This is a genomic window from Mycobacterium sp. 663a-19 (assembly GCF_035616495.1).
Classification (GTDB): Bacteria; Actinomycetota; Actinomycetes; order Mycobacteriales; family Mycobacteriaceae; genus Mycobacterium.
The window spans coordinates 800,467-856,433 of record NZ_JAPJAV010000001.1 but is presented as its reverse complement, the minus strand read 5'-3'; the positions used below and the strand labels follow the sequence as shown (position 1 = coordinate 856,433).

Below are 55,967 nucleotides of genomic sequence, written 5' to 3'. Positions count from 1 at the left end.
TTCGACGAGTTGCGGGACCCGACGACGATCACCAGCTCACACTCGGGCGCCATCGCCTTGACCGCGACCTGCCGGTTCTGGGTGGCGTAGCAGATGTCGTCGCTGGGCGGATCCTGCAGCTTCGGGAAGCGCTGCCGCAGCCGCTCGACGATCTCCATGGTCTCGTCGACCGACAGCGTCGTCTGCGAGAGCCAGACCACCTTGTTCTCGTCGCGGACCGTCACGTTGTCCACGGCGGCGACCCCGTCGACCAGCTGCACGTGCTCGGGCGCCTCCCCCGCGGTGCCGATGACCTCCTCGTGGCCCTCGTGGCCGATCAGCAGGATGTCGTAGTCGTCGCGGGCGAACCGCCTGGCCTCGTTGTGCACCTTGGTCACCAGCGGGCAGGTGGCGTCGATGGTGTGCAGGTTGCGTTCGGCGGCCGCGGCGTACACCGTCGGCGCGACGCCGTGCGCGGAGAACACCACGATGGCGCCCTCGGGAACCTGGTCGGTCTCCTGGACGAAAACCGCACCGGCCTTGACCAGGGTGTCGACGACGTGGCGGTTGTGCACGATCTCGTGTCGCACGTAGACCGGGGCGCCGTGCTTCTTCAGGGCGCGCTCCACCGTCTCGACGGCTCGGTCCACGCCGGCGCAGTAGCCACGCGGCTCCGCGAGGAGCACCCTCTTGCGGGTCGGGTCGTTGGCTGGCGGGCTCCCCGACTTCACAGCACCGGGAATCCCCACATCGACAGTCGGCGGCATGACATTCAGGGTACTTTCCGCCGGCACATAGGGCACATTGCCTGCTGCGCGGGGGCGGGCTTGGAGTTATCCGCCGCTGCTGGCAGTCTTGGACCCATGGCCACTGCACCGTACGGAGTTCGGCTTTTGGTCGGCGCGGCGACAGTCGCCGTCGAGGAGACGATGAGGCTGCCGAAGACGATTCTGATGTACCCGATGACGTTAGCCAGCCAGGCCGCGCACCTGGTGATGCGCTTCCAGCAAAACCTGGCCGAGCTGGTGATCAAGGGCGACAGCACGTTGGAATCCATATTTCCGCCCAAGGACGAGAAGCCGGAATGGGCGACGTTCGACGAGGACTTGGGTGAGGACGCCGACGGCGGTCCCGCCGCGGTGCCGGAAGGCGCCGACGTCGATCGCCGCGCCGAGGGGCGGTTCGCCCTGTACTCGGTAAACGACGCACCCGGGGCCGATGCGTCGATGAAGCCCGCCCGGATATCGACGAAGTCACCGGCGGCCGACCCGACGATTCCGGCGCCGGCGGTGGCGGCCGAACTCGACTATCCGACGCTGACGCTGGCCCAACTGCGGGCCCGGCTGCCGTCGCTGGACGTCGACGAGCTCGAAGCGCTGCTGGCCTACGAGCAGGCCACCAAGGCCCGGGCCCCGTTCGAGACGCTGCTCGCCAACAGGATCACCCGCGCGAACGCGAAGTGACCCGAGCGGCGAATTCGGAGCCGAACTCCGCCGAGAACCCCTTCCCGGTGCGCGCCGTGGCGATCCGCGTCGCGGGCTGGATCGACCGGCTGGGCACCGTGTGGGTCGAGGGGCAGCTGGCCCAGATCAACATGAGGCCCGACTCCAAGACCGTGTTCATGGTGCTGCGCGACCCGGCGGCCGACATGTCGCTGACCGTGACGTGCCCGCGCGACCTGGTGCTGGGCGCGCCGGTCAAATTGGCCGAGGGAACGCAGGTGGTGGTGCGCGGCAAGCCTTCGTTCTACACCGGGCGCGGCACGTTCTCGTTGCGGCTCAGCGAGATTCGCGCGGTCGGCGTCGGCGAGCTGCTGGCCCGCATCGAGAGGCTACGCCGGCTGCTGGACGCCGAAGGACTCTTCGACCCGCGGCTGAAACGGCCAATTCCCTTCCTGCCCAACATGATCGGGTTGATCACCGGGCGCGCGAGCGCCGCCGAGCACGACGTGACGACGGTGGCGAGCGCGCGCTGGCCCGCCGCGCGTTTCGCGGTGCGCAACACCGCGGTGCAGGGGCCCAACGCGGTGGCGCAGATCGTCGAGGCGCTTCGCGACCTCGATCGCGACGGTGACGTCGACGTGATCGTGCTGGCCCGCGGCGGCGGCAGCGTCGAGGACCTGCTGCCGTTTTCCGACGAGACGCTGTGCCGCGCGATCGCCGCCTGCCGCACGCCGGTGATCAGCGCGGTCGGTCACGAACCCGACAATCCGCTGTGCGATCTGGTCGCCGACCTGCGGGCCGCCACCCCCACCGACGCGGCCAAGCGGGTGGTGCCGGACACCGCCGCCGAGCAACGGCTGATCGACGAATTGCGGCTGCGCAGCGCGCGGGCCCTGCGCAACTGGGTGTTCCGCGAGCAACGCGCGCTGGCCCAGTTGCGCAGCCGCCCGGTGCTGGCCGAGCCGCTGACGGCCCTGACCGCGCGCGCCGACGAGATCCACCGCGCGCGCTCGGCGGTTCGCCGCGACATCACGCGGCTGATCGGCGCCGAGACCGACCGCGTGGGCCACCTGGCCGCGCGCCTGGCGACGCTGGGCCCGGCGGCCACCCTGGCCCGCGGTTACGCCGTGGTGCAGCGGGTCCCGGCGGACGGGGCGCCCGCGGAACCGGCGCAGGTGCTGCGGTCGGTGCGCGACGCGCCCGCGGGCACCCGGCTGCGGGTGCGGGTTTCCGACGGCGCCGTAACGGCGGTGAGTGAGGGGCTGACCGATGGTCACTAAGCAAGGCGCCGACGAGGGCGGCGGGGTTACGCCTATTAGTCGGCTCGGCTATGAGGCTTGCCGCGACGAGCTGATCGAAGTCGTGCGTCAGCTGGAGCAGGGCGGGCTGGACCTCGATTCATCGCTGAAACTGTGGGAAAGGGGCGAACAGCTGGCAAAAAGGTGTGAGGAACACTTAGCCGGCGCCCGCAAGCGGGTCGAGGACGCGCTCGCCGCCGGCCAGGCCGAGGACGGTTGAGCGCGGCCCTCCGCGAAACCGGTCGCCGAAAATTTCTTCCCAAACTGGAACACGTTTCAGTTATGCTTCGCGCCATGGGTGATCCATCACTGACAACCGAACTCGGTCGCGTCCTGGTTACCGGCGGCTCGGGGTTTGTCGGCGCCAACCTGGTGACCAGCTTGCTCGATCGTGGCTACCAGGTGCGGTCCTTCGACCGCGCGCCCTCGCCGCTGCCGCCGCACCCGCAGCTGGAGGTGTTACCGGGCGACATCACCGACACGACGGTGTGCGCCCGTGCGGTGGACGGGATCGACACCATCTTCCACACCGCGGCGATCATCGAGCTGATGGGCGGCGCGTCGGTCAGCGACGAATACCGGCAGCGCAGCTTCGCGGTCAACGTTGGTGGCACCGAGAACCTGGTGCACGCCGGGCAGGAAGCCGGGGTGAAGCGGTTCGTCTACACGTCGTCCAACAGCGTGGTGATGGGCGGTCAGAACATCGCCGGCGGCGACGAGACGTTGCCCTACACCAGCAGGTTCAACGACCTGTACACCGAGACCAAGGTGGTCGCCGAGCGATTCGTGTTGTCGCAGAACGGCGTTGGCGGCCTGCTGACGTGCGCGATCAGGCCGAGCGGGATCTGGGGCCGCGGCGATCAGACGATGTTCCGCAGGCTGTTCGAGAGCGTGGTCGCCGGCCACGTCAAGGTGTTGATCGGGCGCAAATCGGCCCGGCTGGATAACTCCTACGTGCACAACCTGATTCACGGTTTCATCCTGGCCGCCCAGCATCTGGTGCCCGGCGGGACCGCACCGGGTCAGGCGTACTTCATCAACGACGCCGAGCCGATCAACATGTTCGAATTCGCCCGCCCGGTCATCGAGGCCTGCGGGGAGAACTGGCCCCGAATCCGGGTCAACGGCCCAATGGTGCGCGCGGCGATGACCGGTTGGCAGCGGATGCATTTCCGCTTCGGGATGCCCGCGCCGCTGCTGGAGCCGCTGGCCGTCGAACGGCTGTATCTGGACAACTACTTCTCCATCGACAAGGCACGGCGCGACCTGGGCTATGAGCCCCTGTTCACCACCGAAAAGGCGATGGCGGAATGCCTGCCCTACTACGTGGACATGTTCAAGGAGATGAAGAGCCAGGCACAGGCCGCCAAGGCCGCCGCGGGCTGAGCCGCCGGTGCGCGTGGCGCTAAGGTTCAGCCAACAGCGACGCGGAGGGCGGCCCGGTCCCGATGAACACCGAATTCACGCTCACCCAGAAACGAGCGCTCGCGATCTGCACCCTGGTCGCCGTGTTGTTCGGCGCGTACTTCCTGCGCAACTATTTCGTGCTTATCGTGGTGGCCGCGGTGGGGGCGTACCTGTTCACGCCAATGTTCAACTGGTTCAACAGACGTCTGGGCACCGGCTTGTCGGCCGCCTGCACGCTGTTGTCGGCGCTGGCCATCGTCGGCCTGCCGGTCGGGCTCCTGGTGGTCTTGGCGTTCGTCCAGATTTCCCGCATGATCGACAGCATCTCCGGATGGGTCAAGACGACCGACCTGAGCGGGCTGGGCGCCAAGATCCTGCAAGCGGTCAACGACCTACTGGCCCGGGTTCCGTTCGCGCACACCACGATAACCGCGGAGACGCTCCGGAAGGCGATGGTGACGGTGGGGCGCAACGTGGGCGAATGGGTGCTGCACTTCTTGCAGGGCGCCATCGGCGGCATCGCCGGCGCCGTCGCGTCGGCGATCATCTTCCTGTACGTGTTCGTCGCGCTCCTGGTGAACCGTGAGAAGGTGCGAACGCTGATCGGCCAGCTCAACCCGCTCGGCGACGAGGTCACGGACCTGTACTTGAAGAAGGCCGGAGCGATGGTGCGCGGCACCGTCAGCGGCCAGTTCGTCATAGCGCTGTGCCAGGGCGTCGCCGGCGCCGCGTCCATCTACGTCGCCGGATTCCACCACGGCTTCTTCATCTTCGCGATTCTGCTGACCGCGCTTTCGATCATTCCGCTGGGCGGCGGCATCGTGACCATTCCGTTCGGCATCGGAATGATCTTCTACGGCAACATCGCCGGTGGCGCGTTCGTCGTCCTATGGCATCTGCTGGTGGTCACCAACATCGACAACTTCCTGCGCCCGATCCTGGTTCCCCGCGACGCCCGCCTGAATCCGGCGCTGATGTTGCTCTCGGTGTTCTCCGGTATCGCCATGTTCGGTCCCTGGGGCATCGTCATCGGTCCGGTGCTGATGATCCTGATCGTCACCACCGTCGACGTCTACCTCGCGGTGTACAAAGGCGTCGAACTCGACACGTCCGACGAGCAACCCGCGCGCCGCAGTTGGCTGCCGCTGCGCAAAGCCAAAGCGGGCGCGACACATTCGGTCACCGAATAGTTAGCGGAAGCTCACCATCTCGCTGCCCCAGGCGGCACGGATGCGTCGGTCCACATCGTCTGCCAGGGTGTCGCGCATGTCGATGATCAGGCAGGCGCGATCGCCATCGCGGTAGGCCGTCCAGTCCGGCTCGCCGGCCAGGCCGACGGGCTTGCCGTGGCTGGCGAAGTTGATCCACCTGGTGCGCACCCGTTTCGAGACCGCCTTGGCGGTCTTGGCGCCGCCGAGCTTCAGCGTCGGGTCCTTCGGCGTCCCCAGATTGCCCCAGACGTAAGGTAATTCGGTGGCGTGGGCGGCGCTGGCCAGCAGCACTTTGAGCAGTGGGGTCGCGTAGTCGAACCGGTACAGATGCACCGGCGCCACCCTGCTGTGGCCCTCGGCCAGCCACACCGAGGGCATGCGGAAGCCGACGTCGGTCGCGATGCTCAAAGACCTTGCCTTGCGGCGCATCCGGGAATACGCCGCCACGATCTGCTCCTGGGTGGGCAATTGCAGGTCGGGCTGTTCGGCGGCAATCTGGGTGAACACCGACGTGATCGCGCGCGGGGTGATCGGCATCAGCGGCGAGCGCATCAGCCGGAAAAGCGCCGCCTCATGCTTGTTGGTGCCGATGATCAACGGGATCGGGTGCGAGCGGCCCTGCTGCGCGAGCCTGACCGGGTAATCGCTCAGCAGATCCCCGTCGACGATCGGCACGAACGCGAGCGTGCCCGGGTTGCGGACCGGCACCTCATCGAACACCTTTCGCGACGCGGCCACGATCGCCGCGATCGGCGCGTCGCGCAGCGCAGCCACGTCGGACGGGGCGATCGCGAGCTTGTCGAGGACGCTGACGGCGACGTGGCGGGCCCGTTCGCGGTCGTACACCGATGTGGCGGGCGAGCTCTGGGCGATCGCGCGGGCGAACAGGCCCTCGGCCGCCGGGGCGGCCAGCAGCGTGGTGACGATCCCCGCGCCGGCCGATTCACCGAACAGCGTGACCCGCTGCGGATCTCCCCCGAACGCCGCGATGTTGTCGCGCACCCAGCGCAGCGCAGCGAGCACGTCGTGCAGCCCGATGTTCGAATCGAAGCGGCACCGCGCGGTGCCGAAGGAAGACAAGTCGAGAAAGCCCAGCGCCCCGAGCCGGTAGTTGATCGTCACCACGACCACCTCGCCGCCGCTGACCAACCGCCGGCCGTCGTAGAGGGGCTGGCCGCCGGATCCCAGGACGTAGGCGCCGCCGTGTAGCCACACCATCACCGGCTTGGCGTCGCCGGGCTCGGTGTCCGCCGACGCCCAGACGTTGAGCCGCAGGCAGTCTTCGCCCTGCGGCGCACCGAGGTCGATGGGCATGTTGGGGAAGACCGGTTGGGGGCAGGCGGGCCCGTAGGCGGTGGTCTCGGCGACCTCCGCCCACGGTTCGGGTGGTTCCGGTAGCCGGAAGCGCAGGTCGCCGACGGGCGGCGCGGCGTACCGGATGCCCTTCCACGTCCTGACCTCACCGTCGTCGGCGCCGCGGACGGGACCGAAAACGGTTTCGACCACCCGCTCGTCGATCGTCATGCGCCTGGAAACTCCTCATTCCGTGCTTTGGCCCAGGTTAGCGACCTCTCGGCTACTTGAAAGGCGGGCGCTACGACTCCGATGGAGGATTGATGCTGGTCACGACCAGCTGCAGATACGGGTGGTAGAGGTCTTCCCCGTCGAGGTGACTGCCGAGGGTGATGCCGTCGTTGACCGCGAGAATCACCCGAGCGAGGGTCGCGGCCGGGATCGTCAGCGTGGCGCCGAGCCGAGCGACGTTCTTGCTGATGAAGTCGGCCAGCGATCGGATGATCTCGAGTCGCTGCTCGGCGAGCCGTTCGCGCGCTTCGGGATTTCTCAGCAGGAACAGGGTGAATTCGTATCCCAGCGCCGCGCGGTCGGTGCTACTGCTCATTTGGCGCCAGCGGTTGGCGAGCTCATCGAGGTTGATGTCGCTGAGGCGATGAAACGACTCGATGGTATCGGTGAAACCATCAAGGAATCGCTGCCTTTGGCGTTCGACGACCGCCAGGAAAAGCTCTTCCTTCGCGCCGAAGTGCGAGTAGATCGCTCCCCTTGTATATCCGGCGGCGTCCGCGATGTCTTCCAACGCCGCTGCGGGCAGTCCCCTCCGCGCGAAGACTTCCTCGGCGGCGTCCAACAACAGGTTTCGCGTGTGCTCGAGACGTCGCTCCCGGGTCCACCGTTGCGGCACGGCCTCAATCCTCGCACAGAACCCACGCGGCCCAGCCGCGCGGGACCCAACAAAAATACACTCTTGCATAAAATATACATCCATGTATTCTAGTGACTGCCATCACTCAACCCCCGCTAGGGAGCACACCAATTGACTCGAGCACTACGCCCAGGGGAGTGGGTCCAGCCGGAGTCGGGACTGGGCCTCGGCCTTGCGGATATCGGTCGTGAGACCTTCAACATGCGAATCCCGACGGATCGCTACACCTCCCGCGAGTACGCTCGGCTCGAACGAGACCGAATCTGGATGCGCGTCTGGCAAATTGCTGGCCGCGTCGACGAACTGCCCAATGCCGGCGACTGGAAGCAGTACCGGATCCTCGACCAGTCGTTCATCATTGTTCGCGGCAAAGACAAAGCACTACGTGGCTTCGTCAACGCCTGCCGGCACCGCGGAAACATCCTGTGCAGCACCCCGAACGGGAACGCGAAACGGGGGTTCCTGTGTCAGTACCACCTGTGGTCCTACGACCTGGAAGGCAGGCTGCGCGGGATGCTGCGGGAGAATCTCGCCGGTCCGATCGACAAGAGCGAAAACTCACTGCTGCAGGTTCCGGTAGACACCTTGGGCGGGTTCATCTTCCTCAACCCGGATCCGGACGCGCGGCCGCTTGCCGAGTTCCTGGGTCCGGAGGTCGTGGAACTCCTTGCTCCGTACCACCTCGACGAGATGGTCACCGTGATGGACGTTCGGGAGCCGTTGGAGTGCAACTGGAAAGTCGTCATGGACGCCTTCGAGGAGGGCTACCACATCAACGGCATCCACCCCCAGCTGCTGAGCGTGCTCGCGATCGATCCGACGACTTCGCGGTACCGATTCTTCGAGAACCACAGCGCGGCGGTTGCTCCGTTCGAGGTGAAGGGTGCCAGCGCCGATAAGCAGGTGGAGGGCATCTTGAACCTGCCGGACACCTTCCCGTCCACCGTCACAGTGATTCCGCGTTTTCTGGAATTGGTCGCGAAATACCGTGCGAACGACGGCTCGGTTGAGTTCCCCGAGGGCGTGACCGCTCGCAAGCTGCTTCAGCGGGCCACCCGCGACACGCTGACGGGTATGGGTTTGGACGTCGATGGGCTCACCGACGACCAAATGAGCGACAACCAAGGCTGGGTGCTGTTCCCGAACTACTTCATGACCATCCGGGCGGGCGAATGCCACGTCATCATGGCCGCGCCGCACCCCGACGGCGATGCGAACCGGTGCATATGGCATGTCAGCAGCTACATGTATCTGCCGCCGGAGCATCGTGACGCGTTCCGGGTGCCGCTGACGGAGGTCGACGAGCCCGGCAGCTACAAGTATTTCGAAGCCCTGCAACAGGATTACGAGCAGATGCCGCGCCAACAACTGGGGTTGCGCAACGGTCGGCTCGACCACATGTCTTTGGTGAAAGAGGAAGTGGTCATCGGCCATTACCACTCTGTCGTGGATCGCTACATGGCCAATGGTGCTTGAACCGGTAGGGAGCGCAGTGAACATCGACGAACGCATTGCCCACCACCGCCGGATGGCCGAGGCCTACCGCGACGCCTATCTGCGTCAGGGAATCCAGAATGGCGAGGCATTCGCCGACGCGTGGAGATTCGCCGACGACGGCGTGTACGTTTCGCCGTACTTCACCGGCGACGAAGTGTTCAAATTCAGTGAGTTCCCCGAAGACACCGCGCGAGCTTCGACGCTGGAGGCCAAGGCCTACTCACTGACCTTTCCAGACTGGAAGCCCGCCGGTTTCAAATACTGGCCGGCCGAGAACGGGGTCGTCATGAAGACACGGTGGCAAGGTCACACCAAGGACGGCGTCGAGATGGGTTTCTACTCCTACAGTTTCATCGAGACCAACGATGACGGCGAGTTGATCCGCTGGGAGACGCACGTCAACGACGAGTACAGCGCGTTCCTGGACGTGGCCATCGGTGTCCACGGTCCCTTCCACGGCACCCGCGAGTATGTCGAGATGCTCGAACGTCGCCTGGCGGAGGCCGGGGTTTCGGCGTGACGGCGTTGCCGAACGTCGAGCAGGTCATCGGCAACCACACGGGACGTGCACGAACGGTGCTGGAATACAGCCTTGTCGTCAAGCATCTTGTCGGCGAAGCGAAGAAGCCCGGCTTCTCGGTAGGCGGTTGGGGGCCGCTGGCGGAGCTGGTCGCCGTCGACAAGTTCGAGCGGGTGGGCGCCTTCAAGGAGGTGATGGATTGGCCGCAGTACGTCGAGTTCCTCACCAGCTGGGCGACATCGTCGGAATGGGGGTGCTCCTTCAAACGAGTCACCGAAGCCGCGGGCCTGGTATTTCTCGAACTCGAGGAGCGCAGCACCGTCGGTGATTTCACCAGTATCGTCAACTCCTTGTCGGTGTACGAGTTCACCGACGAAGGCAGGATCCGCCACATCGACCTCTATCTCCAGATGACACCGCCGCAACCGGAGTTGCTCAAAAGCTTTGCTGGAGTGGAACTCTCGCAGTGAAGCGAGCCAAAGGGTTGCCTGCTAGCTGAGCCGCTGGGTCAGGAATTCGACTACTCGCTTGCGGGCCTCGTAAGCGGGGTGACCGTCGACCTCGCGGACCTCGTCGGTCAGTACCGAATGCGCACCCTTGGCGAAACCGCCCTCGTTGCCTGGGCCCGAGTCGATCTCGATGACCTCGAACGCGTCGCCGAGCCGCTCCTTGAGCGCCGCGAACCGTTCGCGCGGCACGACCCTGTCCTCGCTGAACCGCAGGCCCATCGCGCACAGGCCGTCGTTGGCGCAGCGATCGGCGACGGTGGCCAGCTCGGCCTCGCTGAGCCCCGGGTCGGCGCGTCGCGCGCGGCCGAGCGGCAGCGGCACCGACGGCTGGGACAGCACCGGGGCGAGCACGCTGTCGTCGACCGCGGCGGCCAGCGCGAAGCCCCCGGTGAAGCACTGGCCGATCACGCCGACGCCGTTGCCCGGTGTCGACGCGTTGAGGTCGCGGGCCAGCGCGCGCAGGAACAACGACACCGGCCGCTGCTTGTTGGTGGCGAACGCCGCGAATTCCCTTGCGACGCAGGCCCGCGCGATCGTGGTGAAGATGTAGCCGCCCGTCGCCGGCTTGCCCGGCTCACCGAACAGCGACGGGATCGCGACGGTGAACCCGTTGTCCACCAGGTGATTACCCAGGGCCAGCACACCGGGATGGATGCCGGGTATCTCGGGAATCAGCAGCACCCCGGGCCCGGAGCCCTTGCGGTAGACGTCATGGGTGTAGCCACCACCGGTGAACGGTGACGCGGACCAGCCGGACAGGTCGGCTTCGGGTGCGGTCACGCGGGTCCTTTCTGTTCGGGCCTGCTATCGAGTCGGCAGCGGCGGCTGGGATTGGGTCGCCGCGGCCAGCGTACGAAACTGGTCGGCGCTTCCGGCGCCGGTGATCGCCAGCTGGGTGGCGCCGGCCGGGGCGGTGAGGCGGGTGGTCCACACCGGCTCGGCGTCCGCGCCGCTCTCGCCGGCGCCTTGATAGACGACCCAGCGCGTGCCGGAGACGTCGACGGCTCCGGTCGGATACGCGGCCCGGTGGATCGAGCCGACCAGCTTGTCCTCGTCGGCGTTGCTCTGGGTCAGGCTCAGATACATCCCGGTCGGGCTGAGGTATCCGACGGTCGACGTCGCCGCGTCCAGCCGTCGGCCGGTCGACGGGTCGATTCGCCCGTTCTGGATGCCGCCGCGGCCGCCGGAGTTGGGCTGCCAGCCCGCGGGCAACTGCGGCAGCCGGATCGGGAACCCGAGCGTCTGCGCATCCGCCCGCAATGCCGCCGCCGCGTCGTAGGACGGGACCGTCCCCCGGTTCGTCCCGCCCGGCTGGAACGAACACATCCCGACCAGGCCCGCCAGCAGGATGCAGCCCAGGACCAGCGGCGCCAGCGACCAGAACATGTCGCGGCCGTCCTGCAGCAACCGCGGTTTGGCCGGCCTGGGAACGGGGCCGGCAACAGGCCCTGCGGCGGGGCCGGCCACGTCGGCGCTGGGCTGCGGCTCCTCGGTCACCCTGTGAGTATCCCAGCCGGTCGTGGACAGCCGCAGCCCAGCTCCAGGGGGCCGATTCGTTTCTGGGACAATCAGCAACCATGACAGTTCAGGGCGAACGCTCGACGGGATCCGGGGCCTCGCAGTCGCGGCCACGCGGCGAAGCGCCGGACCGCAACCTGGCCATGGAACTGGTGCGGGTGACCGAGGCCGGCGCCATGGCCGCCGGCCGCTGGGTCGGCCGTGGCGACAAGGAGGGCGGCGACGGCGCCGCGGTCGACGCGATACGCGAACTGGTCAACACGGTGTCGATGCGCGGCGTGGTGGTCATCGGCGAGGGCGAGAAGGACCAGGCCCCGATGCTCTACAACGGCGAGGAGGTCGGTAACGGCGACGGCCCGGAGTGCGACTTCGCCGTCGACCCCGTCGACGGCACCACGTTGATGAGCAAGGGCATGCCCAACGCCATCTCGGTGCTGGCGGTCGCCGATCGCGGGGCGATGTTCGACCCGTCGGCGGTCTTCTACATGAACAAGATCGCCGTGGGGCCCGAGGCCGCGCACGTGCTGGACATCACCGCGCCGATCGCGGAGAACATCCGCGCCGTCGCCAAGGTCAAGGCGTTGTCGGTGCGCGACATGACCGTGTGCATCCTGGACCGGCCGCGGCACGCCCAGCTGATCAAGGACGTGCGGGACACCGGCGCCCGGATCCGGCTGATCACCGACGGCGACGTCGCGGGGGCGATCTCCGCGTGCCGGCCGGAGTCGGGCACCGACATGCTCGCCGGCATCGGCGGCACCCCGGAGGGCATCATCGCCGCCGCGGCGATCCGCTGCATGGGCGGCGCGATCCAGGCGCAGCTGGCGCCCAAGGACGAGGCCGAACGCCGCAAGGCGCTCGACGCCGGCTACGACCTGGATCAGATCTTGACCACCGAGGACCTGGTGTCCGGCGAGAACGTCTTCTTCTGCGCCACCGGGGTCACCGAGGGCGACCTGCTCAAGGCCGTCCGCTATTACCCCGGCGGCTGCACCACCCAGTCGATCGTGATGCGCTCGAAGTCGGGCACCGTCCGGCTGATCGAGGCCTACCACCGGCTCTCCAAGCTCAACGAATACTCCGCGATCGACTTCACCGGCGACAGCTCCGCCGCCTACCCCCTGCCCTGACGACCATCGAGGACTCCCATTCCATGACGGACACCGAATACCGCATCGAGCACGACACCATGGGGGAGGTCCGGGTACCCGCAAAGGCGTTGTGGCGGGCCCAAACTCAGCGCGCGGTGGAAAACTTCCCGATCTCGGGCCGCGGCCTGGAGCGCACCCAGATCCGCGCGCTGGGCCTGCTGAAGGGGGCCTGCGCGACGGTAAACCGGGACCTGGGCCTGCTGGCACCGGAGAAGGCGGACGCTATCATCGCCGCGGCGGCCGAGATCGCCGACGGCAAGCACGATGACCAGTTCCCCATCGACGTCTTCCAGACCGGCTCGGGCACAAGTTCCAACATGAACACCAACGAGGTGATCGCGTCCATCGCCGCGGCCAACGGCGTCACGGTGCACCCCAACGACGACGTGAACATGTCCCAGTCGTCCAACGACACCTTCCCGACCGCGACCCACATCGCGGCCACCGAGGCCGCGGTGCGTCACCTGATTCCGGCGCTCGAGGTGCTGCGCGACGCCCTGGCGGCAAAGGCCGGCGAGTGGCGCACGGTGGTCAAGTCCGGCCGCACCCACCTGATGGACGCGGTGCCGGTCACGCTCGGCCAGGAATTCAGCGGATACGCCCGCCAGATCGAGGCAGGCATCGAGCGGGTGCGCGCCACGCTGCCGCGCCTGGGTGAGCTGGCGATCGGCGGGACCGCGGTGGGCACCGGCCTCAACGCGCCCGACGGCTTCGGCGCTAAGGTCGTCGAGGCGCTGATCGACAAGACGGGCCTGAGCGAATTACGCACCGCGGCAAACTCTTTCGAGGCCCAGGCCGCCCGCGACGGGCTGGTGGAGGCCTCCGGGGCGCTGCGCACCATCGCGGTGTCGCTGACCAAGATCGCCAACGACATCCGCTGGATGGGTTCCGGCCCGCTGACCGGCCTGGCCGAGATCCAGCTGCCGGACCTGCAGCCGGGCAGCTCGATCATGCCGGGCAAGGTGAATCCCGTTCTGCCCGAAGCGGTTACACAGGTCGCCGCCCAGGTGATCGGCAACGACGCCGCGGTCGCCTGGGGCGGCGCGAACGGCGCCTTCGAGCTCAACGTCTACATCCCGATGATGGCCCGCAACATCCTGGAGTCCTTCAAGCTGCTGACCAACGTGTCGGAGCTGTTCGCCCAGCGCTGTATCACCGGGCTGTCCGCCAACGTCGAGCACCTGCGTGAGCTGGCCGAATCGTCGCCGTCGATCGTGACGCCGCTGAATTCGGCCATCGGCTACGAGGAGGCCGCAGCGGTGGCCAAGGAAGCGCTCAAGGAGCGCAAGACGATTCGTCAAACCGTCATCGACCGCGGCCTGATCGGCGACAAGTTGTCGCTCGAGGAGTTGGACCGCCGGCTCGACGTCTTGGCGATGGCCCGCGTACACGACGACGCCGAGCCGGAGCAGCGATGACGACACCCCCGGGTGGCCCCTACGGCCAGGACCCCTACGGAACCAATCCGTATGGGCAGGAACCGCATTGGGGCGGCCAGCCGCAGGGCACCCCGTACCCCTACCAGCAGGGCGGCCCCTACCCGTACCCGCCACCCGGCCAGTACCCCGGTCCGTACCCGCCCCAGCAGTACCACCCGCCCGGCCAGCAGATTCCCCCCGGCTGGCCGGGCGGGCCCTACCCGCCGGGACCACCGCCGAAGGGGCCGGGTTCGAAGGCGCCGTGGCTGATCGTCGGCGCCCTCGCGGTGCTGGGCGTGATCGCGCTGGTGGTGACGCTGATTGTCGTGTTCAGCGGCAACGGGAACAAGTCCACCAACGCGACCCCGCCGGGGCCGTCGGTGTCCACGAGCGCCCCGACCTCGCAGCCCAACGGCTCCGGGCAGACCGCGACCGACTGCACCCCCAACGTGTCCGGCGGTGACAAGCCCGCGGGCGGCGCCCCGGTCAGTGCGGGCAAGCTGTCGTTCCCGACGACCGCGGCACCCGGATGGATGCCGTTCTCCGACGACCAGACCCCGAACCTCATCGGCGCGGTCGGCCTCGCCCAGGAGGTGCCCGGCGCCAGCCAGTGGGTCATGCAGGCCGAGGTCGCCGTCACCAACTTCGTCAGCAGCATGGACGTCGGCGCGCAGGCATCGAAGCTGATGCAGTGCGTGGCCAACGGGCCCGGCTACTCGAACGCGTCACCCACCCTGGGCCCGACGAAGACGTCGTCGATCACGGTAGACGGGACCAAGGCCGCGCGGGTGGACGCCGACGTCACGATCGCCGACCCCTCCCGCAACGTGAAGGGCGACTCCGTCACCATCATCGCGGTCGACACCAAACCGGTCACCGTCTTCCTGGGCGCGACACCCATCGGCGATGCGGCGTCGGCGGCCACGCTCAGCCAGGTCATCTCGGCGCTCAAGGTGTCGAAGTGACACCCGCCGCGGGGGCCTAGCCGGGGCCCGCCGGCGCCGAGACGTGGGTGGCCTCGGAGCGTCCGCGCAGCACGGTGGAATAGCACTCGGCCCAGTGCGCCCGCTCGGCCTCGCCGGCGCGGTCGATGGCGCCCGCCGAGCACAGGATTCGCCGGTCGGTCGTCTTGGCCAGGTCGGCCAGCCGGGCGGCCTCGTTGACGGCGTCCCCGATAACCGTGTATTCATAACGGTTTTCGGCTCCGATGTTGCCGGCGAAGACCCGGCCCGCGGAGACGCCGATGCCGAAATCGACCACGGGCAGCCGGCGCAGCTGCATGCCCAGCGCGCGCGCCGTCGCCAGCGCCGCCGATGCCGGCTCGCTGGTCCGCAACGGCGCCCCGAAGACGGCCAGGGCCGCGTCGCCCGCGAATTTGTTGATCAGCCCGCTGTGTTCGTCGACGGCTTCGACGACGATCCGGAAGAAGTCGTTGAGCACCGCGGCAACCTCTTGCGGGGGGCGGCTTTCCGCGAGCTGCGTGGAACCGACCAGGTCGATGAAGAGCACCGCCGCCTCGACCACGTCCCCCGACAGCGAGGCGCCCTCCTCGATGGCGCGCTGGGCGACGTCGGTTCCGACGTGGCGCCCGAACAGGTCGCGCAGCCGGTCCCGCTCGGCGAGGCCGGCCACCATCCGGTTGAATCCCGTTTGCAGACGCCCGATTTGGGAGCGCTCATAGGCGCCCACATAGGTGTCGATGTGGCCGTGCTCGACCTCCGCCATCGCGTCGGCGACCTCGGACAGCGGATCGGCGATCGATCGCGACGTCAGGATCATCGTCGGCAGCCCGAGCAGCAGCGCCGCCAGCGACACCACCAGGACGGGCACGTCCAGCGACGCGGACTTCTGGATGAGCCAGCCGTATGAGCGCAGGACCACCAGGGTCGCGATCACCCCGATGGGCAGCGCGCTGCACAGGAACCACAGCAGAACCAGCCGCGCGAACACGCCGGGCACCGCCAGCCGCGGCTCGGCACGCAGCGTGGCCGCGGTCATGATGGGGCGCAAGGTGCGCTGGGCGAGCAGCATCCCCATGCCGGCGGCGGCCGGTCCGCCGAACAGCACGCCGAGCAGAATGGGCAGCAAAAACCTCGACCCGCCAGCAAGATTCAGCAGCGCGAAGATCGCCCCGGCCGCGGCCCAGGCCAGCAACAGGATTACCGACTGGCGGCCGGCCAGCTTCATCGCCGCTTCCCGCTGCTCCTGCGTCGGATCAGCCCCGGCGGCATACCAGCGCAGTGTGGGTGCCAGGCTCACCACGCCGGCCACCGCGACGCCGACGACCCCGAGCGCGACGAGCACGATGACCGTCGTGGTGTTCTTCTGCGCGAAGTCGGCGTCCACCGCGGCGGACGTGTGGCCCCGCAGCGGGATCAGGATGGCGGCCGCGTCGATGGCGGCGATGATGTAGGCCGCAGCGAGGTCGATCCCGTATTGAATCGATAACCTGCGGGCGCTTTTTCGTCGCCCGGTGCTCGCCGAGTCCGCGTTTCGGCTAGGCACCGTTGTTCGGCCCGCCGGAGTTCTGGTCGGGTATGTCGGTGATCGGGAAGTTGGGCATCGGCTTGGGCGAGGGGGTGTTGGGCAGCGCCGGGATCTCGCCGGCCGGGATGTCGTGGAGCTGGTTGGCGGCCGGACCGTTTTCCCGGCCGCCGTAGCTGCTGCCCGGGGCCCGCGGCCCGAGCAGGTCGCTGACCGTCACCAGCCGGTAGCCGTTGGCCTTGAGCACCGGGATGAACTGGTATACCAGGTCGACTGTGCTCGAGTAGGTGTCATGGAACAACACCACCGAGCCCGGCTTGATGTAGGTCATCAGCATGTACCGGGTCGCCGCCGTGTTCGAGTCGTTCGCCCAATCGAAAGGGATGACGTCCCAAAGGATTTCGGCGAGCCCGAACTTGGCCGCGGTCTGGCGGACCGCTTCGGTGGACAGCCCGCCGGCCGGGCGGTACAGGGTTGGGGCGCGCCCGGTCGCGGCGGCGATCGCTTCGTTGGCCCTGGAGAACTGCCCGGCGACGTCTTCGGCGGGGATCGTCGTCATGTTGGGGTGCTCCCAGGTGTGGTTGCCGATCTCCATGCCAGCGTCGGCGATGCGCTTGGCGCCGGCCGGGTTGGCCGCCACCTTGTTGCCGATCAGGAAGAAGGTGGCCTTCGCGTCGTTGTCCTTCAGGATTTGCAGCAGCCGGTCGTCGAACGGGCTCGGCCCGTCGTCGAACGTCAGCGCGACGCACTTGACCACCGAGCAGCTCAGGTTGTCGGCGCGCGTCACGTGGCCGGTGAGGCCGCCGATCACCAGGACCGCGCCGGCCGCCACCACACCCAAAACGGTCCGCCAGTAGCGCCAGGCCTGGCTGTCGGGTCGTTTCGCCACGGTAAAAGCGTACTCACCGCGAGACTGCAACTAGCGACGCATATCGCGAGTGGACCCGTCGTGGAATACAGTTTCGCGGCGAGAAAGCCCGTCAGTGCGGGCCGGCGATCTCCTCGAGCATCTCGGTGACCAGCGCGGCGATCGGCGACCGCTCGCTGCGGAGCAGGGTGATGTGGGCGAACAGCGGGTGGCCTTTGAGCTTCTCGATCACGGCCGCCACCCCGTCGTGCCGGCCGACCCGCAGGTTGTCGCGCTGGGCGATGTCATGAGTCAGCACCACCCGCGATCCGGCGCCCAGTCGGGACAGCACGGTGAGCAAGACGTTGCGCTCCAGCGACTGCGCCTCGTCGACGATGACGAACGAGTCGTGCAGCGAGCGGCCGCGGATGTGGGTCAGCGGCAGCACCTCGAGCATGCCCCGGGACAGCACCTCCTCCAGCACCGCCGGGCTGGCCAGGCCCTCGAGGGTGTCGAAGACCGCCTGCGCCCACGGGCCCATCTTTTCGCTCTCGCTGCCGGGCAAGTAGCCCAGCTCCTGCCCGCCGACGGCATACAGCGGGCGGAAAACCACCACCTTGCGGTGGGTGCGGCGTTCCAGCACCGCCTCGAGGCCCGCACACAGCGCCAGCGCCGACTTCCCGGTTCCGGCCTTGCCGCCCAGCGACACGATGCCCACCGACTCGTCGAGCAGCATGTCGAGCGCGACCCGCTGCTCGGCGGAGCGGCCGCGCAGCCCGAACACCTCGCGGTCGCCGCGGACCAGCTGGACACGCTTGGCCGGTGTGACCCTGCCCAGCGCATGGGAGCTGCCGCCGAGCAGCCGAATCCCGGTGTGGCAGGGCAGGTCCCGCGCTTCGGCCAGGTCGATCTCGCCCTCGGCGAACAACGCGTCGATGTCCTCGGCCGCGGTCTCGAGCTCGTGCATCCCCGACCATCCGGAGACGATGACGTCCTGCGCGTGGTATTCGTCGGCGGCCAGGCCCACCGCCGCGGCCTTGACCCGCAGCGGAATGTCCTTGCTGACCAACGTGACTCGCCTGCCCTCGGCGGCGAGGTTGGCCGCGCAGCTCAGGATGCGGGAGTCGTTGCTGTCGGTGCGGAATCCGGCGGGGAGCACCGCCGGGTCCGTGTGGTTGAGCTCGACGTGTAGCGTACCGCCTTGTGCCCCAACGGGAATGGGCTGATCCAACCGGCCGTGCTCCAGGCGAAGATCGTCGAACAGGCGCAACGCCTGACGGGCGAACCACCCCAGCTCGTGGTGGTGGCGTTTGGCCTCCAGCTCGCTGATCACCACCAGCGGGACCACCACCTCGTGCTCGGCGAACCGACTGCACGCCCACGGGTCGGACAGCAGCACGGACGTATCGATCACATAGGTCCGGGTATCGGTCACGAAGCGCTCCTCGAGCGGGGTGAGCCCGCGCGGGCCCGCGCGGGCATGTCGGCGGGAAACACGGCACCAGGACCGGGGCCGGTCCTGCCGTAGTCGTGACGGAAGGTGCCGCCCTGGCAGCAGATTTTGTCGCTGGCCATCGAGAAACGACGCTACTCTCGTGGCCGCTGGTGCGCCGCGCAGGCGCGCCGAAACGGGCGGCGCGGGCCGCGCGGTCGAGCCGCGAAATGTGCGCCGGTGGGCGAAGGTTGGGTCAGCCGATCACGAACTGTTTCAGCGCGGGCTCGTCGGCCACGCCCCACGCGGTGATGCGATCCGAAATCGCCTGCCGCAGCTCGGCCGGGCCGAAAATGCCCGCGTCGGCGACGTTGCGCACCTTGTCCTGGTACGCGTCGATGTCGGCGCCGACGACCTGGAGATCCGCCGCGCGGGCGGCGATGGCGGCGATCGTCTCGTCGCGGGTGTATTCGAGGCAGTGCGCGACGAGCTTGGCGAAGATCTCCTCGTGGCGCGTCTCGTCGCGGGCGATCCGGTCGATGAGCCCGGCCAGCACGGGCTCCTCGATCTGCGCGGCGAGGTTGCGGCAGAAGACGGCCTGGTTGCGCTCGGTGAACGCCATGTACACCAGGGTTTCGACCTGCGTGTACATGTCGCCGCGGTAGCCTTTCATCACGTGCTGGACGCGGGCCTCCTCGTTGGCGGTGGGGTCGACCTCGCGGGTCACCACCAGGTATTCACGCAGCGCGATGGCGTGCAGGTGCTCCTCGGCGGTCCACCGGCCCAGCCAGCGGCCCCACCACTCCTCGAGGATGAAGTGCTCGACGAGCTCGCGGTGGCGGGCGGCGAGGTTGTCCTTCAGCAGCAGCAGGATCTCGCAGGCGTCCGTGACGGTCCGGGGCAGCGTCGTCTCGGACGGGTCCCAGTCGTGCCCGCCCAGGAAGGCGAAGTTTTCGCCCTGGTCGAACGGCACGTAGTCGTGAGCGAACCAGAGTTCCTCGGTGTTGAGGTGGTGGTCCATGAGCTGTTCGACCACCGGCTCCAGCTCCAGGGTCAGCGCGTTGGGAACAGGTTTCTGTGCCATGCGGTTACTGTAACCCGCGTACACAGGTTCCGTAAAATCCTTGCCGCGTGTCGTCGCCGAATGGTGACCTTGGTCCTCTTGGCGGTCCTTTGACGGTCCTTCGGCCGTGGCTAACGGTCGACCAGGGTCCAGTCCTCGAGTCCCTCATACAGCGGAAACTCGCTGGTCAGCTGCGTCACCCGGTGTCGCAGCGAGGGCAGATCGGCCGCGCTTCCCGCCGCCAGCGCGGTGGCGATGATGTCGGCGACCTCGGTGAACTCGGCGTCGCCGAAACCGCGGGTGGCCAGGGCCGGGGTGCCGACGCGCAGGCCGGAGGTCACCATCGGCGGCCGCGGGTCGTTGGGGACGGCGTTGCGGTTCACGGTGATGCCGATTTCGTCGAGCAGGTCCTCGGCGGCCTTGCCGTCCAGCGCGGAGTCGCGCAGGTCCACCAGCACCAGGTGGACGTCGGTGCCGCCGCTGACCACCGAGACACCGGACTTGGCGACGTCGGCGGCCAGCAGGCGCTCGGCGATGATCCGGGCGCCGGAGAGCGTGCGCCGCTGCCGGTCGGCGAACTCGGGCGTGCCGGCGATCTTGAGCGCGACCGCCTTGCCCGCGATGACGTGCATGAGCGGGCCGCCCTGCTGGCCGGGAAACACCGCCGAGTTGACGATCTTGGCGTACTCCTGCTTGCCCAGGATCATCCCGGACCGGGCGCCGCCGAGCGTCTTGTGCACGGTCGTGGACACCACATCCGCGTGCGGCACCGGGTTCGGGTGCAGGCCCGCGGCCACCAGACCGGCGAAGTGCGCCATGTCCACCCACAGCTTGGCGTCGACCTCGTCGGCGATCGACCGGAACGCCGCGAAGTCGAGGATGCGCGGGTAGGCCGACCAGCCGGCGATGATCACCTTGGGCCGGAATTCGAGCGCCTTGGACCGGACCGCGTCCATGTCGATCAGATGCGTCGTCGGGTCCACGCCGTAAAAACCGACGTCATAGAGCTTGCCGGAGAAGTTGAGCTTCATGCCGTGCGTCAGGTGGCCGCCGTTGGCCAGGTCCAGGCCCAGCAGCCGCTCCCCCGGCGTCATGAGCGCGTGCAGTATGGCCTCGTTCGCCTGGGCGCCCGAATGCGGCTGGACGTTGGCGAACTCGGCGCCGAACAGCGCCTTGGCCCGGTCGCGGGCGATGTTCTCCACGACGTCGACGTGCTCGCAACCGCCGTAGTAGCGCCGCCCCGGGAGACCCTCGGCGTATTTGTTGGTCAGCACGCTGCCCTGGGCCTGCAGCACCGAGCGCGGCGCGAAGTTCTCCGAGGCGATCATCTCCAGCGTGTCGCGTTGCCGGTGGAGTTCCTTGTCCAGCAACTCGGCGATGTCGGGGTCGACTTCGGCGAGGGGTGCCGACATCAGGGAGGCGGTACGGGCGTCGGGTGCGGCGGTCACGGGCGCCAGTCTATCGACCGGCCGCATTCGCCAGCCCACCCGATCGACGCGCGTCGGTCCCTGCAACACTGGCACCATGCCGCGGCTGAGCGAGCCGAGCCCCTATGTGGAGTTCGACCGGAAGCAATGGCGCGCGCTCCGCATGTCGACGCCGCTGGCGCTGACCGAAGAGGAACTGATCGGCCTGCGCGGTCTGGGCGAGCAGCTCGACATGCTCGAGGTCGAAGAGGTTTACCTGCCGCTGTCCCGGCTGATCCACCTTCAGGTCGCCGCGCGCCAGCGGTTGTTCGCCGCGACCGCGGAATTCCTCGGTGAGCCGCAGCAAAACCCGGACCGGCCGGTGCCGTTCGTCATCGGGGTGGCCGGCAGCGTGGCCGTCGGGAAGTCGACGACGGCCCGCGTGCTGCAGGCCCTGTTGGCTCGCTGGGAAAACCACCCCCGGGTGGACCTGGTCACCACCGACGGCTTTCTGTACCCGAATGCGGAACTGGATCGACGAAACCTCATGCACCGCAAGGGTTTTCCGGAGAGCTACAACCGCCGGGCGCTGCTGCGGTTCGTGACTTCGGTGAAGTCCGGTTCCGACTACGCGTGCGCCCCGGTGTACTCGCACCTGAAGTACGACATCATTCCGGGCGCCAAGCACGTGGTCCGGCATCCCGACATCCTGATCCTGGAGGGCCTCAACGTCTTGCAGACCGGTCCGACCCTGATGGTGTCGGACTTGTTCGACTTCTCGCTGTATGTGGACGCCCGGATCGAGGACATCGAGCAGTGGTACGTGTCGCGGTTCTTGTCGCTGCGCGGCACCGCGTTCGCCGACCCGGAATCACACTTCCACCACTACTCGGCCCTGAACGACACCAAGGCCATCGCCGCGGCGCGTGAGATCTGGCGATCGATCAACCGGCCGAACCTGGTCGAGAACATCCTGCCCACCCGTCCCCGCGCCACCCTGGTGCTGCGCAAGGACGCCGATCACTCGATCAACCGGCTGCGCCTGCGCAAGCTGTAGCAGGCCGGCGCGGGGCGGGAGCCCAGAGGTCAGGCCGCGAGGCGGCGCACCCCCAGGTATTGCAGTGCGGCGAAGCCCGCGGTGTAGACACCACTGGCCAGCGTCGCGGCGACCCCGATCGCGGTCATGGGCACGACTTCGGCGGCCACGATCGCGGCCAGGGTGTACACGATGTTGGCCACGACGACGCCGATCCCGGCGCGGCGCAAGTCCGGCGCGGCCGCCAGGCCGAACACCAGCAGGCCGTAGAGCACGAAGAAGGCGCCCATCGAGTATTCCTGAAGGGACGTCAGCCCGGTCAGCGACGAGAGCGGGTCGGCGACGAAGGCGACCGCAAGGCCGAGCAATCCCGTCAACGTGGCATCGGCACGCATCGCGAAACGCAACAGCGAGTCGGTCGAGTCGTAGAGGGGGCGGGTTGGTAGACCAGATACAGCGGTCATGTGATTACTCCTAGCGATGGCGGTAGTCGAACAGGTTTGAGCGTGCCGCCCACGCACTGCCATATCGACTCGTGGCGCTGCCAATTGCTGCCACGGATAGTAGAAAGACCAGCTAGTTCCCGCGGGTATTCCCCGGCGCAGCGACAAAGCCGAAGGCGTCCCGAAACGTGGGGCCGGTGGCCGAAACGGCGGGCACCCGGGTTAGACCGCCTGCCCCTCGAGCACGCTGAACGGCGAGGCGGTGTCCACCACCCGCGTCATCCGGAACCCGGCACGTTGGAACAGTCGCTCGAACTCGGCGGCGGGGCGCTCCCGCGCATCCAGCGCGACCAGCATTTCCAAATCCAGCCAGTTGCCGATGTATTCGCGATGGTGGTCGGGGACCACGAACTCGACGAGCAGAACGTGACCGCCGACCGCGACCGCATCACGCACGTTGCGCAGGATCCGCACGGCGTCGTCGTCGGGCCAATCGTGAATCACGCTCTTGAGAACGTAGGCGTCGCCGCCGGCGGGCACCGACTCGAAGAACGACCCCTCGACGATGCGGATCCGGTCCTGCACCCCGAGTTCGGCGAGCACGGCCGGAGCCCCCGCGACGACTTGAGGTTGATCGAACAGCACGCCGCGCGCCCCGGGCGTGGCCGCAAGGATCTCGGCCAACAGGCGGCCGTGACCGCCCCCGACGTCGACGATGGTGGCGAAGGGGCTGAAGTCGTAGGCGGCGATCACCGGTCCGATCGAGAGTGCGGACCCGCCCGTCATCGCCTCGTTGAAGATCTCGCCGAGCTCGGGCTCGCACGCCAGGTATTCGAACGCCGTTTTGCCGCGCAGCGTGGGGATGACGGCCCGGCCGGTACGAATGGCGTCGGCGAGGTGGCTCCAGTGTTCGCGGTGTTGGGGCGAGCCCAGCCATCGAGCCCAGCCGGCCATCGGTACCTCCGCGTCCCGGCGGAGAGTGTCCGCGAGCGGGGTGAGGTCGTAGCGCCCGTCACGGCGTTGCCGGAAGATGCCCCGGCCGATCAGTGCCCGAAGCAGTCGACCGACCGCGTCGGCGTCGGCGTCGACCGCGGTCGCCAACTCCTCGGCCGATAGCGGCCCCTTGGCGAGCGCGTCGGCGATGCCCAGCTCGGCCGCCGCGGTGATCGCTTGCGCCGCCCATGTGTCGGCGATCATTTCCATGATCGCCACGGGCGGCGGGACCATGCGGCGGTGCAGCCGGGCCAGGTGGTGACGAACCGCTTCGATCGCCCGCACCACCTTGGCCGGCGGGACCTTTGACGAGCCCACGGACCGTCAGCCTAATCGCTGGCAACCGCGACGCGCCCGCGCAGATCGGCCGCGATGAGCCGGGCCGCCGCGTTTTGCCAGTTGTGCAGCGAGCGCTGCGGGACCTCGGTCACCAGCCACTGCCAGGCCCGCCGGGCGGTCGGGTCCAGACCGGCGGCGGTGGCGTTCTGCGCGTACGCGCGCACCCCGACGACGTAGGGGAAATACAGCGAGTTGTAGTAGCGCCACTGCTCGGTGGTCCCGAAATCGCCGCCGTCGCGGGGCTTGAGCCGCCCGATGCCGTCGGCGAGGACGGCCTTGAGCTCGTTGGCCCGCTCCAGCGGGTGGTCGGGCGCTCCCCGGGCGGCCAGCCGCTCGTCGATCACCGGCAGCGCGGTCAGCGGGCTGGCGACCAGCTTGGTCAGGTCACCGTAATGGCTCAGGGCCCGGCGGGTGAGCCGGGCGAACGTGTCGTCGTCGACGTCGCTCAGGGGATTGCCGGATCGCAACGGCAGCGCCGCCCCGGTGTGCCGCAGCGCGGCCCGGTCGGCCCGCAGGGTGGGCGACTTCGAGAACGCCAGCCGGTCGAGCACCCCGGCCAGCGGGTCGGCCAGCACCTGCACCACGATCGCGATCGCCAGCGTGGTGAACAGCAGCATCGTCAGCGTGATCTGCGCGGTCGGGTCGTGGCGGGTGACCGCCAGGCCGATCAGCGCCTGGCCCCCGAACAGCACGGCCACCGCCGCCGACCCGGCGAACGAGCGCAGCATGTCGGCGCGCAGCGCCTGGCCCTCGTCGAAGGCGTCCCACAGCGCCACCGCCACGCCCAGCGCCAGCACGTCGAAGCCCGTCGACGCCAGCGCCAGCCAGCTGGGCACCAGGCCCAGCGGGATGATCACGATGGCGTTGGCCAGCGCGAAGAACAGGGTCGCGACGACCACCACGCCCGCGACGGGCGTCGGCTGGGCGGGGCGCCGCACCGCGACGACCATCGCCCCCAGCGTGGACACCGAGATCACCGCCATCATCAGCACGTGACCCGGCCGCAGCGGTCCGTCGACGCTGCCGGCCATCGTCGCGCCGAACACGATGAGCGCGGCGACACCCCCGACGAGCAGCAACTCGCCGGTGCGCGCGCGCCAGCGGTCGCCCGGGCGGGACAGCTCGACGAGCACCGCGAACCACGCGATGCTGGGGACGGCGACGAGGTAGATCTCGAGCCGACCGAGCAGCGCGAGGTGGGCGGCCCCGGCGGTGCGCACCGCGTCCAGCGCCACGACCAGCGCGAAGCCGGACAACCCGACCGCCGCCAGCGCCAGCACCGGCTTACGCGGATCCCGGGCCAGCAGGTACAACCCCAGCCACCCGCTCAGCGTGAACACCACAGCCGACAGCGCAGCCATGCGTCTAGTTTGTCACGGGCTCCGGACTCCTCACTTGCCGTAGCGGCGGTGGCGCTGGCTGTAATCGCGCAGCGCGCGCAGGAAGTCGACGCGGCGGAACGCGGGCCAGTGCGCCTCGCAGAACCACATCTCCGAGTACGCGCTCTGCCACAACAGGAACCCGGACAGGCGCTGCTCGCCCGACGTGCGGATCACCAGGTCGGGGTCGGGTTGCCCAGAGGTGTAAAGGTTTTCGGAGATCGCCTCGACGGTCACCGCGTCGACGAGTTCCTCGGCGGTCGCGCCGTTGGCGAGCTCCTTGCTCAACAGCGCGCGCACCGCGTCGACGATCTCGCGGCGCCCGCCGTAGCCGACGGCGACGTTGACGTGGAACGGCGCCACCGCCGGCGTGGACTCCACCGCCCCCCGCAGCCGCCGGGCGGGTTCGTCGCCGAGCAGCTCCAGGTCCCCGACGGTGCGCACGCTCCAGCGGTTGGCCGGCGCGCAGATCTCCTCGACGACATCGGTGATGATCTCGATGAGCGCGGCCAGCTCGTCGGGATTGCGCTGCAGGTTTTCGGTGGACAACAGGTAGACGGTGGTCATCTCGATGCCCGCCTCCTGGCACCAGCGCAGCATCTCGGCGATCTTGGCCGCGCCCATCCGGTAGCCGTAGCTGACGTCGTCGTAGCCCGCGTCGCGCGCCCATCGCCGGTTGCCGTCGCACAGCACCGCGATGTGCCGGGGCAAATCGGACTTCGAAGCGGCCAGACCCTGCCGCAGCCGCAGCTCGTAGATGCGATACAACGGCTCCTTGAGCCGCGGCGGGATTATCTCCACGAAGAGTCACCCTACTGTGAGCTGCACCAGTTTCCGGGTTGCATTTCCGGCAATCTCACCGCACGGCTGACGCGGCCCGGGCCCGTCGACGGCTATCTTTGGCAATATGAGCGGCCACACCACCACGGTCACCCATCCCGATCCCGAAGCGCAGGGCCCCGCGGCCCACGCCGCCCAGCACCTGGTCGACGGCGTCGCGCGGGTGCTGGCCAAGCCGCGCTTCCGCGGCTGGATCCACGTCTACTCCGCCGGGGCGGCCGTCGCTGCGGGGGCGTCGCTGATCGCGGTGTCGTGGGCGCTCGGGTCGACCAAGGCCGGGCTCGCGACGTTCGTCTACACCGCGGCCACCATCGTCATGTTCACCGTCAGCGCCACCTACCACCGCGTCAACTGGCAATCCGAGGCGGCGCGTACGTGGATGAAGCGGGCCGATCACTCGATGATCTTCGTGTTCATCGCCGGCAGCTACACGCCGTTCGCGCTGCTGGCCATGCCGCCCGACGCCGGGCGTGCGGTGCTGTCCATCGTGTGGGGCGGCGCGGCGGCCGGGATCCTGCTGAAGATGTGCTGGCCGACGGCGCCGCGCTGGGTGGGCGTGCCGCTGTATCTGCTGCTGGGCTGGGTCGCCGTGTGGTATACCGGCACGATCCTGCACAACGCCGGGGTGGCCGCGATGGTGCTGCTGTTCGTCGGTGGCGCGCTGTACAGCATCGGCGGCATCCTGTACGCGCTGCGCTGGCCCGACCCGTGGCCGAACACGTTCGGCTACCACGAGTTCTTCCACGCCTGCACCGCGGTCGCGGCGATCTGCCACTACATCGCGATGTGGTTCGTCGTCTTCTAACGCTGGGTCTTCTAAAGCTGGGTGACGTCGGCCGCCGACCAGTAGGCCTTCATCGCGGCGACCTTGCCTTGATCGTCGAACACCATCACGTCGATCGGCTCGATCACCATCCGGTGCCCGCCCGCGGTGACGGTGAGCCGGAAGTGGAAAGCCGCCTCGTTGCCGGCCACCCGCAGCGTGACCAGTTCGCACTCCCGCTGCGCATCGTCGAGCGCCGAGTAGAAGCCGTGGATCGCGTGGCGACCGATGTGCACCTCGCCCCCGACGGGGTCCTCGACTGTCGCGTCGTCGGCGTACAACTCGACCAGGTCGTCGGCGCTGCCCTTGGCGACCAGCTCGATGTAGCGGTTGACGGTGTCGGTGATCGCTTGGGTTTTGTCCGTGGCATTCGGCATGGCACGCAGGGTAGCCCGCGGGCTACCGCCCGGGAACACCCAGGGCGGCCGCCAGTTCGGCGGCCCGCGTGACCGGCAGGTCGCACACCCGCCCGCGGCACACGTAGGCGGCGTCGGCGCCGGCCATCCGGCCCCGCCCGGTGAGCAGGACCGACGAGTCCCGCTCGCCGCCGACCACGATCGCCCCGCCGGGGGCGAGCCGGCGCGCATCTGCCAGCAGCGCCGAGCGGGACGGGTCGCAGGCGACCGCGATCTGTAGCGGTCCGCGAACCGCGGATTCGGCTGTGGCGAGCCAATTTCCGGCCGACCGCGGTGCGCGCGCCAGCAGCACCGAGTGCGCGCTCAGCGCGTCGGACGCGGCCTTCAGGTACCGCCCCGCCCGCCCCCCGTCGACCAGGTGCGCCGCGGTCAGCAACGCCTCGGTGATGCTCGATGCGCCCGACGGCGTCGCGCCGTCCAGCGGGTCGGCGGGCCGCAGCATCAGCCGTTCGGCGTCGTCGGCGGTGTCGAACCAGCGGCCGGGCCGCTGCGGGTCGGCGAAGTGCGCCAGCGCGATGTCGAGCAGCTCGGTCGCCGCGGCCAGCCAGGCGTCGTCGGCGGTCAGCTGGTACAGCGCGAGCAGCCCGGTGGCCAGCATCGCGTGGTCCTCCAGGATGGCGGCGCTGTCGCCGACCACCCCGCCGAGGCTGGCGCGCCGCAACCGGCCGCCGACGACGTGCAAGTCCAGCAGGGCCGCGGCGCAATCCCGTGCGGCGCCGGCGAACTCGGGCTCGTCCAGCGCGACGCTGGCCTCGGCCAGCCCGGTGATCGCCAACCCGTTCCAGGACGTGACGACCTTGTCGTCGCGTCCCGGCTGGGGCCGGGCGAGCCGGGCGGCCAGCAGCGCGGTCCGCACGCGTTCCAGCCGTTGTGCGTCGGGATCGGCGGGCAGCTGCAGCACCGACGCCCCGTGTTCGAACGTTCCGGATCGGGTGACCGCGAAAACCTCTGCGGCCCAACGCCCGTCGTCGGCGCCGAGCACCTCGGTCAGCTGCTCCGGCGTCCACACATAGGTCGAGCCCTCGCGCCCGGCGGCGTCGGCGTCCAGCGACGAGGTGAACATGGCGCCGTCGGCGAGCTCGTCGAGCAGGAACCGCGCCGTCTGCGCGGCGACCCGGCGGGCCAACGGATCCCCGGTGCGCCGCGCCCAGTGCGCGTATGCCCGCAGCAGCAGCGCGTTGTCGTACAGCATCTTCTCGAAATGCGGTACCACCCAGGCGTTGTCGACGCTGTACCGGGCGAAGCCGCCGGCCAGCTGGTCGTAGATGCCGCCGCGGGCCATCGCGTTGCCGGTGCGCGACACCGCCTGGAGCGCCGCCGCTGAGCCGGTGCGCTCGTAATGGCGCAGCAGCGCCTCGAGGATCGCCGACGGCGGGAACTTGGGCGCGCCGCCGAAGCCCCCGTGCACCGTGTCCTGGTCGGCCAGCACCGCCGCGACGGCATCGTCGCACAGCGAGGGCGCGACGTTCGGGCCCCCGCCGGGCACCCCTGGGAGCCCCTCGGCCATCTTGCGCAGCTCGCCGGCGATGTGTTCCGACGCCTCGTCGACCTCGCCGCGGCGGCTGCGCCACGTCTCGGACACGGCCGAAAGGAGTTGCAGGAAGCTGACTTTCGGGTAGTACGTGCCGCAGAAGAAGGGGCGGCCGTCCGGTGTCAGGAAGCACGTCATCGGCCAGCCACCCTGACCGGTGAGCGCGACGGTGGCGTTCATGTAGACCGCGTCGATATCCGGCCGTTCCTCGCGGTCCACCTTGACGCACACGAATCCCGCGTTCATCACCGCGGCCACCTCGTCGTCCTCGAACGACTCGTGGGCCATGACATGGCACCAATGGCACGCGGCGTAGCCGACGGACAGCAGGATCGGCACGTCGCGCGCCGCCGCCTCCGCCAGCGCTTGCGGCCCCCACTGCTGCCAATGCACCGGGTTGTCGGCGTGCTGGCGCAGATACGGGCTGGTGGCCAACCCGAGGGTGTTCGTCCCGGAGTTGTCAGCCGGGCTCATCGCCGGGCCCTGGCGGTGCCGATCCGCCACCCTGCCCGGGCGGTTGCTCCGGTGCTTGATCCGGCGCCTCGCCGACGGTGTCGGTGCCCTCGTCGGCGGCCTGATCGGGCTCGGGGTGTTCGGGGTCGAACGTTTTGGGGACCTTCTTCAGTTGCCGGTTCATCGATCGCAGCAGCAACAGCGTGGCGATCAGCAGCAGCACCACAACCAGCAGCCCCAGCGGGCTGGCCTTGCCGAAGTCCGGGCCGTGGTTGTGTGGCGTGCCGTCGGCGATCACCGCGAGCAAGGCGCTGCTCATCCGTCGTTCTCGATTCCGGCGAACAGGTCGTCCTCGGGCAGCCGGACGGGCACCCGCGAGCGTGCCAACTCGAATTCCTCGGTCGGCCAAAGCCGCTGCTGCCATTCGATCGGGGCGGCGAAGAACTCGGCGTTCGGGTCGATCTGGGTGGCGTGAGCGCGCAGCGCGTCGTCGCGCTGGCTGAAGTACTTCGAACACTCCACGCGCGTCGTCACCCGAGACTCGAACGGATCGTGCTCGGGTTTCCAGTGCTCGAGCCACTTGCCGAACGGGCCCTCCTCGCCACGCTTGGCGAACTCGTCCTGCAGCAGCTGCATTCGCTGGCGCAGGAAGCCGTGGATGTAGTACAGCTTGGACACGTTCCACGGCTCGCCGGCGTCCGGGAAACGCGCGTGGTCGCCGGCCGCCTCGTAGGCGGCGATCGAAACATTGTGGCAGGCAATGTGATCCGGGTGCGGGTAGCCGCCGTTCTCGTCGTAGGTGGTCATCACGTGCGGCCGGAACTCGCGGACCACCCGCACCAGCGCCTCGGTGGACACCTCCAGCGGGACCAGCGCGAAGCAGTCCTGGGGCAGCGGTGGCGGCGGATCGCCCTTGGGCAACCCCGAGTCGACAAAACCCAGCCAGGTGTGCTCCACGCCGAGAATCTCGGCGGCCTTGGCCATCTCGTCGCGCCGGATCTCGGCCATGTGCCCGTGCACGTCGGGCAGGTCCATCGCGGGGTTGAGGATGTCGCCGCGTTCGCCCCCGGTCAGCGTCACCACGAGCACCCGATGGCCTTCGTCGGCGTACCGGGCAAGGGTGGCCGCACCCTTGCTGGACTCGTCGTCGGGGTGGGCGTGCACCGCCATCAACCGCAGTTCGCTCACATGCCCCCTTGTCGGTCTGCTGGACGCCCGGTTTCGACCCTATAATTCCAGCTGCCGATCGTGTCGGCCGAGGTCCGGCAGTCGCTCAGCCCAGGCATACCCACCCATGACCGAAACCCCCATCGCTCGTCCCGAGTCCCGCTACGGGCGGTCGCGGCTGCCCCGCGTGCCGCGGCGCTGGCTCGTCGTCGCCGTGGCCGTGCTGGCCGTCGCGGCCGGCCTGGTGATCGCCGTCATCGGCTACCGGCGGCTCGGCACCAGCGACGTGTCCGGCTCGCTGGCCGGCTACGCGGTGATCGACGACGAGACGGCGTCGGTGACGATCAGCGTGACGCGATCCGACCCGTCGCGGCCGGTGGACTGCATCGTGCGGGTGCGCGCCAAGGACGGCAGCGAGACGGGCAGGCGGGAGGTGCTGGTCCCGCCGTCGGGCCAGGCCACCGTGCAGGTGACGACGACGGTGAAGTCCTCCCAGCCGCCGGCGATGGCCGACATCTACGGCTGCGGCACCGACGTGCCCGGCTATTTGCGGCCGCCCGACCGACGATAGAGAACTGCGAATATGTGGCCATCGGCCGTTTCCGCAGTGGTAACATGGATGAATGCACGGTTCCTGCTGGGACCGTGTATTGCTGCTTAGAGGCCGTGAGCAGAACGGCGCCGAGCACCCGGGGTCGGACCCGGACACCCCGACAGCGGGGCTGTCGAAGCTTACGCGGATACGCGGAACCGATAAGACGAGGAGCACCAGGAGATGACGGACACCCAGGTGACCTGGCTGACCCAGGAATCGCATGACCGGCTCAAGGCGGAGCTCGATCAGCTGATCGCCAATCGCCCCGTCATCGCCGCGGAAATCAACGACCGGCGCGAGGAGGGCGACCTCCGCGAGAACGGCGGCTACCACGCCGCCCGCGAGGAGCAGGGGCAGCAGGAGGCGCGCATCCGTCAGCTGCAGGACCTGCTCAACAACGCCAAGGTCGGCGAGGCGCCCAAGCAGTCCGGCGTCGCGCTGCCCGGATCGGTGGTCAAGGTCTACTACAACGGCGACAAGTCCGACACCGAGACCTTCCTGATCGCCACCCGCCAGGAGGGTGTCAACGAGGGCAAGCTCGAGGTGTACTCGCCCAACTCACCGCTGGGTGGCGCACTGATCGACGCCAAGGTGGGCGAGACCCGCCGCTACACGGTGCCCAACGGCAACACCGTCGAGGTCACGCTGGTCAGCGCGGAGCCCTACCACTCCTAGGGGCGGGCTCCCCACCGCGAGCAGACGCAAAAGCACCCAAACGCCCGGCGTGTCGGGTGCTTTTGCGTCTGCTCGCGGTAGCTAGGCGAGGGCCTGCTCGAGATCGGCCAACAGGTCGGCGACGTCCTCGATGCCCACCGAAAGCCGCACCAGGTCGTCGGGCACCTCCAGCTGTGAGCCGACCGTCGACGCGTGCGTCATGGCGCTGGGGTACTCGATCAGCGACTCCACCCCGCCCAGCGATTCGGCCAGGATGAACACCTTGGTGCCGGCGCACAGACTTTCGGCGGCCGCTCGGCCGCCCCGCATGCGCACCGAGACCATGCCGCCGAAGCCACGCATCTGGCGCGCCGCGATCTCATGGCCGGGGTGGGTGGGCAGACCCGGATACAGCACCACGCTCACCGCGGGATGCCCGGCGAGGAATTCCGCTACGGCAGAGGCGTTTTCGCCGTGCCGCTGCATCCGCAGCACCAGGGTCTTCAGGCCGCGCATCGTCAGGTAGGCGTCGAACGGGCCGGGCACCGCGCCGGCCCCGTTCTGCAGGAAACCGAACGCGTCGTCCAGCTCGTCGTCGCCGGTGATCAGCGCCCCGCCCACCACGTCGGAGTGGCCGCCGATGTATTTGGTGGTCGAGTGCAGCACCACGTCGGCGCCCAGCGTCAACGGCTGCTGCAGCGCGGGCGACGCAAACGTGTTGTCCACCAACACCTTTGCCGAATGCTGTCGGCCGATTTCGGCGATGGCGGCGATATCGGCGATGGACAGCAGCGGGTTGGTCGGCGTCTCGACCCAGACCAGCCGGGTCCGCGGTGTGATCGCGTCGCGCACGGCGTCCAGGTCGGAAAGCGCCACCGGCGTGTACCCGACGTTCCACTGCGTGAAGACCTTGTCGATCAGCCGGAATGTGCCGCCGTAGGCGTCGTTCGGGATGACGACGTGATCGCCGGGCCGCAGCATCGCCCGCAGGGCGCAGTCGGTGGCGGCCATCCCGGAGCTGAACGCCCGCGCGAAGGCGCCGTCCTCGACGGCGGCCAGCGAGGTTTCCAGCGCCGACCTGGTCGGGTTGCCGGTGCGCGCGTATTCGAATCCGCCGCGCAGTCCCCCGACGCCGTCCTGGGCGAACGTGCTGCTGGCATAGATCGGGGCGTTCACCGCCCCGGTCGCGGGGTCCGGGCGGTAGCCGGCGTGGATGGCCTTGGTGGCCAGGCCGCTGATTCCGCGGTCTGCCTTATCGTCGTCGCTCATCGACGATCAGCCTAACGACGTCCGCGGCGGCCAGTTCGCCGCCGCACGGCGCCGTCACTGTTCAATCGGCAGCACCACCGTCGTCATGATCTTGTCGGCCAGCGTCTGCCGCTTGGCGTCCCACAGCGGAAACAGGAAACCGATGTAGCAGATGACCGCGTCGACGAAATGGGCGAGTTGGCGCACGAGCGACATCCCGAAACCGAGGGGCTGCCCGGTGACCTCGCTGACCACCTTGACCTTCATCACGGACTTGCCGAGGCTCGACCCGGTGGTGCCCTGGCGGTAGCCGTAGTTCCAGACGCCGTAGGCGAGTATCGCCAGCCACGCCAGCCCCTGCACGAGTAGGCCGAACATCGATTGCTGCGTGTAGCAGTACTGGCTGACGTCGTACTGGCTGATGTTCGACACGCAGGACGACTGCCGGGTGAGCACCGCGATCACCCACGCGATGCCGTAGACGACCGCGATCGGGACGTTGTCGATGAGGAAGGCCAGCACCCTGGTGGGCCACGGCGTGTAGGCCTCGGTCGGCAGCGCACGGATCGCCGGTCCGGGCGGCGGCGGCGCGTAGCCACCCGAAGGCGGCGGGGGCGGGGGATAGGAACCACCGCCGGGTGGCGGTGGCGGCGGAGGTGGCTGGAACCCGCCTGGCGGTGGAGGCGGCGGCTGGAATCCGCCGGGCGGTTGATCGGTCATGGGCTACCTCCACTCCGGTTTGCGCTGAACCAGGCGGGATTACAGTACCCGAGCGCGGGCCGCCCGGGCGAGACTTGCGCAACGCGCCGATCGGCGTCGCGACGAGGCGGCGCGCGCTAGTGTCGCGGTGGCTCCGACAGGAATCCCAGCAAGTCGTACCGGGTGATCACGCCCACCGGTTTGCCCTGCTCCACCACCATCAACGCGTCCCACTCGCGCAGCGCCTTGCCGGCCGCAGTCACCGACTCGCCGGCGCCGATCATCCGCAGCGGCGGGCTCATGTGCTCGGAGACGGCGTCGGCCAATTTGGCGCGCCCCTCGAAGACGGCCGAGAGCAGTTCGCGTTCGGAGACACTGCCGGCGACCTCGCCGGCCATCACCGGCGGCTCGGCGCCGACGACCGGCATCTGGGAGACCCCGTACTCGCGCAGGATGCCGATGGCGTCGCGGATCGTCTCGGACGGGTGGGTGTGCACCAAATCCGGTAGCGCGCCGGACTTTCCGCGCAACACGTCGCCGACGGTCGGCTGCTCGGTCGAGCCGTCGAGGCGGCTGCGCAGGAATCCGTACGACGACATCCACGCGTCGTTGAAGATCTTCGACATGTAGCCGCGACCGCCGTCGGGCAGCAGGACGACGACCAACGCGTCGGGCCCGGCCTCCTCGGCCACCTTCACCGCGGCCACCACCGCCATCCCGCACGAGCCGCCCACCAGCATCGCCTCCTCCCGGGCCAGCCGCCGGGTCATGTTGAACGAGTCGGAGTCGGAGACCGCGATGATCTGGTCGGGCACCGTCGGGTCGTAGGCCGCCGGCCAGAAGTCCTCGCCGACCCCCTCGACCAGGTAGGGCCGGCCGCTGCCGCCGGAATACACCGAGCCCTCGGGGTCGGCGCCGACGATGCGCACCCGTCCACCGGACACCTCCTTGAGGTAGCGGCCCGCGCCGGTGATGGTCCCGCCGGTGCCGATGCCGGCGACGAAGTGGGTGACCTTGCCGTCGGTGTCGGCCCAGACCTCCGGGCCGGTGGTCTCGTAGTGGCTGGCCGGGCCCTCCGGGTTGGCGTACTGGTCGGGCTTCCAGGCGCCGTCGATCTCTTTCACCAGCCGGTCGGAGACGCTGTAGTAGCTGTCCGGGTGATCGGGCGGCACGGCCGTCGGGCACACGACCACGTCGGCGCCGTAGGCGAGCAGCACGTTGCGCTTGTCCTCGCTGACCTTGTCCGGGCAGACGAATACGCACTTGTAGCCGCGGTGTTGGGCGACCAGGGCGAGGCCGACGCCGGTGTTGCCCGAGGTGGGTTCGACGATCGTGCCGCCCGGCCTGAGCAGCCCGGCGGCCTCCGCGGCGTCGATCATCTTCACCGCGATCCGGTCCTTGGAGCTGCCGCCGGGGTTGAGGTATTCGACCTTTGCGACGACGGTGCCGGCGCCGGGGGGGACGACGGAGTTCAGCCGGACCAGCGGCGTGCCGCCGATGAGGTCGCTGATGTGCTGCGCGATTCGCATGCGTTCATCGTCTCAGGCGGTTTCCGGCGACGCACACCCGCGCCGACCGGCGCCGGGCGCGGCGTCAGCCGGTGGCTTCGCGGATGTAGTCGCCGATCTGGCGCAGCGAGCGGATCGCCTCCGGCACCAGCGGCGCGGCCAGCTGGAAGTCGTGAATCTGTCCGGGCCACACCCGCACCTCCGCCGGCACGCCGACGGCCGCCAGCCTGGTCGCCGCCAACTGCGCGTCGTGCAGGAGCACCTCGGAGCCGGACACGTGAATCAGCGTCCGCGGCAGGCCCGGTTTGATGTGCTCCAACGGCTCGTAAATCTCTTCCGGCTTGCCGTCGACTTTGTTCTTTTCGGCCGCCCCAGCAACCAATGCGACGAGCGCGTCGAACACCTGCGGCGGGAACATCGCGTCGGTCTTGATGTTGGGGTGCGCCTGCTTGTATTCCTTTGCTAGCTGCAGCAGTGGCGAGATCGCCACCAGCGCCGCCGGTTCCTCGCCCTCCTCCTGGAGCAGCTGCGCGAGCGCGAGCGCCAGATACCCGCCCGCGGAGTCGCCGGCGAGCACGATCTGGTCGGGCTCGTACCCGCGGTGGCGCACCCATTGGTAGGCGTCATGGCAGTCGCCGAGCGCCATCCCGACCGAATGCTTGGGCAGCAGCCGATAGTTGACGATCATGACGGGCGAATCAGCAAAGTTCGAAATCGATTCGACGAGCCGTCCGTGCGAGTTTGCTCCACAGGTCAAAAACGCGCCGCCGTGGAAGTAGAGGACCATCCGTCGGGTGCCGTCCGCGGGCAGCACGCCGGGGGCACGCACCAACTGGGCCGAGGCATTTGGCAAGTTCACGGTCTGTCGGACCGTGGCTGTGACGGGAAGCACGACCCGGGAGGCGAAGTCGATGAGGCCCCATGGCCAGGGCAGGTTCGGGGCGTGGCTCCCTGCGGCCAGGATCGGCCGGATCGTCAACCTCGACGCCAGGTTGGTAAGCCGCGCAGCAACGCTCGGCCCCGACTCGAGGACCTCGACCGGCGCCCCGTCGCTGATCGCGAACTTGCGTGCTTCAACTCTACGTGCCCGGAGGACGTCGTGTGTGCAAATCGCTCTCGGGGCGGAACCGGATACCTTGCTCGGTGCGGTCATGCTCAACACTTCCTACGCCGTTGTAGTCCGATACAGCATGTGACGAGGCGGCCAAGCGTCCGGTTCATCTCTGTTCGCCGAGTCGTTCAGCCAACTCGCTAAATTTAGCTTGACAGGCTTTTTCCGGTGCAACATTTGACGAGTCTGATTTGATACCACATGTGATTCACAACGTGATCACATTGTTTGTCAGCCGCCCGCGCAAACACGGAAGCCGACCTAAACTGATTGTGTGACCATCCGGGTGCCGCGTCGCTCGACGATCGCCCTGGCCACAGCGGGTGCACTCGCCTCGACAGGTACGGCGTACCTGGGCGCTCGCAACCTGCTCGTCGGCCAGGCGACGCACGCGCGCACCGTCATCCCGAAGGCGTGGGACACCCCGCCCCGCGCCGACGGCGTCTACGGCCCGGGCGGCGGGCCGGTGGAACGCTGGCACCGCGGCGTGCACGCGGATCTGCACCTGATGATCTTCGGGGACTCGACGGCCACCGGGTACGGCTGCACGAGCGCCGAAGAAGTGCCCGGCGTGCTGATCGCGCGGGGGCTGGCCGAGCAGACCGGCAAGCGGATCAGGTTGAGCACCAAGGCGATCGTCGGGGCGACCTCGAAAGGTGTTCTGGGCCAAGTCGATGCGATGTTCGTGGCTGGGCCGCCGCCGGACGCGGCGGTGTTGATGCTGGGCGCCAACGACGTCACCGCGCTCAACGGGATCAGCCAATCCGCGCAGCGCTTGGGCACGACGGTGCGTAGGTTGCGCAGCCGCGGCGCGGTGGTGGTCGTCGGCACCTGCCCGGACCTCGGCGTCATCACCGCGATCCCGCAACCGCTTCGCTCACTGGCACACGCGCGGACCTCGCAGCTCGCCCGGGCCCAGGCCGCTGCCGTGCGGGCCGCCGGCGGCGTGCCGGTCCCGATGGCGCGACTGCTGGCACCGGAATTCCGCACCCGGCGCGAGCTGATGTTCTCCGCCGACGGCTACCATCCCTCGCCGGCCGCGTACGCGCTGGCGGCCCGGGCGCTGCTGGTCGCGCTCTGCGACGAGCTGGGTGAGGAGGTCGGCGCGCCGGCAGCCCCCGCCCCGTCCCCGACCCCGGTGCTCGGCACCGCGCACACCCGGCGCAGCGTCATGCCGCGGCTGTGGCAGCGCCCGGTGCGCGGTTCGCACGCCCCGTCGTCGTAGCCGGCGGTCGGCACCGACTAGATTTGTCCTAGCCCGTCGGGGCACCCGTGCGTACCTAGCCCGCGTCCCATTGGAGAGAATCGTCATGCCCGAAGCCGTCATAGTCTCCGCTGCCCGTTCGCCGATCGGCCGCGCCATGAAGGGGTCGCTGGTCTCCATGCGGCCCGACGACCTGGCCGCCCAGATGGTGCGGGCCGCGCTCGACAAGGTGCCCGCGCTCAACCCGCACCACATCGACGACCTCATCCTGGGTTGCGGCCTGCCCGGCGGCGAGTCCGGCTTCAACATGGCGCGCGTCGTCGCCGTCGAGCTGGGCTACGACTTCCTGCCGGGCACCACGGTGAACCGGTACTGCTCGTCGTCGCTGCAGACGACGCGGATGGCGTTCCACGCGATCAAGGCCGGCGAGGGCGACGCGTTCATCTCCGCGGGAGTGGAGACGGTGTCGCGGTTCGGCAAGGGCAACTCCGACTCCTGGCCGGACACCAAGAATCCGCTTTTCGACGAGGCCCAGGAGCGATCGGCGGCCGCGGCCGCGGGCGCCGACGAATGGCACGACCCCCGCGCCGATGGGAAGCTGCCCGACGTCTACATCGCGATGGGCCAGACGGCCGAAAACGTCGCGATACTCACCGGCATCAGCCGCGAAGACCAGGACCACTGGGGCGTGCGCAGCCAGAACCGGGCCGAGGAGGCCATCAAGAACGGGTTCTTCGAGCGCGAGATCACCCCGGTGACCCTGCCCGACGGCAGCACGGTCTCCACCGACGACGGCCCGCGCCCGGGCACCACCTACGAGAAGGTCAGCGAGCTCAAACCGGTGTTTCGCCCCAACGGCACGGTCACCGCGGGCAACGCCTGCCCGCTCAACGACGGCGCGGCCGCGTTGGTGATCACCAGCGACAAAAAGGCCAAGGAGCTGGGCCTCACGCCGCTGGCGCGGATCGTGTCCACCGGCGTCAGCGGCCTGTCGCCGGAGATCATGGGCCTGGGCCCGATCGAGGCGTGCAAGAGGGCGCTGGAGCGCGCCGGCATGTCGATCGGCGACATCGACCTGGTCGAGATCAACGAGGCTTTCGCGGTGCAGGTGCTCGGCTCGGCCCGCGAGCTGGGCATCGACGAGGACAAGTTGAACGTGTCGGGCGGGGCGATCGCGCTGGGCCACCCGTTCGGCATGACCGGCGCTCGCATCGCCACCACGCTGCTGAACAACCTGCAGACGCACGACAAGACGTTCGGCCTGGAGACCATGTGCGTCGGCGGCGGCCAGGGCATGGCGATGGTGATCGAGCGGCTGAGCTGACCGATCGCTGCGTTGACTCTGCGTTCACGGCGCAAGAGTGCGAGTAGGGTGCGCCACCAGCGCAGAGTCAACGCGTGATCCGGGCACCCCAGGCCTGCCGAACTCGGCGAATCACGTCGTGGGGTCGGTGCCGCGAGACCACCCTGATGACGGTCCAGCCGACCTTGGCCAGGTATTCCTGCCGCTCGACGTCCTGGGCGAACTGCGCCGGATCGGTCCAATGTTGCTCGCCGTCGTATTCGGCCGCCAGCATGATGTCCTCCCAGCCCATGTCGAGGAAGTATCGGGGGAAGCCGTCGGGGCCCGGTACCGGGATCTGGGTCCGCGGCCTCGGGAAGCCCGCGTTGATCAACAACAGTCGTAGCCATGTCTCTTTCGGAGACTGCGCTCCCGCATCGACTAGAGCCAGCGCTGCCTCCAACTGACGCAGGCCACGCGCATGACGATGGTTGCCGGCCAGCTCCTCGACGTCTCTCACCTTGAAGTCGGTGACGGCGGCGAGCGCATCGAGGTCGGCAACGGCGCGACCTATGCTTCCGCGCCGGCCGATGTCGAACGCGGTGCGCTCGGGTGTCGTCACGCGAACACCGTCGAGCGTCTGGAATTCGTCACTCAACAGCAGCGCGTGGCGCGTCACGACGCATTGCGGCGCTCTCGCATTGCGCCAGATCAACTCGACCGGCGCCGCGTCGTCGACCCACCTGGCGCCGTGCATCGCCGACGCCGCGGCACCGGCTATCACTGCCTCCCGGCGCGACCAGAGCCACGCCGCCACGGCGCGCTGTTGCAGCGACGGCACCAGCCGATTTTCGAGGTAGACGTTCGGCATGATCGCGCGGTAGTACTTGCGCAGCTCGTGCCGGCTGACGTCCCCGGCGGCAAGCGCCTCGGTGCCGATGAACGGTTGACGACCAAGTTCCATCCCGGCATGGTGGCAGTCCGCACCGACACGCGGTTGACTCTGCGCCTATGGCGCAAAAGTGCGAGTAGGGCGCGCCACTAGCGCAGAGTCAACACAGAAAAACTAGTCGTTCTGTAGATAACTGAGCAGGCGCAGGATCTCGATGTACAGCCAGACCAGCGTCACGGTCAGGCCCAGCGCGATGCCCCACGCCGCCTTCTCCGGCGCGCCGGCGCGGATCATCTGGTCGGCCGCGTCGAAGTCGATCAGGAAGCTGAATGCCGCGATGCCGATGCACACCAGCGAGAAGATGATCGCGATCGTTCCGCCGCTGCGCAGACCCAGGCCGGTGCCGCCGCCGACATGGAACATGGCCAGCACGAAGTTGCCGAGCATCAGGGCCAGCACGCCGAACAGTGCGGCCACCACCATCCGGGTGAACTTGGGGGTGACCCGGATGGCACCGGTCTTGTAGACGACCAGCATGCCGAAGAACACCCCGAAGGTACCCATGACGGCCTCGCCGATCAGGGCGCCGGCGTTGGCCGACGACACCGAGAAGTTGGCGAAGACGAAGGAGACGGCGCCGAGGAACAGGCCCTCGAGGACGGCGTAGCTGAGCACGATCGCCGGGCTGTCCTGCTTGCGCCCGAAGGTCGCCACCAGCACCAGCCCCAGGCCGCCGAGCGCACCGACCAGGGTGAGCGGCATCGCCAGCGCGACGTTGGACGCCACCAGGAAATAGGAGACGATCGCGGAGACGGTCAGCACGCCCAGCGTGATGCCGGTCTTGGTGACGACGTCGTCGATGGTCACCGGGCGCGATACCTTGGCCTCCTGGTACGGAGCCGCATAGGGGTCGGCTTGGTAATACCCCTGCTGCACCTGGGCCGCGCCAGTGCCGAATTGCGCGTACCCGCCCCTCTGCTTAGGCAGCGAACGAAATACCGGGTTACTTGTCTCCCGCACCGTCGGATCCTCTCTCAGTGGCTGGAGCTGTGCGAACACATGCTCAACGATCGGTGACCCGCCCGGGTTCCCCAGCGGAGCTGGGGTTTTGTCTTCAGGTCCGGGCCCGGACGATGTCGTCCGGTTAAACATAAACCCTACCCGCGGGTATTGCGCCCGGCAGTGACGATCTAGATTGCTGGTCGAGACCGGGCGGCAATGGAAGGCGGGGCGTTGACCGAGGAATCCGACCACCAATCCGACGAAGTCCTCACCCGGATCGACGGCGGCGTCGGGTTGATCACGCTCAACCGCCCCAAGGCGATCAACTCGCTCAACCACGCGATGGTCAAGGCGCTCAGCGACATCCTCACCGCCTGGGCGGCCGACGACGCGGTGCGCACCGTGGTGCTGTCCGGCGCCGGGGACCGCGGACTGTGCGCCGGCGGCGACGTGGTGGCGGTCTACCACAGCGCCCGCAAGGACGGCGTCGAGGTGCGGCGGTTCTGGCGCGACGAGTATCTGCTCAACGGCCAGATCGGGCGGTTCGCCAAACCGTATGTGGCGCTGATGGACGGCATCGTGATGGGCGGCGGCGTCGGCGTCAGCGCGCACGCCAACGTCCGGGTGGTGACCGACACGTCCAGGATCGCGATGCCCGAGGTCGGCATCGGGTTCATCCCCGACGTCGGCGGGGCGTTTCTGCTGTCCCGGGCGCCGGGCGCGCTGGGCCTGCACGCGGCGCTGACCGGCGCGCCGTTTTCCGGGGCCGACGCCATCGCGATGGGGTTCGCCGACCACTACGTGCCGCACGCCGAGCTCGACGCGTTCACCGCGGCCATCGTTTCCGACGGCGTCGAGGCGGCGCTGGCCGCGCACGCCGTCGAGCCACCGCCCAGTTCCCTTGCCGCGCAACGCGACTGGATCGACGAGTGCTTCTCCGGCGAAACCGTCGAGGACATCGTCGCGGCGCTGCGCGCCCGTGGCGCCGGACCGGACACCGGACCACGAGAGGCCGCCGACCTGATCGCCACCCGCTCCCCCATCGCGGTGTCGGTGGCGCTGGAGGCGGTGCGCCGGGCCGCCAAGATGGACACGCTGGAAGACGTTCTGGTGCAGGACTATCGGGTGTCGAGCGCGTCGGCGCGCTCGCACGACCTGGTGGAGGGGATCCGCGCGCAGATCATCGACAAGGATCGCAATCCGAAGTGGTCGCCGGCGACCCTGGCCGCGGTGACCGCGGCCGATGTCGACGCGTATTTCGCGCCGGTCGACGACGACCTGAGTTTCTAGAAAGGCAAGGCATGGCGTACGAAACAATCCTGGTCGAGCGCGACCGGCGAGTCGGGATCATCACGCTGAACCGGCCCAAGGCCCTCAACGCGCTCAACAGCCAGGTGATGCGCGAAGTCACCGATGCCGCAACGGAATTGGACAACGATCCCGGCATCGGCGCGATCGTCATCACCGGTTCGGCCAAGGCGTTCGCCGCCGGCGCCGACATCAAGGAAATGGCCGGCCTGACGTTCGCCGACGCCTTCGACGCCGACTTCTTCGCCGCCTGGGGCAAGTTGGCGGCCGTGCGCACCCCGACCATCGCCGCGGTGGCCGGCCACGCGCTGGGCGGAGGATGCGAGCTGGCCATGATGTGCGACCTGCTGATCGCGGCCGACACGGCGAAGTTCGGTCAGCCGGAGATCAAGCTCGGCGTGCTGCCGGGCATGGGCGGCTCGCAACGCCTGACCCGGGCCATCGGCAAGGCCAAGGCGATGGACCTGATCCTGACCGGGCGCACCATCGACGCCGCCGAAGCCGAACGCAGCGGCCTGGTTTCGCGCGTAGTGCCCGCCGACGACCTGCTGACCGAGGCGAAGGCCGTCGCCACCACCATCTCGCAGATGTCGCGCTCGGCCGCCCGGATGGCCAAGGAAGCCGTCAACCGCGCCTTCGAATCCACACTGGCCGAAGGGCTTCTCTACGAACGCCGGCTCTTCCATTCGACCTTCGCGACGCACGACCAGTCCGAGGGAATGGCGGCATTCATCGAGAAGCGCGACCCCGACTTCACCCATCGGTAGGGTGCTGAGATGAGCGAACCGGAGGTCGACGTCGAGGAGTCCACGGACTCCGATACCGAAACCGAAACCCAAACCGAAACCGCCAAGCCCCGGCTGCGCGAAAGGGATTGGTGGGTAAGGCATTACACCTTCACCGGCACCACGGTGGGGCTCATCTTCGTGCTGTTTTCGTTGACGCCGTCGCTGCTGCCGCGCGCCGCGTTGTTCCAGGGGCTGGTCAGCGGGATCTCCGGCGCCATCGGCTACGGGCTGGGGGTGTTCTCCGTCTGGCTGATCCGCTACATGCGCACCAAGAACTACAGCCCGCCGGCGCCGCGCTGGGCATGGCTGGTGATGGTCCCGTGCGGCGCCATCGGCATGGTGCTCATGGCGATCCGGTTCCACGTCTGGCAGGACCAGGTGCGCGACCTGATGGGCGTCGAGCACCTGAAGTGGTACGACTACCCGATCGCCGCCGGCCTGTCGCTGGTGGTGCTGTTCACGCTCGTGGAGATCGGTCAGTTCATCCGCTGGCTGATCGCCTTCCTCGTCGGGATGCTCGACCGGATCGCGCCGTTCCGCCTCTCGGTCACCATCGTGGTGGTGTTCCTGCTGGTGCTGACCATCACCCTGCTCAACGGCGTGGTGCTCAAGTTCGCGATGCGCACGATGAACAACACCTTCGCCTCGGTCAACAACGAGATGAGCCCCGACACCGCGCCCCCGAAAACCCCGCTGCGATCCGGCGGTCCGGAGTCGCTGGTGTCCTGGGAGTCGCTGGGCCACCAGGGCCGCATCTTCGTCAACGGCGGCCCCAGGCTCGACGAGCTGACCACCTTCAACGGGGCCCCCGCCACCGCGCCGATCCGCGCCTACGCGGGACTGAACTCGGCGGACGGCATCACGGCGGCCGCCGAGCTGGCGGCGCGGGAGCTGCAGCGGGCCGGCGGGTTGCAGCGCGCCGTCGTCGCCGTCGCGACGACCACCGGGACCGGCTGGATCAACGAGGCCGAAGCCTCGGCGCTGGAATACATGTACAACGGCAACACCGCGATCGTGAGCATGCAGTATTCGTTCTTGCCGAGCTGGCTGTCGTTCCTGGTGGACAAGGAGAACGCGCGGCACGCCGGGCAGGCGCTGTTCGAGGCCGTCGACCGGCTCATCCGCCAGATGCCCGAGGCGCAGCGCCCCAAGCTGGTGGTGTTCGGCGAGAGCCTGGGATCGTTCGGCGGCGAGGCGCCGTTCATGAGCCTCAACAACGTCCTGGCCCGCACCGACGGCGCGCTGTTCAGCGGCCCGACCTTCAACAACACGATCTGGACGGACCTGACGTCCACCCGCGACGCCGGTTCTCCGGAGTGGTTGCCCATCTACAACGACGGCAAGAACGTCCGGTTCGTCGCTCGCCCAAGCAATCTCGCGCGCCCGGACTCTGCCTGGGGCCACCCGCGGGTGGTGTACTTGCAGCACGCCTCCGACCCGATCGCCTGGTGGACGCCCGACCTGCTGTTCAGCAAACCGGATTGGCTGCGCGAAAGGCGGGGCTACGACGTGCTGCCGCAGACCCGCTGGATCCCGGTGGTCACCTTCCTGCAGGTCTCGGCGGACATGGCGGTCGCCCAGAACGTGCCCGACGGGCACGGGCACCACTACGTCGCCGACGTCGCCGACGGCTGGGCGGCCGTGCTGTCGCCGCCGGGGTGGACGCCGCAGAAGACGGACAGGCTGCGGCCGCTACTGCACGCCAACGGTTAGCTACATCCAGCGGCGACCGGTCGTCCCGGCCTCCGCCAGCCCCGACGGGCGTGGGTCGATCGCCGCACCAGCGAGCCGTTCCAGCACACCGGCACCCGCCAGCGCGTGGTAGCCGCCGACGACGTCGGTGGCGCGGTGCAGGCCGATGTCGAGTAGCGCCGCCGCGGCCAGGCTGGACGTGTAGCCCTCCGAGCACACGATCACCCACTCGACGTCGTCGCCGACGGCCTCCGGCAGCCGGGCGTCGCTGGTCGGGTCGCAGCGCCATTCCAGCACGTTGCGCTCGACCACCAGGGCGCCCGGGATCTCGCCCTCGCGGAATCGCTGGGCCTGCGGCCGGATGTCGACCAGCACCGCGCCCCGTCGCACCGCGTCGGGCACCTCGGCGGCGGGCAGGCGGCGATAGCGGCGGCGGGCGGATCTCAACACGACGTCGATGCGGCTCATAGCGTCCCTTCCGGCTGGTCGGTCAGTTCGGTGCGCCGGCGACGCAACCGGTTGCGGTCGGTGACCTCGTAGTACGACATCGCGGTCAACGGCGGCGAGTAGGCATGCACGCTCAGCGTCGGCTCGACCGGGCCGCTGCTGGCCGGCGCCGCCGCGGCGACGGCCCGGGGCGCCCACACCACGTCGTGCACCCAGCCCAGCGGGAACCCGGCCTGGTCACCCGCCTCCAGCCGGCGGCGCCGCAATCCTCTTCCGTCCCAACGGAATTCGTTGAGCGAACCCGACAGCACGGTCAGCGCGCCGAGGGAGCCGCCGTGGTCGTGCAATTCGGTGGCGCGGCCGGGAACCCAACTGATCAGCCAGATGTCGAGCTCGTCGTCGCCGTGGATGCGGGCGAACCAGCGCCGGGCCCCGGGCACGCCGCCCTCGGGCAGCAGGTGGTCGCAGCGCCCGCTGAGCACGTCGTCGGCGGCCTGGTCGGTGGCGTGCAGCAGGTCGGGCACCCGCAGCCGGGTGGGACCCGGGGCTGGGACATGGGGGCGCAGCTCAATCGAAGAGGCGACAGGCAAAGACATCGGGGAGTGCTCCAGGGAGAACGGATCGGGACAAGCGGCGGCGGGCTAGGGCCGACAACACTCGCAAAATCCGAAGCGCTCCATCACGGCAGCCAGTGTTGCATAGATTGACATCGTGCGCCGGTGCAGTCGTTGGCTCCTGCCGTGTACCGCGGTCGTGGTGGCGACCGGCTTGTCGGCGGTCGCCGGGTGTTCGCACGGCACGCGCGACGGCACGGCCGCCTCCTCGTCGGCGCGACCGTCGGGCATCCCCGTCGGCCCGACCTCCGTGCCGCCGGGTGCCATCGGCCGGTCCCCCGCGGGCGTCACAACCAGGGTCGACGTTCCGGCGGATTCCACCGAGGAGGAGTACTACCAGGCCTGTCACGCCGCGAAAGTGTGGATGGACGCCCAACCCAAGACGGGTCAGCCCATGTTCGAGCCGTATCTGGCGATGGTTCAGGCGTCGCAATCGGGCACCGCGGGCAGCTGGAACATCCGGTGGGCGGAGCTGACCCTGGCCCGGCAGGCGGCGTTGATCACCGCGGCGCGCGCGGCCGCCAACGACGAATGCGGGTAGCGCGAAGGCCCACGTTTGCAGCCGCCGGGTAATTGCGATCACGGCTGAAAAAAGTGCCCACCCGGCCGGTGACGGCCGGTTGCGCCGCGCAGACTGTAGGGGTGGCTGGCGAAGTGGTCGCGCGTGGATCGGCACCGACGCGGGTGGCGTTGGCGCTCGGCAGCGGGGGTGCCCGCGGCTACGCCCACATCGGCGTCATCGAGGTGCTCGCCGAGCGCGGCTACGACATCGTGGGGATCGCCGGCTCGTCGATGGGCGCGGTGGTCGGCGGTCTGCAGGCCGCCGGGCGCCTCGACGAGTTCGCCGACTGGGCCAAGTCGCTGACGCAGCGCACGATCCTGCGGCTGCTGGACTTCTCCATTAGCGCGGCCGGGGTGATGCGGGCCGAGAAGATCCTGGACACGGTTCGCGACATCCTCGGGCCCGTCGCCATCGAGCAACTGCCCATCCCCTACACCGCGGTGGCGACCGACCTGCTGGCCGGCAAGTCGGTGTGGTTTCAGCGCGGCCCCCTCGACGAGGCCATCCGGGCGTCGATCGCGATTCCCGGGGTGATCGCCCCGCACGAGCTCGACGGGCGGCTGCTCGCCGACGGCGGGATCCTCGACCCGCTGCCGATGGCCCCGATCGCCGGGGTGAACGCCGATCTGACCATCGCGGTCAGCCTCAACGGCAGCGAGACCATCGTCAGCCGCGCCGAGGAGCCCGGCGCCACCGCCGAGTGGCTGAACCGCATGGTGCGCAGCACTTCCGCGCTGCTGGACACCACCGCGGCCCGCTCGCTGCTGGACCGGCCCGCGGCGCGGGCGATGCTGAGCCGGTTCGGCGGGCCGGGCGGGGAATCGGATGCCTGGCCCGACGATGCCGAGGGCGACCCCGAACCCGGCGCGGACGCCCTCGCCGCCCTGGACGAGACTCCCGAGGTTCCGAAGCTGGGCAGCTTCGAGGTGATGAACCGAACGATCGACATCGCCCAATCGGCGCTGGCCCGCCACACGCTGGCGGCCTATCCGGCGGACCTGCTGATCGAGGTGCCGCGCTCGACGTGCCGGAGCCTGGAATTCCACCGGGCGGTGGAGGTGATCGCCGCGGGCCGCGAGCTGGCCACCCAGGCCCTGGACGCCTTCGAACGCGACGATGACGAGCCGGTTCCCCCGGCGGTCGAGGGCTGACGCTTCTAGACGCCCAGGAACTGCGCGACGGCCGCGGCCTCGCGCCGCCCCTGCGCCCGCCCGGCCAGCGCCGACGGGATGCGGCAGCGCGGATCCAGCGCGTTGGGCCCGAAGGCCGCCATCGACTCGGCGTCGGCGAACACCGAGAACACGACACCGGCGAAGGCCGTGATCTCGGCCGCCGGCCCGGCGCCGAACGGCGACGGGGTGTCCGCGCCGGAGGGCACCAGCACCACCGCCGCGTCGCAGTCGGCGGCGACGCCGAGGTTGACCGAGCTGCCGACCCCGCCGTCCATGTACCGCCGGCCGGCGATCGTCACCGGCGGCCACGCTCCCGGCACCGCGCAACTGGCGGCCACCGCGTCCACGAGCGCGACGCCCGACTCGTTGTCGAAGACGACCAATTCGCCTGTGGCGGTGTCGATCGCGGTGAGCCGCAGCGCCCGGTCGGGCCAGTCGTGTGACGGTAGGCGTTGCGCGATCACCCGGCGACGGACCGGTTCGGCGACGGTTTGGGTCGCCACCGCCACGGCCCCGATGCGCCGCAGCTGTTGGCGGGTCTTGTCTTCTGTGTTGTCGTAGGGTCCGGCCAGGGCCGCGAGGAAAAGCCCGGCGATGTCGTCGACGTCGACGCCGGAGTCGATCTCGGCGGATTCCTCGGCAACCTGCCGGTCGTACAGCTCCTCGAGCGTGCTGCCGCTGCCGATCTGGGCGGCGACCGCCGAACCGGCCGAGGTGCCCACCAGCACGTCCGAATTCAGCAGCAGCCGTGCGGCTTTCGGCGACTCATCGGCGATCCCTCGTAGAACGCCTGTCTCCCAGGCGATTCCCGCGATTCCTCCACCGGCGAGCACGAGCGCGCGTCTGGTTGCCACGCCCACCCACTCTGCCAGACGGCGCGCTTAGAGACGGCCCGCCACGAAAGTCGCGGCCTGACTGGGCATCCCGGACTGCGTGTAGGAGAGGTGCGCCGGGGAGAACATCTCGTCGTGCGACGGCAGCGTCAGGGGGGCGCCCGGCGAGCACACCGGATCGCCGGGCGCACACAGGTCCACGGCCTTGGCCCCGTACCACGGGCTGAGCTGAGTTATCGGCGCCCCCAGAAATCTGCCCGACGGGTTGCCGAAGGTGGCGACCGCGGCGACGTGATCGGCCTCGTCGGCGGTGAGGATGTCGGGGACCAGGCCCGCAACCGGCGCCTGGGCGATCGTGATCAGATCTATCACCCCCGCCCCCTGCGAATATCCGCCGAGCACCAGCTTGGTGTTGGGACAGTTCGCGACCATGGACCGAACGTGGGCGTGCGCGTCGTTGGCGCCGGCGTTCGCGGACGGGGCGATGTCGTCGCCGGCGGGGTAGTTGACGGGATACACCCCGACGGAGCGACCCTTGACCTGCGAGCGCAGCGAATCGATGAACTCCTGTCCGACCCCGCCGACGCCGGGGGGCTCGCCGGTGCCGCGGGCGAACGTCACCTCGGCGTCGGGGCAGGGATCGGCGGCCGCGGGGGCAATGAGGGCCGGTGTGCTGAGCGCCGCCCAGCCTGTCATCACCGCGGCGCCCAGTAAACAAGCGCATTGCCGTGCGTTCACGTCACAATACTGACACATCGCGGTCGCTTCTGAAGCGTGCCGCCGAGTGGCAATGCTTGCTTGCGGGTCGCCTTCAGGCGTCAGCGCGGCTGGTTTGCCACAACACACTGCACTTGCGTAACGGCATCGCTCGGCTTGACTCCCATGCCCTCCAATGTCTGAGCTATTTGGGCAGGGGATTCACCAGAATCGAGATCCGTCTCAATGCTTCGAACGAGGGGAAACCAGTCTCCTGGACGCACCCCCGGGGGCGGGGGCGCCGCATCGCTGTGCATGCAGCGAAGGTAACCATTGACACCGGTGTCGGCGTGAGCAGACGACGCCCCGATCAGCAGAACGACCGGGGTCATGAAGAGAACGGCGATGGCCATGCCGACCGCCGCAGCAACATAGATGATGACGCGCATGCTCACATGTACCCAACTATGGCGGCGATTAACCAAGTTATTTGACACGAGGCCTTGCGCCCCACGACGCCCGACTCGCGCCCGTGGTTTTTCCATCAAAATTCGTGGTCGGACGCGCGGGAGGGCAGACGACTTATTAAACATATATCCAGTAGTGCCCTTTAAGCGTTTGCTGCGAAATCGACGCCGCCCGGCGTCAGGCGAGCCGCCGGGTGTTGGGCAGGGCGTGCTGCGCGTCTTGGACCGGTCCGCTCAGATCCTGCCGACGGATCAGATGCCTGGGCGGGTCGGGAAGCGCCACACTTCCGGTGACCCGCAGCGCGGCATCGACGTGGACCAGTTCCCCCGGGTCGAGCAGGCGCCAGCCCGGGTCGTCGTCCATCGGCTCGGAGGCGAACACCACCGACGCCCGGGTGCACAGATGTTCCGACCGCGCGCGAATTCGCTTGGTGCGCAGGTCGAATTCGGGACCGCCGGGCGCCGTCTGGCGTTCCAGGATGTACAACTCGTGGGTGTCCGGGTAGCGCAGGGCCCACATGTCGGTCGCCGTGCTCAGCAGCACGTTGACCGCGTAGATCGGCACATTCGCCGCGAGCCACCTCATCGCGTCGACCAGGCCGGCCGTCACGTCGCCGTCGTGCGCACGGACCGATCCGGTGATCAATGCGAACACCCGCTCGGAGTCGGTGTCGCCCTGCACCAGGTCATCGGTGCCGACCTCGCGCAGCCGCTCGTCGATGACGTCGAGCCCCTCGAGCACGCCGTTGTGCGCGAAGATCCGGCCGTCCTGCAGGAACGGGTGGGTGTTGCGGACGTCGAGCGAGCCGGTCGTCGCGTACCGGACGTGCGCGATGAACGTCGTGCCGGTCATCTCGTGCGCCTCGGTGGCGAAGGCGGCGTCCTGCCAGGCCGCGATGGGCTGCTTGTCCACCTCGGGCCGGCCCCGCTCGTCGAAGACACCCAGGCCCGTGCCGTCCGGGTTCCTCCTGCTTTGCTCGGCCAGGCTGTCGGGGGCGTCCAGCAACCAAAACGTCGCGGTGCACGCGTCCGTCCCGGCGTGCAGGCCAAACAGTCGGCACATGAACTCAGGCCGTCAGCGTCGTCGCGAGATCCTGCAGCGCCTTGCGCGCGTAGCCCTTCCAAAGCGTGCCGAACACCGGAAGCAGCCACGACGTCAGCGGCGACGTGGAGTGGATGTTCCAGCGCCAGGTGACGTCGGTTCCGCCCGCTGCCGGGGTGAAGATCCATTCCCCTTCGACGTGGTCGACCAGCAGCGCCATCGGACCGGTGACGTTCGTGAGCCGGTAGCCGAATGACCGCGGCGGGTCGACGCTGGTGAGTTCCTCGCGGGTGCTGCCCCCGCCGGCGAGCACCACGGTGCGGGTCTGGCCCGCCGCGTCCCATGCACCCGTCTGCTCGCGCACCTCCTTGATCGGCGGGAAGGGGCCATGCCAGCGCTTGAAAACCTCCGGCAGCGGGGCCGGCAGCGTGTTGTGGAAGGCCTGCTCGACGGGGACGGGGACGACGAGCGATTCCGCTACGGCGAGTGACTTTGCCATGGGTACAACGCCTTTCAATTGTCCGCTCGCAGGCCGGCGGCGGCCCGGCCGGTGAACAACGGCAGATCGAAGAAGCTTTGGATGCCCGCCGGCGCGGCACACGTCGCGGGGACGGCATTGACGCAGTGCGCCGCGGTCGCGACGATCCCCGGGTTGCTCTTCAGCCCCGCCTCCACGCTCTCCGGCTGCCATCCCTTGACCGTCACGAAGGCATTCGGGTTGCCGTGCACCTCGATCTCGTAACGCTCCCCCGCGGGGCCGAAAGACCAAGGCGGATCGAGGTTTTCCGAACCCATCAGCCAGTTCACCGTGATCCGGACGACCACCTTGTCGCCGACGATGGCCTCCCAGTGGAAGCGGCGCCCGGCGACCTGCCCCGGCTCGATCACCCCGATGGGCGATTCGATCGGCGCCGTCGCGACGGCAACCTCCTGCGACGAGTGGACGCCGGGTTCGGCGGCGAAGCCCAACCGGTCGACGCAGAGCCGCACCGACTGGATGAAGCCGCCGTCGAGCAGTTTTTGCATCGGCCCGGTCATCGCGCTGTCGGGGGTTCCGCCGAAGCCCATCACGTAGCGCAGCACGTCGGGTGCGCCGTAGGTACGGAGGTCCGAGAACTCCTCGGCGCGAACGAAAGTCACGCCGGTGGACATCATGGTGAACAGCAACGGGAACAACTCGGTGGCCGCCCCGGGTCCGATGCCCGCGCCGTGCAGCGTCGCATTGCCGGCCTGCGCGGCCACTTCCAGCGGGGCGCCCTCCTTTTCGCTGGGGTAGAACCAGCCGAGCGGGGTGACGACGTTTTTCCCCGACCGCAGCAGTGCGGCGACCTCGTCGGCGTTGGGCAGCAGCGGCGCGTAGATCACGGCGTCGGCGTCCAGCGCCAAAACGTCGTCGACGTCGTTCGTCGCCGTCACTCCCAGCGGCGCCGCGCCGACGATCTCACCGACGTCCTTGCCGGCCTTGGCTTCGGAATGCACCCAGCAGCCGACGAGTTCGAGCTCGGGGTGCTCCAGCACGCCGTTGATCGCCGCCACGCCGACAGAGCCGGTTGCCCATTGAACGACCCGCAGACCCATGAACTCGTTCTACACCATCGGCGCGGGCGTCCCTCAGTCCCGCGCCTCGACCACCCAGTAGCCGCGCTCGGCGTATCGCGACCGGATGGCCTTCTTGTCGTACTTGCCCACGCTGGTCCGCGGGATTTCGTCGACGAACGTCCACCGCTCCGGTAACCACCACCGAACGACCTTGTCCGCCAGAAACATTCGCAGATGCTCGGCGCTGACCGAGGCGCCTTCCTTGGTTACGACCACGGCGAGCGGCCGTTCCTGCCAGCGCTCGTCGGGAACCCCGACGACCGCGGCCTCCAGCACGTCGGGGTGGCCGATCAGGCAGTTCTCCAACTCGACCGAGGAGATCCACTCCCCGCCGGACTTGATGACGTCCTTGGCCCGGTCGGTCAGGGTCACGAAGCCCTGCTCGTCGATGCGGCCGACGTCGCCGGTGCGCAGCCAGCCGGAGTCGAACTTGGACTCGTCCCGCCCCCGGTAGTAGGCCCCGGCGATCCACGGGCCGCGGACCTCCACCTCCCCCACCGACCTGCCGTCGTTGGGCAGCACCCGCCCGTCGTCGTCGACGATCCGCATTTCCACGCCGCATACCGGCTGGCCCTGCGTCGCGCGAAACGCCCAGTGCTGGTCCTCGGGCGCTCCCGGCGGCGGCCAGGCCATGGTGGCCAGCGGCGAGGTTTCCGTCATGCCCCACAGCTGCCGGATCTGGACGTCGTACTTCTCCTCGAAGGTGCGCATCAGCGACACCGGCACGGCCGAGCCGCCGCACGCCACCAGGCGCAGCGACGACATGTCGTGGCCGGGGTCGTCCTCGAGGTGATGCAGGACGTCGTTCCAGATCGTCGGCACCGCGCCGGCCACGGTGGGCCGCAGGTTCTCGACCACGTCGATCAGCGACCGGGCGTCGAGGTGGCGATCGGGCAGCACCAGGTCGGCGCCCGCCATCAGCGCCGCGTAGGGCAGCCCCCACGCGTTGGCGTGGAACATCGGCACGATCGGCAGCACGCGATCGTTGGATCCGATCCCTATCCCATTCGCCGAGCACGCCGCCATCGTGTGCAGGAAACTCGAACGATGGCTGTAGACCACACCTTTGGGGTGGCCGGTGGTGCCGCTGGTGTAGCACATCGCGGCCGCCGACCTCTCGTCGATGGCTGGCCAGTCGAACTCGGTCGGCTCGTCGTCGATCGCCTCGGCGTAGCGCAGCACGCTCTTGCCCGATTCCTGCAGCGGCGCCGCGTCGCCCTCGCCCACGGCGATCACCGTGTGGACGGTTTCCAGCTCGGCCAGGACCGGTCCGAGCAGTTTGGCCAGGGACAAATCGACCAGCACGACCCGGTCCTCGGCCTCGTTGGCGACGTAGGCGATCTGCTCGGGGAACAGCCGGATGTTGAGGGTGTGCAGGACGGCGCCCATCGACGGCACCGCGAGGTAGGCCGCCAGGTGCTCGGCGTTGTTCCACATGAACGTCGCGACCCGCTGGTCTCCGGTGACGCCGAGGCGGCGTAACGCGTTCGCCAGCTGGGCCGCCTGCCGCCCCAGTTCGCGGTAGCTGATGTGCCGGTAACCGGCATCGGTGGCGGTCGTGACCGTGCGTGCCCCGTGCACGCCGCAGCCGTGCCGCATGATCGCGGCGATCGTCAGCGGAAAGTCCTGCATCGTGCTGTCCATCGATGTACCGCCTTATGGGTCTCGGCGCAGCACCGCCTGATGATCGATCGGGCGAATGCTATCGCCGCGCGCGACTATGAGAAGCGGGTTCCCCCGACAACGCACGTTTTACCCAACCCGGAGGCCGGAAGTTCAGGCGAGCGCCGGCTGCAACAGCTCGGGCGTGACCCAGTCGGTCGGGACTTGAGTCTCGGGCGCGGTGCTCTCGGTGCCCAGCGCGACGATCGAGGCGACCGCCGCCACGGTGACCGCGCCCGAGTAGTCGGCGATGTACAGGTACTTGGCGTCCGGGCTCTCGACCATGCACGACGGCTGATCGGTCACCGTCACCGTGCCGACGACGTCGTGGGTCAGCGTGCACAGCACCGCGATGCCGTCGTCGCTGACCAGGTAGGCGCGATCGCCGTCGCGGCTGAGCGTCAGACCGGTGAGGACGCCGCCGATCTCGCCGAGCTTGCGGGTGCCGACGATCTTGTTGGTGGCGGTGTCGACGACGTCGACCACCGCGCCCAGTTCGGGTTCGCAGCTCGCCACGTAGGCGACCGCGCCGTTGGGGGACAGCGCGACGTCGCGAACGGGCAAACCGATGTCGATGGTCCCGACTACGCGCAAACCGGCTTGCCCGGCCTTGGATCGGGACCGGCCCCGCGTGCCGATCACGACCAGCCGGCCGCCGGTCGGTCCGTTGGCGCCGACGTACAGGCGGGCCCCGTCGGGGCTGACCCGCACGCACGCGGTGGTGTTCCCCGGCGCGGTGGCGACCTCGAGCGCCTCGACCTCGCCGGTGGCGGTGTCCAAGGCGGCGACGTCGGCGCCGCGTGCACCATTCCGGCTGGTGTAGACGTGGCGCCCGTCGGGGCTTACCGCCAGGTCACCGACGCTGAGCGCAAGCGGATGCGTCGCGACCACCGTGTAGGTGGGCACGTCGATGACCGCGATCGAGTCATACGCCGTCGAGACGGTGCTGACGTAGGCGCGCTCGGCGTCCTCGCTGCCCATGGCGATCGCGAACGGCTCGCCCAGTCCGGCGATGGTGTGCACAACGCGGCAGGTGTCGGTGTCGATGACCGAGACGCTGTCGCGGCCGTAGTTGGTCACCAGCACCCGGGTGCCGTCGGGGCTGGTCGCGATGCCGCTGATGGGGCCGTTGCGCACGGCGATCTCGGCGACGATCGGGAACCCCGGCGCGGCGCCGAGCTCGAGGACCTCGGGCACCCGGTCGTCATGGGCGGCCATTCGGCCGTTCGCTCTGCTGCTCATGCTGGTACCGCCTTTCGTCGGGGCCCATGCGCGCGACGATCAGGACCACGAGGGGTCTGCGTGACACGGGATCAACCGGATTCCAGCACCTGAAGGTGACTGCTCCCGAAGATGACTGCTTTGGTCAAATTTTAGCGACGGGATATCGGCCGAAAAGGAGCGAATTCGGATGCTGTTACCCACGTCACGCCGACGACTCAGGCTGCGCTTAGATTGCGCTTATCGGGCAATCGTGGGCCCGGTCGACGACCGACGCCAGATGCCCACCCGCACAGGCGATCTGAGCGCGGCGGCGAACCAACCGCGCGCGCGCTTCGATGGTCGCCGATTAAGAACTTCTTAGAATCAACCGCAAAAAGAGAAAACCGTCACATTTATGCGTTGTCCCGCGTGTCGATGGCGGAATCCGGCCGTGGCAGCTAACTTCTCGGCCGCCGACTAGCTGAACTGCGTCCGCGGCCGGGGCAGGGCGGCGCCGTCGACGGTGATGTCGAGCTTCTCGTTGTAGAACGCCACGAGGCCGGCGATCTGGCCGACGGCGGGCAGCGGGTAGTGGTAGGTCCACGCGAGGTCGGGATGCACCGTGTCGCCGACCCGCACCGACCAGTAACCCGACGTCGCTCCCTTGTACGGGCACAGCGTCTGCGTCGGGCTGGACTCCAGATGCTCGAAGGCGACGTCGGTCGGATCGATGTAATACCTTGTGGGCAAACCTGTTTCGAAGAGCAGAATCGGGGATCGGGTGTCGGCCAGCACAATTCCGTCGAGTTCCACCCGGACGTGCCGGTGTGAGCGCAGCGCGTCGACCCGCGAATACGGATTGCG

The 55,967-nt window shown here is 68.8% G+C and carries 57 protein-coding genes (2 of these 57 only partly in view); 22 read left to right on the top strand and 35 right to left on the bottom strand.

Annotated elements, in window-relative coordinates:
- On the bottom strand, positions 1–746 hold the 5' portion of the coding sequence (locus tag OQ968_RS04220) for a 4-hydroxy-3-methylbut-2-enyl diphosphate reductase (protein WP_324674911.1). Its footprint begins 262 nt before the window's first position; the window shows 746 of its 1,008 coding nt (coding positions 1–746); the start codon lies at positions 744–746; its stop codon lies off the left edge, out of view.
- A gap of 96 nt (positions 747–842) precedes the next feature.
- Between OQ968_RS04220 and OQ968_RS04215 the strand changes: the two genes are divergently transcribed.
- From OQ968_RS04215 to OQ968_RS04195, 5 genes are all read left to right on the top strand, one after another.
- The gene (locus OQ968_RS04215; RefSeq protein WP_324674909.1) at positions 843–1,442 is read left to right on the top strand and encodes a lipid droplet-associated protein; all 600 of its coding nucleotides are present in this window, start codon (positions 843–845) and stop codon (positions 1,440–1,442) included.
- Positions 1,439–2,701 carry an exodeoxyribonuclease VII large subunit gene (gene xseA / locus OQ968_RS04210; RefSeq protein WP_324674907.1) on the top strand — a complete coding sequence of 421 codons (1,263 nt, stop codon included), beginning with the start codon at positions 1,439–1,441 and terminating at the stop codon, positions 2,699–2,701. Before OQ968_RS04215 ends, xseA begins: the two co-directional genes overlap by 4 nt.
- Positions 2,691–2,939 carry an exodeoxyribonuclease VII small subunit gene (locus OQ968_RS04205; protein WP_324674905.1) on the top strand — a complete coding sequence of 83 codons (249 nt, stop codon included), beginning with the start codon at positions 2,691–2,693 and terminating at the stop codon, positions 2,937–2,939. The genes xseA and OQ968_RS04205 overlap by 11 nt, the downstream gene beginning before the upstream one ends.
- 62 nt (positions 2,940–3,001) lie before the next feature.
- Entirely contained in the window at positions 3,002–4,105 is a 1,104-nt protein-coding gene (locus tag OQ968_RS04200; protein ID WP_324674903.1) for an NAD-dependent epimerase/dehydratase family protein, read from the top strand.
- A 62-nt stretch (positions 4,106–4,167) separates the two neighbouring features.
- A complete protein-coding gene (locus tag OQ968_RS04195; RefSeq protein ID WP_324674901.1) occupies positions 4,168–5,316 on the top strand; it encodes an AI-2E family transporter in 1,149 nt (382 codons plus the stop codon).
- Here the strand turns inward: OQ968_RS04195 and OQ968_RS04190 are convergent, their stop codons facing one another.
- Both OQ968_RS04190 and OQ968_RS04185 read right to left on the bottom strand, forming a co-directional pair.
- Positions 5,317–6,861: a carboxylesterase/lipase family protein gene (locus OQ968_RS04190; RefSeq protein ID WP_324674899.1), complete on the bottom strand. Its 1,545-nt coding sequence runs from the start codon at positions 6,859–6,861 to the stop codon at positions 5,317–5,319.
- A 70-nt stretch (positions 6,862–6,931) separates the two neighbouring features.
- A complete protein-coding gene (locus tag OQ968_RS04185; protein ID WP_324674897.1) occupies positions 6,932–7,537 on the bottom strand; it encodes a TetR/AcrR family transcriptional regulator in 606 nt (201 codons plus the stop codon).
- 132 nt (positions 7,538–7,669) lie between these two features.
- Between OQ968_RS04185 and OQ968_RS04180 the strand changes: the two genes are divergently transcribed.
- From OQ968_RS04180 to OQ968_RS04170, 3 genes are read left to right on the top strand one after another with little or no spacing between them, the layout of a single operon-like run.
- The gene (locus tag OQ968_RS04180; RefSeq protein ID WP_324674896.1) at positions 7,670–9,034 is read left to right on the top strand and encodes an aromatic ring-hydroxylating dioxygenase subunit alpha; all 1,365 of its coding nucleotides are present in this window, start codon (positions 7,670–7,672) and stop codon (positions 9,032–9,034) included.
- 16 nt (positions 9,035–9,050) lie between these two features.
- Positions 9,051–9,575 carry a hypothetical protein gene (locus OQ968_RS04175; protein ID WP_324674894.1) on the top strand — a complete coding sequence of 175 codons (525 nt, stop codon included), beginning with the start codon at positions 9,051–9,053 and terminating at the stop codon, positions 9,573–9,575.
- Positions 9,572–10,045 carry a hypothetical protein gene (locus OQ968_RS04170; protein ID WP_324674891.1) on the top strand — a complete coding sequence of 158 codons (474 nt, stop codon included), beginning with the start codon at positions 9,572–9,574 and terminating at the stop codon, positions 10,043–10,045. The genes OQ968_RS04175 and OQ968_RS04170 overlap by 4 nt, the downstream gene beginning before the upstream one ends.
- 21 nt (positions 10,046–10,066) lie before the next feature.
- Here OQ968_RS04170 and OQ968_RS04165 read toward each other — a convergent pair whose 3' ends face one another.
- Together OQ968_RS04165 and OQ968_RS04160 are read right to left on the bottom strand one after the other, a co-directional pair.
- Positions 10,067–10,864 carry a dienelactone hydrolase family protein gene (locus OQ968_RS04165; RefSeq protein WP_324674889.1) on the bottom strand — a complete coding sequence of 266 codons (798 nt, stop codon included), beginning with the start codon at positions 10,862–10,864 and terminating at the stop codon, positions 10,067–10,069.
- Between the two features lie 24 nt (positions 10,865–10,888).
- Positions 10,889–11,551 (bottom strand): DUF4245 domain-containing protein, encoded by a 663-nt coding sequence (locus tag OQ968_RS04160; protein WP_420715826.1) that lies wholly within the window; start codon positions 11,549–11,551, stop codon positions 10,889–10,891.
- A 110-nt stretch (positions 11,552–11,661) separates the two neighbouring features.
- Here OQ968_RS04160 and glpX point away from each other — a divergent pair, with 110 nt between their 5' ends.
- From glpX to OQ968_RS04145, 3 genes are read left to right on the top strand one after another with little or no spacing between them, the layout of a single operon-like run.
- The gene (gene glpX / locus OQ968_RS04155; RefSeq protein WP_324674885.1) at positions 11,662–12,732 is read left to right on the top strand and encodes a class II fructose-bisphosphatase; all 1,071 of its coding nucleotides are present in this window, start codon (positions 11,662–11,664) and stop codon (positions 12,730–12,732) included.
- 23 nt (positions 12,733–12,755) lie between these two features.
- Positions 12,756–14,171, top strand: a complete 1,416-nt coding sequence (locus OQ968_RS04150) for a class II fumarate hydratase (protein WP_324674884.1) — start codon at positions 12,756–12,758, stop codon at positions 14,169–14,171.
- Positions 14,168–15,136, top strand: coding sequence for a hypothetical protein (locus tag OQ968_RS04145; protein WP_324674882.1), 969 nt, complete (start codon positions 14,168–14,170; stop codon positions 15,134–15,136). The genes OQ968_RS04150 and OQ968_RS04145 overlap by 4 nt, the downstream gene beginning before the upstream one ends.
- Before the next feature lie 16 nt (positions 15,137–15,152).
- On the opposite strand, the gene OQ968_RS04140 is transcribed toward OQ968_RS04145, so the two are convergent.
- The 5 genes from OQ968_RS04140 to glyA form a co-directional block, all read right to left on the bottom strand.
- Positions 15,153–16,613, bottom strand: a complete 1,461-nt coding sequence (locus OQ968_RS04140; protein WP_324675096.1) for an adenylate/guanylate cyclase domain-containing protein — start codon at positions 16,611–16,613, stop codon at positions 15,153–15,155.
- A 55-nt stretch (positions 16,614–16,668) separates the two neighbouring features.
- Positions 16,669–17,544 (bottom strand): polysaccharide deacetylase family protein, encoded by an 876-nt coding sequence (locus tag OQ968_RS04135; protein ID WP_324674880.1) that lies wholly within the window; start codon positions 17,542–17,544, stop codon positions 16,669–16,671.
- Between the two features lie 91 nt (positions 17,545–17,635).
- Positions 17,636–18,937 (bottom strand): PhoH family protein, encoded by a 1,302-nt coding sequence (locus OQ968_RS04130; protein ID WP_324674878.1) that lies wholly within the window; start codon positions 18,935–18,937, stop codon positions 17,636–17,638.
- Between the two features lie 253 nt (positions 18,938–19,190).
- Entirely contained in the window at positions 19,191–20,018 is an 828-nt protein-coding gene (locus OQ968_RS04125; RefSeq protein WP_324674876.1) for an acyl-ACP desaturase, read from the bottom strand.
- A 110-nt stretch (positions 20,019–20,128) separates the two neighbouring features.
- Positions 20,129–21,409 carry a serine hydroxymethyltransferase gene (glyA, locus tag OQ968_RS04120; protein WP_324675094.1) on the bottom strand — a complete coding sequence of 427 codons (1,281 nt, stop codon included), beginning with the start codon at positions 21,407–21,409 and terminating at the stop codon, positions 20,129–20,131.
- A 112-nt stretch (positions 21,410–21,521) separates the two neighbouring features.
- On the opposite strand from glyA, the gene coaA reads away from it, so the two are divergent.
- Positions 21,522–22,460, top strand: a complete 939-nt coding sequence (gene coaA / locus OQ968_RS04115) for a type I pantothenate kinase (RefSeq protein WP_324674873.1) — start codon at positions 21,522–21,524, stop codon at positions 22,458–22,460.
- Positions 22,461–22,489: 29 nt separating this feature from the next.
- Here coaA and OQ968_RS04110 read toward each other — a convergent pair whose 3' ends face one another.
- From OQ968_RS04110 to OQ968_RS04095, 4 genes are all read right to left on the bottom strand, one after another.
- Positions 22,490–22,903, bottom strand: a complete 414-nt coding sequence (locus tag OQ968_RS04110) for a hypothetical protein (RefSeq protein ID WP_324674871.1) — start codon at positions 22,901–22,903, stop codon at positions 22,490–22,492.
- Between the two features lie 201 nt (positions 22,904–23,104).
- Complete coding sequence (locus OQ968_RS04105; protein ID WP_324674869.1) at positions 23,105–24,193, bottom strand: methyltransferase; 1,089 nt, start codon at positions 24,191–24,193, stop codon at positions 23,105–23,107.
- 11 nt (positions 24,194–24,204) lie between these two features.
- Positions 24,205–25,575 carry a hypothetical protein gene (locus OQ968_RS04100; RefSeq protein WP_324674867.1) on the bottom strand — a complete coding sequence of 457 codons (1,371 nt, stop codon included), beginning with the start codon at positions 25,573–25,575 and terminating at the stop codon, positions 24,205–24,207.
- A 30-nt stretch (positions 25,576–25,605) separates the two neighbouring features.
- Positions 25,606–26,394, bottom strand: a complete 789-nt coding sequence (locus OQ968_RS04095) for a (2Z,6E)-farnesyl diphosphate synthase (RefSeq protein WP_324674865.1) — start codon at positions 26,392–26,394, stop codon at positions 25,606–25,608.
- A gap of 106 nt (positions 26,395–26,500) precedes the next feature.
- On the opposite strand from OQ968_RS04095, the gene trhA reads away from it, so the two are divergent.
- On the top strand, positions 26,501–27,238 hold the full coding sequence (gene trhA / locus OQ968_RS04090) for a PAQR family membrane homeostasis protein TrhA (protein ID WP_324674863.1): 738 nt from the start codon (positions 26,501–26,503) through the stop codon (positions 27,236–27,238).
- Between the two features lie 11 nt (positions 27,239–27,249).
- Here the strand turns inward: trhA and OQ968_RS04085 are convergent, their stop codons facing one another.
- Genes OQ968_RS04085 through mca form a run of 4 tightly spaced genes read right to left on the bottom strand, consistent with a single transcriptional unit; the run spans position 27,250 to position 30,844 of the window.
- Positions 27,250–27,633: a nuclear transport factor 2 family protein gene (locus OQ968_RS04085; protein WP_324674861.1), complete on the bottom strand. Its 384-nt coding sequence runs from the start codon at positions 27,631–27,633 to the stop codon at positions 27,250–27,252.
- Positions 27,634–27,655: 22 nt separating this feature from the next.
- Positions 27,656–29,677, bottom strand: coding sequence for a thioredoxin domain-containing protein (locus OQ968_RS04080; protein WP_324674859.1), 2,022 nt, complete (start codon positions 29,675–29,677; stop codon positions 27,656–27,658).
- Positions 29,664–29,975 (bottom strand): hypothetical protein, encoded by a 312-nt coding sequence (locus OQ968_RS04075; RefSeq protein ID WP_324674857.1) that lies wholly within the window; start codon positions 29,973–29,975, stop codon positions 29,664–29,666. The genes OQ968_RS04080 and OQ968_RS04075 overlap by 14 nt, the downstream gene beginning before the upstream one ends.
- Positions 29,972–30,844 (bottom strand): mycothiol conjugate amidase Mca, encoded by an 873-nt coding sequence (gene mca, locus OQ968_RS04070; protein WP_324674855.1) that lies wholly within the window; start codon positions 30,842–30,844, stop codon positions 29,972–29,974. Before mca ends, OQ968_RS04075 begins: the two co-directional genes overlap by 4 nt.
- A 106-nt stretch (positions 30,845–30,950) precedes the next feature.
- Here mca and OQ968_RS04065 point away from each other — a divergent pair, with 106 nt between their 5' ends.
- The gene (locus tag OQ968_RS04065; protein ID WP_324674853.1) at positions 30,951–31,394 is read left to right on the top strand and encodes a DUF4307 domain-containing protein; all 444 of its coding nucleotides are present in this window, start codon (positions 30,951–30,953) and stop codon (positions 31,392–31,394) included.
- 204 nt (positions 31,395–31,598) lie between these two features.
- Positions 31,599–32,093, top strand: coding sequence for a transcription elongation factor GreA (gene greA, locus OQ968_RS04060; RefSeq protein ID WP_324674851.1), 495 nt, complete (start codon positions 31,599–31,601; stop codon positions 32,091–32,093).
- A gap of 81 nt (positions 32,094–32,174) precedes the next feature.
- Here the strand turns inward: greA and OQ968_RS04055 are convergent, their stop codons facing one another.
- The 4 genes from OQ968_RS04055 to OQ968_RS04040 form a co-directional block, all read right to left on the bottom strand.
- The gene (locus tag OQ968_RS04055; protein ID WP_324674849.1) at positions 32,175–33,341 is read right to left on the bottom strand and encodes a cystathionine gamma-synthase; all 1,167 of its coding nucleotides are present in this window, start codon (positions 33,339–33,341) and stop codon (positions 32,175–32,177) included.
- A 54-nt stretch (positions 33,342–33,395) separates the two neighbouring features.
- Positions 33,396–34,040, bottom strand: a complete 645-nt coding sequence (locus OQ968_RS04050) for an RDD family protein (RefSeq protein WP_324674847.1) — start codon at positions 34,038–34,040, stop codon at positions 33,396–33,398.
- Between the two features lie 116 nt (positions 34,041–34,156).
- On the bottom strand, positions 34,157–35,548 hold the full coding sequence (locus OQ968_RS04045; protein WP_324674845.1) for a cystathionine beta-synthase: 1,392 nt from the start codon (positions 35,546–35,548) through the stop codon (positions 34,157–34,159).
- A 64-nt stretch (positions 35,549–35,612) separates the two neighbouring features.
- Positions 35,613–36,680: an alpha/beta hydrolase gene (locus OQ968_RS04040; RefSeq protein WP_324674843.1), complete on the bottom strand. Its 1,068-nt coding sequence runs from the start codon at positions 36,678–36,680 to the stop codon at positions 35,613–35,615.
- A gap of 244 nt (positions 36,681–36,924) precedes the next feature.
- Here OQ968_RS04040 and OQ968_RS04035 point away from each other — a divergent pair, with 244 nt between their 5' ends.
- Together OQ968_RS04035 and OQ968_RS04030 are read left to right on the top strand one after the other, a co-directional pair.
- Positions 36,925–37,863 carry an SGNH/GDSL hydrolase family protein gene (locus OQ968_RS04035; protein WP_324675092.1) on the top strand — a complete coding sequence of 313 codons (939 nt, stop codon included), beginning with the start codon at positions 36,925–36,927 and terminating at the stop codon, positions 37,861–37,863.
- 85 nt (positions 37,864–37,948) lie between these two features.
- Entirely contained in the window at positions 37,949–39,166 is a 1,218-nt protein-coding gene (locus OQ968_RS04030) for an acetyl-CoA C-acetyltransferase (protein ID WP_324674841.1), read from the top strand.
- A 67-nt stretch (positions 39,167–39,233) separates the two neighbouring features.
- Here the strand turns inward: OQ968_RS04030 and OQ968_RS04025 are convergent, their stop codons facing one another.
- Both OQ968_RS04025 and OQ968_RS04020 read right to left on the bottom strand, forming a co-directional pair.
- Positions 39,234–40,088 (bottom strand): endonuclease domain-containing protein, encoded by an 855-nt coding sequence (locus OQ968_RS04025; protein ID WP_324674839.1) that lies wholly within the window; start codon positions 40,086–40,088, stop codon positions 39,234–39,236.
- A 102-nt stretch (positions 40,089–40,190) separates the two neighbouring features.
- A complete protein-coding gene (locus OQ968_RS04020) occupies positions 40,191–41,036 on the bottom strand; it encodes a Bax inhibitor-1/YccA family protein (RefSeq protein ID WP_324674837.1) in 846 nt (281 codons plus the stop codon).
- Between the two features lie 213 nt (positions 41,037–41,249).
- Between OQ968_RS04020 and OQ968_RS04015 the strand changes: the two genes are divergently transcribed.
- The 3 genes from OQ968_RS04015 to OQ968_RS04005 are packed head-to-tail and all read left to right on the top strand — an operon-like array spanning position 41,250 to position 44,827.
- Positions 41,250–42,308, top strand: a complete 1,059-nt coding sequence (locus tag OQ968_RS04015; RefSeq protein WP_324674835.1) for an enoyl-CoA hydratase/isomerase family protein — start codon at positions 41,250–41,252, stop codon at positions 42,306–42,308.
- A gap of 11 nt (positions 42,309–42,319) precedes the next feature.
- Positions 42,320–43,093 carry an enoyl-CoA hydratase gene (locus OQ968_RS04010; protein ID WP_324674833.1) on the top strand — a complete coding sequence of 258 codons (774 nt, stop codon included), beginning with the start codon at positions 42,320–42,322 and terminating at the stop codon, positions 43,091–43,093.
- Positions 43,094–43,102: 9 nt separating this feature from the next.
- Entirely contained in the window at positions 43,103–44,827 is a 1,725-nt protein-coding gene (locus tag OQ968_RS04005) for an alpha/beta hydrolase (protein WP_324674831.1), read from the top strand.
- Here the strand turns inward: OQ968_RS04005 and OQ968_RS04000 are convergent, their stop codons facing one another.
- Both OQ968_RS04000 and OQ968_RS03995 read right to left on the bottom strand, forming a co-directional pair.
- Entirely contained in the window at positions 44,828–45,274 is a 447-nt protein-coding gene (locus OQ968_RS04000) for a rhodanese-like domain-containing protein (RefSeq protein ID WP_324674829.1), read from the bottom strand.
- Positions 45,271–45,849, bottom strand: a complete 579-nt coding sequence (locus tag OQ968_RS03995; RefSeq protein ID WP_324674827.1) for a cysteine dioxygenase — start codon at positions 45,847–45,849, stop codon at positions 45,271–45,273. The genes OQ968_RS04000 and OQ968_RS03995 overlap by 4 nt, the downstream gene beginning before the upstream one ends.
- A 157-nt stretch (positions 45,850–46,006) precedes the next feature.
- On the opposite strand from OQ968_RS03995, the gene OQ968_RS03990 reads away from it, so the two are divergent.
- Positions 46,007–46,408 (top strand): lipoprotein LpqV, encoded by a 402-nt coding sequence (locus OQ968_RS03990; RefSeq protein WP_420715825.1) that lies wholly within the window; start codon positions 46,007–46,009, stop codon positions 46,406–46,408.
- 101 nt (positions 46,409–46,509) lie between these two features.
- Entirely contained in the window at positions 46,510–47,580 is a 1,071-nt protein-coding gene (locus tag OQ968_RS03985) for a patatin-like phospholipase family protein (protein ID WP_324674823.1), read from the top strand.
- Between the two features lie 5 nt (positions 47,581–47,585).
- On the opposite strand, the gene OQ968_RS03980 is transcribed toward OQ968_RS03985, so the two are convergent.
- The 9 genes from OQ968_RS03980 to OQ968_RS03940 all read right to left on the bottom strand — a co-directional run.
- Positions 47,586–48,455, bottom strand: a complete 870-nt coding sequence (locus OQ968_RS03980) for a patatin-like phospholipase family protein (protein ID WP_324674821.1) — start codon at positions 48,453–48,455, stop codon at positions 47,586–47,588.
- 27 nt (positions 48,456–48,482) lie between these two features.
- Positions 48,483–49,172: a cutinase family protein gene (locus OQ968_RS03975; RefSeq protein ID WP_324674819.1), complete on the bottom strand. Its 690-nt coding sequence runs from the start codon at positions 49,170–49,172 to the stop codon at positions 48,483–48,485.
- A gap of 80 nt (positions 49,173–49,252) precedes the next feature.
- A complete protein-coding gene (locus tag OQ968_RS03970) occupies positions 49,253–49,579 on the bottom strand; it encodes a hypothetical protein (protein ID WP_324674817.1) in 327 nt (108 codons plus the stop codon).
- Positions 49,580–49,775: 196 nt separating this feature from the next.
- A complete protein-coding gene (locus tag OQ968_RS03965; RefSeq protein ID WP_324674815.1) occupies positions 49,776–50,660 on the bottom strand; it encodes a class II glutamine amidotransferase in 885 nt (294 codons plus the stop codon).
- A gap of 4 nt (positions 50,661–50,664) precedes the next feature.
- On the bottom strand, positions 50,665–51,138 hold the full coding sequence (locus tag OQ968_RS03960) for an SRPBCC family protein (protein ID WP_324674813.1): 474 nt from the start codon (positions 51,136–51,138) through the stop codon (positions 50,665–50,667).
- 14 nt (positions 51,139–51,152) lie between these two features.
- Complete coding sequence (locus OQ968_RS03955) at positions 51,153–52,217, bottom strand: dihydrodipicolinate reductase (protein ID WP_324674811.1); 1,065 nt, start codon at positions 52,215–52,217, stop codon at positions 51,153–51,155.
- 33 nt (positions 52,218–52,250) lie between these two features.
- Positions 52,251–53,882, bottom strand: a complete 1,632-nt coding sequence (locus tag OQ968_RS03950; RefSeq protein ID WP_324674809.1) for a fatty acid--CoA ligase — start codon at positions 53,880–53,882, stop codon at positions 52,251–52,253.
- 132 nt (positions 53,883–54,014) lie between these two features.
- Positions 54,015–55,142: a YncE family protein gene (locus OQ968_RS03945; RefSeq protein ID WP_324674807.1), complete on the bottom strand. Its 1,128-nt coding sequence runs from the start codon at positions 55,140–55,142 to the stop codon at positions 54,015–54,017.
- Positions 55,143–55,580: 438 nt separating this feature from the next.
- Positions 55,581–55,967, bottom strand: the end of a protein-coding gene (locus OQ968_RS03940; RefSeq protein ID WP_324674805.1) for a DUF427 domain-containing protein. 393 nt of this gene lie beyond the right edge of the window; only the last 387 of its 780 coding nucleotides appear in the window; its start codon lies beyond the right edge, outside the window — the gene reads right to left on this strand; the stop codon is at positions 55,581–55,583.

Excerpts from the sequence above, each read along its gene's own strand:
- OQ968_RS04190 (WP_324674899.1), bottom strand. The coding sequence starts at position 6,861 with ATGACGATCGACGAGCGGGTGGTCGAAACCGTTTTCGGTCCCGTCCGC.
- OQ968_RS04005 (WP_324674831.1), top strand. The coding sequence starts at position 43,103 with ATGAGCGAACCGGAGGTCGACGTCGAGGAGTCCACGGACTCCGATACC.
- OQ968_RS03950 (WP_324674809.1), bottom strand. The coding sequence starts at position 53,882 with ATGGACAGCACGATGCAGGACTTTCCGCTGACGATCGCCGCGATCATG.
- OQ968_RS04080 (WP_324674859.1), bottom strand. The coding sequence starts at position 29,677 with ATGAGCCCGGCTGACAACTCCGGGACGAACACCCTCGGGTTGGCCACC.
- OQ968_RS03960 (WP_324674813.1), bottom strand. The coding sequence starts at position 51,138 with ATGGCAAAGTCACTCGCCGTAGCGGAATCGCTCGTCGTCCCCGTCCCC.
- OQ968_RS03955 (WP_324674811.1), bottom strand. The coding sequence starts at position 52,217 with ATGGGTCTGCGGGTCGTTCAATGGGCAACCGGCTCTGTCGGCGTGGCG.
- OQ968_RS03945 (WP_324674807.1), bottom strand. The coding sequence starts at position 55,142 with ATGAGCAGCAGAGCGAACGGCCGAATGGCCGCCCATGACGACCGGGTG.
- OQ968_RS04050 (WP_324674847.1), bottom strand. The coding sequence starts at position 34,040 with ATGACCGATCAACCGCCCGGCGGATTCCAGCCGCCGCCTCCACCGCCA.
- OQ968_RS04065 (WP_324674853.1), top strand. The coding sequence starts at position 30,951 with ATGACCGAAACCCCCATCGCTCGTCCCGAGTCCCGCTACGGGCGGTCG.
- OQ968_RS04025 (WP_324674839.1), bottom strand. The coding sequence starts at position 40,088 with ATGGAACTTGGTCGTCAACCGTTCATCGGCACCGAGGCGCTTGCCGCC.
- OQ968_RS04195 (WP_324674901.1), top strand. The coding sequence starts at position 4,168 with ATGAACACCGAATTCACGCTCACCCAGAAACGAGCGCTCGCGATCTGC.
- OQ968_RS04145 (WP_324674882.1), top strand. The coding sequence starts at position 14,168 with ATGACGACACCCCCGGGTGGCCCCTACGGCCAGGACCCCTACGGAACC.
- OQ968_RS04040 (WP_324674843.1), bottom strand. The coding sequence starts at position 36,680 with ATGACCGCACCGAGCAAGGTATCCGGTTCCGCCCCGAGAGCGATTTGC.
- coaA (WP_324674873.1), top strand. The coding sequence starts at position 21,522 with ATGCCGCGGCTGAGCGAGCCGAGCCCCTATGTGGAGTTCGACCGGAAG.
- OQ968_RS04085 (WP_324674861.1), bottom strand. The coding sequence starts at position 27,633 with ATGCCGAATGCCACGGACAAAACCCAAGCGATCACCGACACCGTCAAC.
- OQ968_RS03995 (WP_324674827.1), bottom strand. The coding sequence starts at position 45,849 with ATGTCTTTGCCTGTCGCCTCTTCGATTGAGCTGCGCCCCCATGTCCCA.
- greA (WP_324674851.1), top strand. The coding sequence starts at position 31,599 with ATGACGGACACCCAGGTGACCTGGCTGACCCAGGAATCGCATGACCGG.
- OQ968_RS04200 (WP_324674903.1), top strand. The coding sequence starts at position 3,002 with ATGCTTCGCGCCATGGGTGATCCATCACTGACAACCGAACTCGGTCGC.
- trhA (WP_324674863.1), top strand. The coding sequence starts at position 26,501 with ATGAGCGGCCACACCACCACGGTCACCCATCCCGATCCCGAAGCGCAG.
- OQ968_RS04075 (WP_324674857.1), bottom strand. The coding sequence starts at position 29,975 with ATGAGCAGCGCCTTGCTCGCGGTGATCGCCGACGGCACGCCACACAAC.
- OQ968_RS04150 (WP_324674884.1), top strand. The coding sequence starts at position 12,756 with ATGACGGACACCGAATACCGCATCGAGCACGACACCATGGGGGAGGTC.
- OQ968_RS03965 (WP_324674815.1), bottom strand. The coding sequence starts at position 50,660 with ATGTGCCGACTGTTTGGCCTGCACGCCGGGACGGACGCGTGCACCGCG.
- glyA (WP_324675094.1), bottom strand. The coding sequence starts at position 21,409 with ATGTCGGCACCCCTCGCCGAAGTCGACCCCGACATCGCCGAGTTGCTG.
- OQ968_RS04205 (WP_324674905.1), top strand. The coding sequence starts at position 2,691 with ATGGTCACTAAGCAAGGCGCCGACGAGGGCGGCGGGGTTACGCCTATT.
- OQ968_RS03970 (WP_324674817.1), bottom strand. The coding sequence starts at position 49,579 with ATGCGCGTCATCATCTATGTTGCTGCGGCGGTCGGCATGGCCATCGCC.
- OQ968_RS04125 (WP_324674876.1), bottom strand. The coding sequence starts at position 20,018 with ATGGCACAGAAACCTGTTCCCAACGCGCTGACCCTGGAGCTGGAGCCG.
- OQ968_RS04030 (WP_324674841.1), top strand. The coding sequence starts at position 37,949 with ATGCCCGAAGCCGTCATAGTCTCCGCTGCCCGTTCGCCGATCGGCCGC.
- glpX (WP_324674885.1), top strand. The coding sequence starts at position 11,662 with ATGACAGTTCAGGGCGAACGCTCGACGGGATCCGGGGCCTCGCAGTCG.
- OQ968_RS04010 (WP_324674833.1), top strand. The coding sequence starts at position 42,320 with ATGGCGTACGAAACAATCCTGGTCGAGCGCGACCGGCGAGTCGGGATC.
- OQ968_RS04045 (WP_324674845.1), bottom strand. The coding sequence starts at position 35,548 with ATGCGAATCGCGCAGCACATCAGCGACCTCATCGGCGGCACGCCGCTG.
- OQ968_RS04100 (WP_324674867.1), bottom strand. The coding sequence starts at position 25,575 with ATGGCTGCGCTGTCGGCTGTGGTGTTCACGCTGAGCGGGTGGCTGGGG.
- OQ968_RS04055 (WP_324674849.1), bottom strand. The coding sequence starts at position 33,341 with ATGAGCGACGACGATAAGGCAGACCGCGGAATCAGCGGCCTGGCCACC.
- OQ968_RS04000 (WP_324674829.1), bottom strand. The coding sequence starts at position 45,274 with ATGAGCCGCATCGACGTCGTGTTGAGATCCGCCCGCCGCCGCTATCGC.
- OQ968_RS04215 (WP_324674909.1), top strand. The coding sequence starts at position 843 with ATGGCCACTGCACCGTACGGAGTTCGGCTTTTGGTCGGCGCGGCGACA.
- OQ968_RS04110 (WP_324674871.1), bottom strand. The coding sequence starts at position 22,903 with ATGACCGCTGTATCTGGTCTACCAACCCGCCCCCTCTACGACTCGACC.